Raw genomic sequence first — 57,671 nt, forward strand, 5'->3', positions numbered from 1 at the left:
GGCGATATTACAATTTGTAGTCACAGTATACGTACTAAGCGTGAGAAAGCATTAGAGTATATTGGAGCGATTGTAGAGAACCCTGAACTATATGAATATATGACAGGAATGCAAAATTTAAAGCACTTTGCGAATATGGCAGTAACATCGATCTCTATAGAAAGAATTGCTGAAATTGTAAAGCTTGTTGAATTAGAATATGCGATTCATAAAAAGGTAAAAACATATTCTCTTGGTATGAAACAACGATTAGGGATTGCACAAGCGCTATTACATAATCCCAAAATCTTAATTTTAGATGAGCCGACAAATGGTTTAGATCCAGCAGGAATTCGTCAAATTCGCGATTACTTACAGCGTTTAGCAAAAGAAGAAAACATTGCAGTCATTGTATCAAGCCACTTATTAAGTGAGATAGAGCTAATGTGTGATCGTGTCGTTATTATTCAGAATGGACAATTTGTGCAAGAGTACAGTTTACATGAGCAGGTAAAAGGAGACGGGAAAATTACGGTAGCGTTTGAAGTGGATCAAGTAGAGAAAGCGAATGAACTGCTAAAAGGAACCGTACAAGAAAAGAAAATTATTGTGTCTGTTATAAAAGAGGAAATTCCGCAGCTTGTGAAAAATTTAGTGTATGCTGATGTTCTTGTGTACAGTGTAACAGTTCAAAATAAATCATTAGAAGATGAATTCTTAGCAGTTACAGGGGGAGTGAAAGCATAATGATGAAATTAATCCAAAATGAATTTTTAAAGTTACATGCGAAAAAGAGTATGTATATTTTGTTAGTCGTGCTAGCAGTATTAGAAATAGCAGAAGCAGTTATTCTCAAAAAATGGGCCCCACCTGAATTGAAAATCGAAGGATTTATGATGTTCGCGGAGCAAAATATCGGTATGATTGCTACATTTGCAACAATCTTTGGAATTACGCTAGCTTCCCGCACAATTACAGAGGAATTTCAAAAAGGAACAATTAAACAATTATTAATTCGACCAAGAAAACGAGTTATGATATTATTTTCAAAGTATATTACAGTTCTCTTAGCTATATTATTGGTATGTATTGTTTCTTTACTTACAGCCATGTTAATTGGTCTTATTGCATTTGGCGGGGACACCGGAATGATAACTTTTGCAATTTTATTAAAACGTTTTGCGTATAACATTTTACCGATATTGTTTTATCCAACAGTTGCATTTTTACTAGCTAATATTTTTAGAAAATCAGTTTTACCATTAGTTATTACGCTATTTTTCTTTTTCCTAGAGTCAATGTTAAAAATGCTAATATTTCAATTTGGCCAAGGTATAGCAAAATATGTTGTAATGTTCCACTTGAATTTAAATATGTATGATAGTAATGAGTTGCTGAGTCAGGGGGCCAAACCAATATTTTCAGAGTTTAGCTTTACAACTTCCTTGTTATTTGTGTTAGCTCATTTTGCTGTTTTACTTGTTGCTTCTAGTGCATTGTTCCAAAAACGAGATGTTTTATAAAAAATAAATCCTCGCTTAAGCGGGGATTTATTTTGGGGAGTTGTAGGGTTATACAGAGCTAAGTTGATAAATAAAGGAAGAAATTACAGCATATTGATACTATAATATAAATATATCATGTTGGAGGTGTTTTCTATTAATCTTGCATTTTCACGAATTCGGCTTCGAAGTTTTTTTGGATGGATGATTTTAGGCACATTCATTGCATATGTTCCATTAGGGATGATAGGTGGTGAAAGTACTTCAGTCGAATTTTTATCAGACACTTTAGTTTTCTTTATTTTTCCATTACTTTGGTTGTTTTATAAGATGAAAAAACATAATGCAGTATTTACAAGCTTTTTTGATAAACCATCATCTATTCCATGGCAACTCATTTTAATGGCTACGGCTATGGGAATGATTTTTTCATTCGGTATATCTTTTATTCAATTTTACATATTAGCTCAGCTGATTCCTAACTTTCTTGTTGATTTGTTAAGTGGTGGAAATGCTATTGATATGAGTACTACTTTTACAAAGATTTTAAGTGTCATTTCAGCTTGTATATTTGCTCCAATTATGGAAGAAGTAATCTTTCGGGGCTTTTTCTTAAATCGAATGGCGTACAAGTGGGGTGTGAAACGTGCTATTATCGTTTCTTCACTTATTTTTGGATTCGGTCATGTTGATGTGATTGGTGCATTTTTATTTGGTGTTGTTATGTGCCTTTTATACATTAAGACGAAAAGCTTATGGACAAATATTATCGTGCACGCTTTAAATAATATTGTCGTTAGCATTATTCAATTTACCGATGGCAGCGCACAAGAACCAGTAAAAATTGCTGATTTGCAAGCGCAGAGCAATTTATGGGTTGGTCTTGCTATTATCATTATTAGTTTATTATGGCTTGTTCCCTTTATTCGTCGTAATTGGCGCACCGTAAAAGAAGTTGGACTGCCATCATTACGAATCATTCAAGAAGAAAAACAAGCTGATTTGATTGCACAGCAAGCTATATATAGTCAAGTGGTATTCACAGAGCGCTACATGGCTGTTGAATTACCGGATGAAGCAGTTAATCATTTAGGTTTAGAAGAACGTGATTATGTAAAAGTGGAATTAGTTAATGATACAGTTGTGATTAAAAAAGCAGATGAAAGAGAAAAGCTCTCCTAAAGAAAAATGGAGAGCCTTTTTTCTTTAAGAAATAAGAATTTCAACATGAAAGTTATTACCGTTTTTTATATATTTAATGTCTGTTACAGTGCGTATTTTCTTTAAAATTTCTACTTTCTCGCCAATTCGCGGAATAGTTGGAACATTATCCCAAATACCAAGCAAATCGTCCGTGGTTTTTGTTTTTTCATAAAACCAAATTTTCACTGTGGTACTCCTTTCTTATTTTTGTATTTTAATACATAATAAAACATTTTTATGCCTTTTGTAAGAGGTTTTTACGTGTTTTTTGAATAAAATTAACAAAAAAATGTATTCAGGAAAGACATGTTCAATATCAGTTGGTAATGCCGTTTCTGATGAGACAATGTGAGAAACCGTTGCCCAATGTTTCAATTACAGACAGAAATATCATTGTTGATGTTATAGTAAAAAATAATTTTATAGAAAAAAATGAGAATATTTTGTATAATTACATTACAATAATTTTGAAAGCAGGGTGGCGGCTTATGGCACATATTCCAATAAAAAAACTAGAAATATTATTAGCATTAGCTGATGAAGATAAAAACAAGCAAAAAGAATTTTATGAAACGTTATTAACAACATACGTTTATGTTGCAGGAACAGTTGATATAAAAGAAGGAGATCCACAAGGAACAGTGCATTTACGCTATTTTCAGGGGGAAGGAAGATGGATTTTACCATTTTTTACACAGCTTGAATTTTTACAAGCCGTACTGCCTGAAGATGTACCTGTCATTACGATTCGTGGAAAAGAGTTATTTGATAGCATTGATGCGGAAGCAACAGCAGTCTTAAATATTGGCACAGATCTTGATAAAACATTTACACCTCCAGAAATTGCTGATATTTCTTCAGGAAGAATTTTTAATTACTATCAATAAGGTGCCGTTACCATTTTCCCTATGGGTCATATAGTATAGTAGCTTGACCAAGAAGGGGATGGTAGAGATGGGAAAGAATAATAACTCAAATAAAAATAACAGTAAGAATAACAATAAAAATAATAAAAACAATAGTAATAACAAGAAGAATAAGAAAAAATAAATGTATAGACAAAAGAGAAGCATATCGCTTCTCTTTTGTCTATAACTCTAACAGATGAAGTGAAACTTCTATCAGTATTTGTTCATTCCACAATGAAGGTCATTTGAAAGAATTGGGTGGTTCATGCGAGATAATAAATCCCTGATATGCAGAATACACCAGGACCTTCACCTGTGTTCTCCCTTTGTTTTAAACTTTGCGAAAAGGCAGTGACCGTTTCTATGAGCGCTGAGGCATAACTATTGTAAAAGTTAGCTTGTTTGAACTAATTGTAAATATAAGAAGAAATCGTGCTCTATATTATAAGCGAATCAGTGGATACCGGAATAAATGGAAAGTGTTTTTTGTCTTCCATTTATTGTAGCAGGGACACCTAGAGGAAATCCTATATTTGGTTGTATATGACCAATTGGTAAGTCATACAAAAGTGGAATATTATAAGAGACAATGTAATCATATAGAATTTCAGAAATAGATAAAGATGATTTTGAAGATGTACAGTTGTGACAACTTGTAAAGATAACGCCGGCACATTGTTCAAACTTCTTTCCTAAGCGTAGTTGATTTAACATACGATCAACGCGATAAGGCTCTTCTCCAATTTCCTCCAATAATAATAACTTATCTTTTGTATCAATTTCGTACGGTGTACCTAGTGTACTTGTAATTACAGCTAAGTTTCCTCCGACAAGAGGAGCGGTGATGCAACAATTGACGGAATGAAAAAATGCTGCTGCTTTGAGAATAATAGAGTATGGATGAAAAAGTTGTTTGAATGAGGAAAAAGAGAGAGTATCAAGTCCCTTGCCAACTTCCTCCATCATAGGACCATGAAAAGTAACGAGCCTTGCAAATTGCCCAAAAGCGATGTGTAAAGCTGTAATATCGCTATAGCCCCAGAAAATTTTCGGATTATCTCGAATGAGTTCGTAGTTAATAGAAGGTAGAAGGCGACCAGTCCCATATCCCCCCCTCGCACAAAAAATACCCTTTACATATGGATTTGTAAAAGCCTCGTGTAGGTCATGAAGACGAACGGTATCATCTCCAGCTAAATAGCCTCGTTTTTCTTGTACACTCCTTCCGATGATAACGAATAAGCCCATCTCTTCGAACTTTTGTTTTGCTTGAAGAATGTGCTCTATAGATGGCGGACCTGCTGGAGCGATGATCATAACGGTATCTCCGTATTGTAACGGTTCAGGGTACTGCATCAAATTCCCTCCTTTCTTACACTATATTCATTTCATGTGTCTTCAATAATTGAGGAAAGAAGGAAATAGTTTTGGTGGGCAAGAATTTATAAGAGAAAGGAGAGAAAAAAATGTTTTATAGTCGAGTATGTGAAAAGCTACAAATTACATATCCTATTATTCAAGCCGGGATGGCAGGAACAGTTGTAACACCAGAGTTAGTAGCTGCAGTGTCTAATAGCGGGGGATTAGGTACATTAGGTGCAGGATATATGAGCTCTGACCAAATTCGCTTCGCAGTACGTGCGATTCGACAGTTAACAGATAAACCGTTTGCGGTGAACTTGTTTATTACAAAAGAAATGCAAATGAATGAAAAACAAGTAGAAGAAGCACAACATTTACTACAACCTATTCGGGAACAATTGCAATTAGAAACAGTAAAGCAAACGGTACAGTTACCGGAGAGCTATAAAGAACAGCTGAAAGTTCTTATAGAGGAGAATGTACCTGTTTTTAGTTTTACTTTTGATACACCAAAACAGGAAGAAATAGAGTTGTTAAAAAGACAGGGGATAAAAATAATTGGTACGGCAACAAATGTGGCAGAAGGGAAAGTATTGGCACATTTAGGCGTAGATATTATTGTAGGACAAGGTAGTGAGGCAGGAGGGCATCGTGGAACGTTTCTAGGAAAAGAACAAGATTCTATGATTGGAACAACTGCACTGATTCCTCAGCTTGTTGACGCTATTCCTCACATTCCAATTGTTGCAGCAGGTGGAATTATGGATGGCCGTGGAGTAGTGGCAGCCTATGCACTCGGTGCAGAAGGAGTACAAATGGGCACAGCATTTTTAACTTGCTATGAAAGTGCAGCTCATAAGGCACATAAAGAAGCAATCATAAAGAGTACAGACCAAAGTACGACAATGACACGTGCATTTTCAGGTAAGTATGCAAGAGGAATTCAAAATGCTTTTATCGAACAATTGAAAAATAAAGAAGAGAAATTTCCTGCGTACCCAATTCAAAATGCATTAACAACAGAAATTCGCCAAGCAGCAGTAAAACAAAATAATGGTGAGTATATGTCACTTTGGGCAGGGCAAGCTTCACCTTTAGCACAAATAGAAGAGGCACAGCAAATTATAATACGAGTGATTAAAGAGACAAAGGAAACATTAACAAAATTACAAAGTACGATCTATAAGTAAAAAAGAACGCTTGAAAAATTCAAGCGTTCTTTTTAGTTATTTTTATAAAACTGTTGAAGTTCCTCGTCGACATATACCCAGCCTTTCCAACCTAAATGCATCGTATCTTTTAAGAAATACTTATCATATTCATGGCTTGAAAAGTCTGCAACTGGGAATCCAGCTTTGGCAATTTGTTCATTTATTTTTTTATAGTATACATCACGGCGTTCTTTCGGGAATCCAGCATAATCGTACCATGGACCATTAACGGGAACAGAAATAAATAATGGTTTTGCATGCGTTTGTTTTAAAATGTCTAAGACTAATTGGAAATCGTCATATTCTGGTGATTCATTGAATGATTCATTTGCTCGATAACCTTTTAGACGTTCTAATTTTTTCTTAATCCCTTTGTTATAGTATGGATCTTCAATGCCAAATGGATTTGTTTTAGATTCTATTTCACCAGTTTTTTCTGCTCGCTTACGAATTTCTTCCCAAGCAAGCGATTTTAATTCAGGATCTAAATGTGTTTTTTGCGGTTTAATATCAAATATTGATGCAACCATGTCTTTGCGGTCTAAAATATTACGATATACGTATGCAAATGGTTTTGCAGCCGCCGCTTTCATATTATGGTTTGTATCGTCATACACAATTCCTTCTAAAGAAGTTTTTAAGAGTGTATCTTTTCGAACAATCTCATATTCTAATAAGCGCTCAGCAATTTGTTTTTTCATCTCAGGCTTTAAGTCATTGTTAAAGATAAGATGGTACGCTTGTTGCGACGAAAAGTTTGGTGCAAAATGCACTTCATCTAAACCTTGTTTTACAAACCATTGTGGTGAAAGGACAAAGACAATTTTGCGATTTTCTAACTGATCCATTGAGGAAGCTAGACTTAATACATGAGTAAGACTTTGTGTTCCACCGCGACCGATAAGAAACGGTGTAAATTCTTGATCTTTTACTTTAAAGTAGTTCGATGGATGGTACACATCCAATCGAGAAAATTCCGATGAACCATACATCGGAAGGTATTTTGGATTGTCTAGCATCTTTTGTTGCAGTGCAATGCCTTGAAACATTTCTTTCTTTAAAGATGTTGCGGCATCGTCGACCTTTTGCTCCCCGATAAGTGGTAAAAGGAAGCGTGGTGGAATAAATAACACCACGCAAAAAAGAGCAAATGCTAGAAGCATCGGGCCAAACGTTGGTTTTTTCATCGCATATCTTCCAGTTTCTTAATAATCATGTTTGGTGTTGCCCACTCGTCGCGATCAAAGTCAGAAATAGACACTTCAATGCCTAAACGTTCTTGGAATTCTACTAATAACGATACTGTACCGAAAGAATCAAGAACTCCTTCTTCAAATAATTGTACATCTGTATTTTCCTTAACGATGTCATTTTCACATACTTCCTCTAAAATATCTAATACTTGATCTTTAAATTCAGCCATTTTATATTCTCCTTTATATCCAAAAGTTTATTATGAGTAACTGTTTAACGGTTTAACACGAAAAGCAGTTATTAACCAAAAAATCTGTTTAAATTGTTTAAATGTCCTGAGAAAATTAAGAAACCAAAACAAACAAAGTGGAACGTAATTACAATAGCAAGGACGTGTGTCAGCTTGTTGTTTGGCCAAAACTTATGTTTTTTATTTTGACGTTCAAAAATATCAAACAAGATAAACAAAGCAGCATGATATAGGCCATACACAATATATTGATAAATATGCTGGCCAGTAATATGCCAAATTCCCATAATGAAAAAGTTTAAAAATGCGCCGATATAGGAAATCGTATATCGGTTTTTTATAATCTTTTTCTTTGTCGCAAAAAAGACGAATCGCATATAAATGAAGTCGCGGAACCAGAACGACAAGCTCATGTGCCAGCGATTCCAGAAATCTTTAATGTTGCGACTTAAAAATGGTTTGTTAAAGTTTTCTGGTGTTTTAATGCCCATCAAGTAACTTACACCGATAACAAATGCGCTATAGCCTGCAAAGTCGAAGAACAAATAGAAACTATACGCGTACATATAAGTTAAAACGGATGCAAATGTATCTTGTTTTATGAACGGTATATCTAACAAATATTTGCTAATTAAATAAGCGATAATAAATTTATAGAGAAAACCTTGGAAAATCCGGTTTAAGCCTGTATGTAACATCATTTTGTATTCATCAGCGCTCGGTGGTTTCTCTATATCTTTTTGGAACCGTCGATAACGATCAATCGGTCCTGATGAAATCGCTGGGAAGAACAACACGAACTCCCAAAACTTAAAGAATGATACTTCTTTAATCAGACCGTCACGAATTTCAAAAACCATTTGTGTAGCTCTAAACGTTACAAATGATATTCCAAGAAAAAAAACGAGTTTTAAATCTGGAATGAACGGTGCGATCTTTGCAAGAATCAACGGTAAAATTGATAACGTAATGGCTATATAAAACGTGCTTGTTTTATTATCACGCTTTCTTAATGTTAAGTATCCTCGAATCAGGATATATTGCCAAATGACAAATGCTGCTAGTGCAATCGCTTGTTTAGGTTTATCGGAAAAGATAATCGCTAGTATAATAAGCGTTGCAACAGCATTGTATTTGCGGAGCATTTTACCTTTTAATCCGGCAACAATTGTTGGGAGAAGTAAAATAGCTACAATAGCGAAAAAATAAAATGATCCATATGGGGTCATGCTGTAACCTCACTCAATAATTTTTTACGATCTACTTTTCCATTTGGTGTCATTGGAATAGAAGATTGATACATGAATTTTCGTGGAATCATGTAATTCGGTAATCGTTCATTGAGTTCTTTTTTAATCGCAGATGTTAATTTGAATTCTTTTTCAAAAGAATGTTCACCTGGAACAACAACTGCTAATAAGTAGTCGTATTTTTCACCTTTTTTAATTGGAAGTACAACAGCAGATTCCACATATGAACAAGAACGAAGGTGATGTTCAATTTCTTCTAATTCCATACGATAACCATGTAGCTTAATTTGGAAATCGAGACGACCGTTATAGAAAAGAAGACCATTTTCTAAATAACCAGCGTCACCTGTTTTATAAGCACGTTCGCCGTCAATAACAGTGAACGCTTTTTCTGTTAATTCAGGGCTTCCTAAGTATCCAACACTTACACTTGGACCAACAATGATGATTTCACCCTTCTCACCATCAGCTGCAACTGTGCCATCTTCTTTCATAATGATGATACGGCAATCTGATTTGCAGTAACCGACTGGAAGAGATTGATATTTCTCCACTACTTCATTTGTTACATGAATACCAGTCACCGCAACAGTTGCTTCTGTTGGTCCATATGTATTCATAATCGTAGCTTTTGGGAAACGCTCTAGCAGTTTTTTTGCAACATCATTAGATAATACTTCACCACAGAATAAGAATGTCTTCATATTTGGAAGCATACCTTCTGAGAAAGATGGCTCCATTAAACACATTTCTGCAAAGGATGGTGTAGATGTCCAAACTTGTACATCTGATTGTTCTAAAGAAGCAAATAAATCCTTTGGACGTGCAATCATATCTTTATCAATTGCCCATAGTGTACCACCAGTTACTAATGATGGATAAATGTCCATAACAGATAAGTCAAACGAGAAAGGCGCCTGGTTTAAGAAGACTTGTCCTGTTTGTAAATTGAAGTCTTCAACCGCCCATTTTGTAAAGCTTACAAGACAGTTATACGTAATTTGTACACCTTTTGGATTTCCCGTACTACCCGATGTGTAAATGATGTAGAAGTTGTCTTCATCATTTACTGCATGTTCAGGATTTGGGATATTTCCTTTATGAGTATGAAGAATATCTTCTAATTTGTTTCCATCAATAATGTGAACTGGTAAATCAGCTATTGTAACATCAGTTGGAGATAACAGCAGCTTTGCACCAGAACTTTCCGCAATGCGCAATACACGATCAGCAGGAATTGATACGTCTACTGGAATATATGCGTGACCAGCTTTGACACACCCTAGGAAACAGATGATCATTTCTGGTTGCATATGTCCGTATACCATAATTGGTGATTGATCATCTTCATATTGAGAAGAAATCCAATGTGCTAATGCATCAGAGTCTTCTTTTAATTGTTTGTACGTAATTTTCGCATCTCGCCAAACGAAGGCGTTTTGGTCAGGCGTTTCAAGCGCCCACTTTTCAATCTGTTCTAATAACTTCATAACGCTCCCACCCTAAAATTCATTGTAAATAAATGTACTTGTATTTGTATCTTGGAATCCATACAACCATAGTAAAGCAAATAAAATCGCAAGGTAGTAACAAGTTTTTGCAATCCATTGCGTGAGTGGTTGAGACCATATTTCTTTTAATGTTTTCATGTCTGTCCCTCTCTATAGAAATAGTATCCGTATGTAAGTATCATAACCTACATCGCTTTGAAAAACACAAAAATTCCACATTTTAGGTAAATGCAAGACGGAAAGGCTCTTTTCTGATAGTAGCACTAAATGTTAAAAAAGAAAATCCCTAACTTAACAATTATATTACATTCCAGATTAAATTGTAATTCCTTTGCAATGGAAAGAGACAAGAATATGTTACTTCTAACTAAGATAGTACATAAACTGTTATTAAACAAGTGAATACGGTTATTAATGATGGAATAAGATTGTTAGAAATAGAATAGGGAGTTGAAGCGGATGAAAACATCTCAAGTAGATTGGTTATGTTATCTTTCTGAAGAAAATATTCGAAAGTGGCGACGCTATTTGCATCAGCACCCTGAGTTGTCATTTCAGGAAAAGCATACATCGCAGTTTATATATGATACATTACATTCTTTTTCGTATTTTGACTTAACGAGGCCAACAGCATGTAGTGTAATGGCAAAGCGAAAAGGAAAAGGTCCTGGTAAGACTATTGCAATCCGAGCAGATATAGATGCACTTCCAATTCAAGAACAGACAATGAAGCCGTATGCATCAATTGTACCAGGAGTTATGCATGCTTGTGGTCATGATGCACATACCGCAATTTTACTAGGTGTAGCAGAAGCTTTAGCAAAATATGATGGTGACTGGGGGGGAGAAATTCGTCTTTTGTTTCAACACGCTGAAGAACAATACCCTGGTGGAGGACAAGAGATGGTCAGGGCAGGCGTTATGGACGGCGTAGATTATGTTATTGGTTTGCATGTAATGTCAGGACTAGATAGTGGGCAAATAGGAATTTCCTATGGACCGATGATGGCAGCACCTGATGTATTTACAATTGAAATTAAAGGAAGAGGAGGACATGCTGCTCATCCAAAGCAAACAGTGGATCCTATTGTAATTGGCGCACAAATTATTACAAATTTACAGCATCTTGTCTCAAGACGGACTGATGCATTTGAACAACGGGTGGTATCGGTTACGCAATTTCACGCTGGAACAGCCGATAATATTATTCCTGAGACAGCAACGATTGTAGGAACGGTGCGTTGCTTTGAGAATAGCTTAAGGCAAGAGTCTGAAGGGGTTATTGAACAAATTGTAAAAGGAATTACAGCGGCACATGATGCAACGTACGCATATACGTATCGGTATGGATATAATCCGGTCATAAATGATTTGTATGTGACAAAAATAGTAGAAGATAGTGCGATTAAATTGTTTGGAAAAGAAAGTATTACCTCACTTTCACCTTCTATGGGGGGAGAGGATTTTTCTGCATATTTACAAAAGTCTCCAGGTTGTTTTGTAAAGCTAGGAACAGGGAATGGAAATAAAGAAACATGTTATCCGCATCATCATCCTAAGTTTGATGTAGATGAAACAGCATTAATTCGCGGTGCACAATTATTCTTGCAAACTGCAATGAAACTATTGAAAGATTAAAGTAAATGGAAGTTTCACTTTATCCCGTATTAATGAGCAGTAATATTCCCAACTACTGAGGAAAGTTTCACTTTATATTCTAGGATAAAAAAAGAGCAACTGCGATATTCGCAGTTGCTTCTATTTCTTTCCGTTAGAGAGGGTTAAGAAAGAACTATGCTCATTTATAATATATGCATGTCTCCCGGACAAGCTTGTATCTTTTCATTAATTTTTAAAAAAAATATTGACTTTGATAATTATTATCAATTAATCTAGTGGTGTTGTAAATGATAATAATTATCAATATCATTTTTGTGTAAGAGCACTAAACATATATAAGATACATAATAAAGGGAGAGAGTTTAATGAGTAAGTTAGTAATGATTTTTGCAAGTATGAGTGGAAATACAGAGGAAATGGCAGATTATATTGCCGGGGCAATTCGCGAGGAGGAAAAAGAAATTGAAGTAATCGATATAATGTCATCACTAGATGCGTCTATTTTAGAAGAGTATGATGGAATTGTACTAGGTGCATACACGTGGGGAGATGGTGATTTACCGGATGATTTCTTAGATTTCTATGATGAAATGGATAAAGTGGATTTAACAGGGAAAATAGCAGCAGTGTTTGGTTCTTGTGATTCTGCATATCCGAAATACGGGGCAGCTGTTGATATTTTAATTGAAAAATTACAAGAACGCGGAGCTAAAGTTGTACTTGAAGGATTAAAAGTGGAATTAACGCCAGAAGATGAAGATGTTGAAGCATGCCTTCGTTTTGGGAAAGAGTTTGTACATCATCTTTCTTAATGGTGAGAGCGCAATGAAGAGCATGTGTAGGAGAATATCAAATATGAAATAAAAAGGTGCAACAAAGCACCTTTTTATTTGTTGAAAATATGTAACAATCGTTGTTTATTTGTTTCAATTATTTTTTCATTATTTGTTTCGAAACCATATACAAGGTCATGGAGTATAGGACTATATTGATAAAAGGAGATAATTCGCTCAAAAAATGTTGCATCCTTATTATTCGTTAAAGCAGTATATTTGTTGTACACTTCTAATGTAAAGTCATGCCCATAGTCAGCGTATAATCCAGCAAAATCAAACGCGGGATCGCCAATTTGTGCATCTCCTATATCAATGATGCCGGCAATTTGCTTTTTGTCAGGATGAAATAGAATATGGTTATGTGTTAAGTCGGCATGAATAACGGTTTGTAAGGAAGAGTTTATATATAGTTGCTCTACAAATATTTGAAATATTGTATGCAATCGATTAGTTTCTTCTATTGTAAATGTGGTAAACAGATAATCTCTTAGTTTTATATGTAATTCCTTCCAATATTTAATAGTTTTCTCAACTTGAAAGCCCCATTCTTTTGCAAGTGTAGTAGGAACTGTATGTAAAGCAGCAAGAAATGATGCAAGTTGCGCGGCAATGTGCGCTTTTTCATTGATTGAGAGATTATGTAAATAAGATGGTTTGAATGGTTTGCCATGAATCATTTTATAGTAACTGCAAACAGGAATTGAATCTTCTTCGTTTTCGTATAGAATATGATAGTTCGGTACTTCTATCTGCCCAGCTTGCAGTATAGGAAGTAGTACTTCGTATAATTGTTTTTCACGAGGGATTTTTTTCGCATATTCAATTTTTCTAGGAAATCGAAATAACCAATCATCGTTTACGATAATAGCGACATTATCCCAGCCGCTTTCATCTTGATGAAAGGAGTGAATAGGTAAATCGGGGAGTGTTTTTTGAATGTAGTGCGTATAGTTTATCATTTTTTTGCCTCTTTCGTTAAATAATCATACAAAAGAAAATCCCTAAATTAGGGACTTCTTTTGCTATTCTATATAAATGCATTTTGGTTTTTCGACATGCAAGTTTCTGCTATGTAGAACACAACATGACTTGAACTCGCTTTCTCCTTTTGTTTTAAACCTTGCATGTGGTAGAAAAAGGCCCTGACCGTTTCTATGCATGGCCAGATGCTCACGTCATCCCTAAAAAGAAAGTGGTTTTTATGTCGACTTTCAATTCGATTTATATACATTTTATGATGGGAGTTTCGCTTTATAAATTCTCGTTTTGTTGACCAATCTCCTTTTTACTCAAATCAAGATTTGCATTTTCAATAGCCCTATGTTTGTTCAAAGAATCTCCGGCGTAGCCCTTTTGTGTTTTTAAAACTCTTTTGCTTGAATTTGCTGAGTTGTTATTCATATATATTCCTCCTGTCCTTTATCTAAAATATACGAAGGTAATAAGTAATAGTAGTACAGCTGCAAACACGACAATTCCTACTAAAAACGCCATGTTCGAATAACGAGAGGGGGGATGTACATCTTGACGATAACTAGGTGAAATTTCCGGTGCAAACTCTTCTTGATGAGATTGTTGTTCTTCTGTTTCGTCCATTGTTGCAACTCCTTTCACTGTATTGATAGGTTACGCGCTATAAGAAAGAAATATACACTTAGTATGCTAAGCATTGAATGAGAACTTATACATATAAAGTGAAACTTTAATCAGTGGGGGTATTACTGCCCACGAATAGCGGAATAAATTAAAAAATAAGGAAAATCATGATGAAGAAGGGGAAAGTCTGAAAAGAGAAGGGAATCTATGTTTAAATATCCCTTTATAACGAATTAATGATGTTCTTGCAAAAGAAGAAAAAGTTCTTTATTAAGAACTTTTTCTTCAAAAAAAGAATTATGTTGTGTTTTATTTGTTTGTGACGATTACATTTGTATTGACAGGAACGCGGTCAAATAACCAGTGTACATCATCATTATACATGCGAATACAACCAAGTGTTGTCCATTTTCCAATAGCATTTGCGTTATTGGTTCCATGGATGGCATATGTTGTTCCTTTTGTTCCATTTACATCTAGACCGAGCCAACGATCGCCTAATGGATTACGTGGATCACCGCCAGGAATGTGTCTTTTATAGTATGGTCGATTCTTAATTTTGTTGACAATCGTGTACTTTCCTAAAGGTGTTTTTGTACTGCTTTTGCCGGTAGCAACTGTAAACTCTTTAATAAGTTTACCCTTTTCATAATATGCCATCTTATTTGTCGCGACATTGACGACTAGCAAATGATCTTGCTGATTTGTCTCTGCGTTGACCGCTTTGATAGGAAGCATAGAAGAAAAGAATAATAGTAGTGCGATCATAATTTTCCTCATATTCAATTAATCTCCTTTGTATATATATCCAAATCTATTATAGCTTTCTTTTATAAGGAATCCTATCCTTTTTTTTAAATATTACAGATTATCATAAATGTACTCAAAAAATGAATGAATTCAAAAAGTAGAGAGACGAAAAAGAAGGAGGTGTTCTTTTGGTATTTTTCAGATGTTAAAAAGCCGCTATTTAGCGGCTTTTTACTGCAATATATTTTTTCTGTACTTGCAATAGACGAGCGAGTAAAAAGATTGCCCCGAAAGCCAATCCTAAAATGAGTCCAATCCAATATCCTTTTGCAGCCAAAGGTGTATAGGTTGCAAGGATATAACCGAGCGGCAGACCTATGACCCAATAGGCAACGAGCGTCATAATAAGAGCTACATTTACATCTTTATAACCGCGAAGTGCACCTTGTACTGGTGTGGCAATGGCATCAGAAAATTGGAATAAAATCGCAAGCACTAGAAATTGTTTCGTTAAGTCGTGTACAACAGGGTTATTTGTATAAATAGAAGCGATATTTTCATCAAATACAAATAGTAAGAGCGAATAAACAAATGCAAAAGCTAGTGCCAATCCAATACCTATAAAGCCATAGTGCTTGGCATCTTTATACCTGGATGCACCGACTTCAAATCCAACAGAAATGGTCATTGCCATAGATAGGCTGAGTGGTGTCATATATAAAAGAGACGCAAAATTTATTGCAGACTGGTGAGCAGCAATGGTTGTTGTATTAAAATTACTCATTAATAACGTAACAGCAGCAAAAATACTTGTTTCAAAAAAGATAGCAAATCCAATAGGTATCCCGAGTTTTAATAATTCCTTCCAGCTAGATATAGAGAGGCGATAGAAACATTGAAAGACACCATAGGAAGAGAACGGTTCTTTCGTACGAACAATGATAATCGTGATCAGTAAAATACACCAATATGTGGTTGTTGAGGCGATCGCAGCTCCAACACCTCCGAGTTTAGGAAAACCGAAATGACCAAAAATGAGCACATAGTTCAAAATGATATTAATCGGTAAAGATAGTAAAGTGATAATCATTGTTGTCCGTGTTTTTCCTAAGGCGTCAATAAAACCGCGAAGTACGGTATAGACGAACAGTGGAATGATACCAAATGCGATAATGTTTAAAAATTGACTAGCAATCTGTGCTACTTGTGGTTCTAAATGCATGGCATGTAAAATAGGTGAAACTGCAAAAAAACCAATTAGTATAACGATAAAGCTGACAAAAATCGCTAAATATACAGCTTGTGTCACAACGTGAGACACTTTTTCTTTTTGTTTGGAACCGACAAGATGAGCGACAATCGGAGTGGTCGCTATTAAAATACCTGTTAATCCTGTACTAATTGGAATCCAGATACTTGTTCCAATTGCAACGCCAGCTAAATCAGTAGCACTCGCATGGCCTGACATCGTAGTATCAAAAAAACTCATGGAAAATAATGATATTTGTGTAACGAATATGGGGAAAAATAATAAGACAAATTGTTTTATTTTTTGTGAAATTGATGTAGTTTCTTTCATATATACTCCTTTCTGAAATACAAACAAACCGCTTTAATCATACTATTGAATAAGAATTTAGAAAAGTAATGTGTATCCATGTATTGAGAGTGAATTTGAAAAAAACGATGCGTGTTTTGTAAAGATGAGGTATTATGATAAAGTGTGAATGAAGCATTATAAGGTATTAAGGAGGCACGAATGTGGCTGATTGGTTAATTGGATTAATCATGGGTGCTGTTGAAGGATTGACGGAGTTTTTACCTGTATCATCAACAGGACATATGATTCTAACAGGGCATTTAATTGGATTTGAAGGAGATAAAGCAAAAACATTTGAAGTTGTTGTGCAATTAGGGTCCATTTTAGCGGTTGTTGTTGTATTTTGGAAACGATTATGGTCATTAGTTGGAATTGGACGAGTAAAACAAGGGCCATCATTAAACTTATTACATATTATTATCGGAATGATTCCAGCAGGTTTACTTGGTTTTTTATTTCATAGCAAAATCAAGGAGATTTTATTCGGGACAGGACCGGTTGTTATTAGTTTAGTTGCTGGTGGTATTTTAATGATTATCGCTGAGAAGTTTTCAAAACCAAGCACAGCAAAAACATTGGACGAGATTACATATAAACAAGCATTCACAATTGGGATGTTTCAATGTTTAGCGCTATGGCCAGGATTTTCACGTTCTGGGTCTACGATTAGTGGTGGGTTATTAGCTCGTGTATCTCATACAGCAGCTGCTGAATATACATTTATTCTTGCGGTACCAATGATGATTGCGGCAACAGGTCTTGATTTAATTAAGAGTTGGAGTGAATTAAGTGCAGCAGATCTTCCGTTATTTGCGAGCGGATTTATTACTGCATTTGTAGTTGCGATGTTAGCGATTGTTTCATTCTTAAAATTATTATCACGTGTGAAATTAACACCATTTGCATATTATCGTTTCATTCTTGCTGCGGTGTTTTATTTCTTTGTTTTATAATGAAAAAACTGCCATTTGGCAGTTTTTTATTTTTCTATTTTTTCTATTTTTTCTATTATATTTTCCATGACGTGTTCCCAAATTGATGTGTCAGAAGCTAATGTTTTACGGAATTCTGCATACATATTTTGCTGTTTTTCTTCGAACCCTGGATCTTCCTTATTAGGAAGTGTTGCACGCATAGAGGTAACTAACTCTTGTACTTTTGGTGCTCGAGGTCCCCATACTGCCTTTTCATTCCCATCTTGATCTGTAAAAATAAAAATTGGAATTGCACGTGCTGTCCCATTTGTTAAATATTGATCCATCAACTCTAAATGATCATCGCGAATGAGTAAGCTCATCTTAATGCCAGCAACTTCACAAATACGCTTCATAATTGGTACGCAAAGAAGGGCATCACCGCACCAATCTGCGGTTAAAACGATAACCTTTAAGTTGTCATTTTGACGTGCCTCTAAAGTTGGAAGAAGTTCATTTGGAATTAAGAAGTTATTGTAAATGTGTAGTAATTCGTATTGGTTTACTTTCATATTATTTACATATGTATCAAAGGACATTCCTTTTTCAAACCATTGGCGTAATGTCATGTAGTACACTCCTTTCTATATTTTCTCATATTGTATCAAGTTTTTTTGTAGAAAGCTTGTAATATTACTTTTTCTTTTTATCAGTAATCCATATTTTATCGAGTATAAAAAAGAACAACACAATTAATAATTCTGCTGTATTAGAAATATTAACATCATTCATCCATTCATCTGCGATATGAAATGTAATCCAATCAAAAGAAATTTGTAAAATAGCAAGAAGGAGAAAAGAGAGCCATGTTGGCATGCTGTTTAATGTGGAACTAAAAAATAATGTACATAACTTAATTCCAAAACTACCAAAGAGGTCTAAAACAGTAACTAATATAAAAAAGAGAAGAAGAGCTGTTCGAGATGTATATTCGACTCCGGTAAGATGAAAGACGCCAACAGAGACAAAAAAGATAAAAGCAAATGCGAGTAAAATAAGTAGGCCGATACTACTAATTACAATTATTTTTTCTTTTATATTTAAATTTGAAAACCGTTCTTCCTGTTCTTTCATTTAAAACCTCCTAATTTTTAGGGATGATTAACTTTTGGTTTATTGTACCATTTTTTAGGGGAATTGAGTATGCTTTCAACGTTGGAAAGTTCGTATCAAACAGGTGTATGCCGCTCGTTAAGGAGCACTTTTTGTTTATGTGGAGATTTTACTGCCGAATAGCGGGATAAAATGAAAACAGGGTGCTTCTAGGCACCCTGTTTTCGCGCTGATTAAATGTACAGCATGTTTTAAAAGCAACCTTTATCATCTATTTCCAAACGATGAAGAAAAGATACATGAATTTCCAAATAAAAGGGATGACAAAATGAAAAAAGTACGTTAATATAGTTCATAATATTTTTATTTAACTATATTAAATACATAGAGGTGCTGTATAAAATGGTTAACAATCGCGAGTTGCTGATTGAGAATTTGTCGACAAATTTTTTTGCTATGTTTCGTACAATCCGTAATGATATGAACAAAATTTTTGAGGATTATATTCCGTGGAATGAATTTCTCGTGTTACGTATTTTAAATCGAAACCAAAAGGAAATGGTTTCCCGCGTTGCGAATGAATTGAATGTATCGAATAGTCATATTACGGCTGTTGCAGAAAAATTAATAAAAAAAGGACTTGTAACGCGTTCGCGTAGTACGTCAGATCGCCGTGTCGTCTATTTGGAGATTATTGATAAAGGAAAAGAGTTAGTAGCTGAGATGGAAAAACAGAACAAGCTGTATTTGAAAGAACGATTTTCTGCTTTATCTGAAGAGGAAATGACGGTTATGATCGCTATTTCGCATAAATTAATTTAGGATAAATCATTTTATGTATTTTACAGTATTTTACATTGGGGAATCGTTAAAGCCTTCGCAACTCAGCGAAGGCTTTTCATGTGTATTTTGAATGAAACGAAGCATACTAACAATATTATGATAAAGAAGGGAAGGAAGTTGTATGACAAATCGTAATGGTAGTATAGGGAGTGGGAATCAAGGGGCACCTAAAGCCGGACAATATCAACAGGAATTTGGTACAGAGTTTATTGCTGGTGATGATAATAAAGGAAAAGAATATCGTTCGAAAAAAGGAAGCAAATCAAGGAAGGAGTGAAGTATATTCACTTCTTCTTTTCTATATAAATACAAATTAAAAAATCGACAGAAAACCCTCTTTCTTTTGAGGTGGACGAGAACATCTGGCCGTGCATAGAAACGGTCAGGGCCTTTTCCTGCCACATGCGAGGTTTAAAACAAAGGGAGCATGTGAGTAGCGGTCATGTTGTATTCTGCATAGCAGCGACTTATATGTTAAAAATTTAAAATAGATTTATATATCAGGAGGGAATATAAGTAGTGAGATAAAAAAAAGCCATCTTTGTATTTCAAGATGGCTTAGGAAGGGGGACAATTTATGTCAATTTAAGTTAGGGACAGAAAGCTGTTCGAGACATTGGGGATGTCTCATTATTAGGGAGGAACAGCTTCGATATTTATACTATAAAAGACTGATGTGAATTCAATGTGAACTTGGAGTGAAGGAATTAGGAATTTTCTATTTTTTATCCCGTAAAAGCCCAATTGGGCGGGCTAACCATCATTGGGGAATGAAAAAAGACCCAAATGATGGAAGTTTCACTTTATATGGAAATAAATGTTGAAATTCATAAGAAAAAAGATTATGCTCAACTATGTTACATATTATGGAGGGCGGATTAAGGGAGTTAGTGCTATGAAAATAATAGAAAAACGAGACTTAAATGATCGTTTTATACGATTGAGTCCACCACAAATTTTAGCAATTGGCTTTTTTGCTTTGATTATGGTTGGGGGACTATTATTGAAATTACCAATTTCAACAAAAACGTCAATTAGCTGGGTAGATGCTTTTTTTACAGCGACATCAGCTGCGACTGTAACTGGATTAGGTGTAGTGGATGTAAATAGTACCTTTACAATATTTGGGCAAGTTGTCATTATGTTTCTTATACAAACTGGTGGTTTAGGTTTAATGACAATTGCTATTTTAATAGTTTGGGTGTTAGGTAAAAAAATAGGGCTGCGTCATCGCCTTCTTATTGGAGAAGCATTAAATCAAACGAACATTGGTGGGCTTGTAAAATTAGTAAAACGGGTGTTTTTCTTCTCAATTTGTATTGAATTAGTGGGTGTTGTATTTTTATCTATTCGCTTTGTTCCAGAATTCGGATTCGGAAAAGGAATATATTACAGCTTGTTTCATGTCGTGGCTGCTTATAATAATGCCGGATTTGCTTTATGGCCAGATAATTTAACGAGATATGTTGGAGATCCTATTATTAATATTGGTATTTGTTCGTTAATTGTAACAGGTGGTTTAGGTTTTACCGTACTTATTGATATATGGTATAGCCGCAGTTTTCGAAAACTAGTATTGCATTCAAAAATCATGATTATTGGTACGATTGTGTTAATTGTGGCTGCAATGCTTATTATATTTGTATTAGAATATAATAACGCAAAAACATTAGGTTCTTTATCATTAAGTGAGAAGTTGTGGGCATCGTTTTTCCAAGCAATTACGCCGCGTACAGCTGGATTTAATACAATTGATTACGGAAGTATGGGAGAGTCAACACTGTTCTTTACGATGGTGCTTATGTTTATTGGAGCAGGAAGTGTTTCGACTGGAGGCGGTATTAAGCTTACCACTTTTGTTATTTTAATTACATCTGTGCTTTCATTTTTCAAGAAAAAAGAAGACTTGGTTTTATTTCGTCGTACAATTAAAATGTCAACAGTGACGAGAGCTTTAGCGATTGTCATTGCCAGTCAATTTTTAATTTTTGTGGCAGTATTTGTACTGATGCTTACTGAAAACTTTAGTTTTATAGAAATTTTATTTGAAACAATTTCAGCATTTGGAACAGTTGGATTAACAATGGGTATTACAGCGAAATTATCAGTTTTTGGAAAGTGCGTGATTATGTTTGTTATGTTTTGCGGATTAATTGGACCGCTAACACTTGTATTTTCACTTGCTCGGCCAGCAAAACAAAAAATTCGCTATCCAGCTGAGGATGTATTTACAGGATAAGGTATCTTGCAAGAGGCAAGATACCTTTTATCATGTTCCATGATGAAAAATTGTCTGTAAGATTCTGATCGATGGAAGCTTCGCGTTTAAAAAAGAGAGAAAAATAAGCCGATAAGAGCCGCTCGGAATATTAATGCGACAATTGCCGCTAAACCGCCAACGATTGCAGCAATTCCACCTGTAACAGTAGCGCCGCGGTTATAGGCATAGATACCGAGTAGGACAGAAAGAAGTCCAAAGAGAATTGGAAAAGTGAATAAAGATAAGACGGCAAAAGCGAGTGCGATAAATCCAGTTGTTGAACCACCTGCGGCTTTTGTCGTTACTTGTTCTTTGTTATTGTAAGGCACACCGTTCGGTGCAATTTCAGCTGCATATTCTTCTTCAAAATGATCTTCGTTTTCTCTATAACGTTCTTCGTGTTTATCAGTCAATGTGATATCTCCTTTCATAAAGAGCTTCATGTTTAGTATGAGCTACTTTTGTTTTTTTATCCTATTATTCGCGGACAGTAAGCCGTGCTTTTAGCTCAAGTAACTTTTGGGAGAAGAATGTTCTACAAGGAATATTTGCTTTCGAAAATTATTAGGTTGTAAAAACTGGTATGTCTTTATCGTTTTTGGAAACGATAAAAAGGAATTAATAGGAAAAAGAGGTGGTTTCTATGACGCAACATCCAATTGAAAACTTAATGAAAACAGCAATGGCAAATTTAAAAGAAATGGTGGATGCTAATACGATTGTCGGAAAGCCTGTATCAACAGCAGATGGTAGTATTATTTTAACCGTTTCCAAAGTTGCCTTTGGTTTTGGGGCAGGCGGAAGTGATTTTAATGTGAATGGACAAAAAACAGAGGCTCAGAGCTTACATCCATTTGGAGGTGGAAGTGGTGCTGGGGTTTCCATTAATCCTGTTGCATTTTTAGTAGTTGGGGCAAAAGGGGTTCAAGTAATGCACTTACATAGTGGTACACACCTTGTAGAAAAAGCATTGGAAACAGTGCCTAATGCCGTGCAGAGATTGGTAAATAAGCTTTAATAGGACACTTGCATTTTAAGGAAATTATGATATAGTAGATGAAGTGTGCTTAAAAACGATACGAATATAAGGTGAATGAAAATATATAGATAATTATGATTTATGAAAGAACAAGGGAGAGGTATAAATGATTAACATCAAGAATTTTGTTGTCGGTTTATGTATGTTAGTGAGCGGATTTGTTGTGTACGTACTAAAGGAAAAAGCGCAGTTTTAGCAAACAGGCTCATTTGTTAGTCTGTTTTTATTTTGGAAAAAATGTTGACATTATTATGATGGTGAGATAAAATATATTTTCGTGTCTCGGTTACAGCTAGTATATATTGGTTATTCTTTACTTATACAAATCACTGGTTTGCTAAAGATCGGGTGATGATGCCAACAACTTTAGTGATCACGTATATGATGAATTGTATTTGTAAGTTGTATACACATACTAGTGTATCAGGAGCGGTCGTTGGAGCCGTAATGATGAAAGAGAGGTAGGGCTTTCATCCAGTATATGTTACTTTCCCGTTAGTTAAATATAGAAAAAAAGGCTACTTTTTAATAAATGGTAGCCTTTTTTAATGTGTTTCTGAAAGAAGTTCCCATCTTCGAGCATGTGATGGGATCGCAAAGTGAAGTTTTCGATAGAATTCCTTATTCATTAAAGTTTTACTTTATTGAATTCTACTTTCGACCTGTTGACAAATTTCATCGGTTGTTAATCCTCTTGCGTCAATAACAGATCCCTTTATCACAGCATTACTAATCCCCGCTACGTTAGAATCTTGACCGCTGATAACGCAGCAGTCACATCCTTGTACATCACTTTCAGATTGCAATGAGACTACGTCATGCCCCTTTTGCTGTAATGCTTGTTGTACGTTTGTTAAAGTATTTTCTACGCCAATTTTCGCCATGTTATTCACCTCCTGCCATCTAGTAATATGTTCCTTTTTCGGAAGAATATTCACTAATTAGCAGAAGAGTTCACACGTGTGGCAGGAGAAGAAATAAGCTAGTCGTTATAAACCCCCGTCAACATATCGCATACAAAACGATCGTTTTGCACATCTTGCATTATATAATCATTTGATTGTACATCAACAGAAGCAATAAACATCGGATTTTGTGTTGTTTTATTTTGCTCTGCATATGGAAGTAATTCTACATAATCTTCTAATTTACACAGTCCTTTTGTATTCATTAAATCAAATAATTGAAGCATTTCCATTACTTCTTGTCTGGTTCCTTTAATTTGTAAACATGCCATATGATTTAACCCCCTCGAATTTGTCAAAATGATTTTTGAAAATAGGATTATGAGTAATGAGGAAAAAATATGAGCGTTATCCTCAAATTTTATTTTTTATTTTTCCCCCTCACTTTATTAATCCTCTTTTTCCTAAAAACAGATGGAACGTCCGTCTATTGGATACAATACATTCGCATTTTTGGACAAAAATCCTTCCCTCGAATAAATATTTTTTGTTGAAAAAAATGTCGGAAAATATTTTTTGACATTTTGTAAACGTTAACAATACTGATATAACAATATAAATTAGGTTGTTTATAAGTTCAAAAATTTAAAATTTTCAAAAATTTCTTTGATTTATTTGAAAAGGAAGCGTAAACTAGGAAACAATAAAAAATTCAAGGATATAGGGGGCGCTTTCAAGTGAACGAGCAATGGATTTTCTTAAATGGAGAATTTGTTCAAAAAAATGAAGCAAAAGTTTCTGTTTATGATCATGGATACTTGTATGGTGATGGGGTATTTGAAGGCATTCGTGTTTATAGTGGGAATGTTTTTCGATTGAAAGAACACCTCATTCGTTTGTACGAATCAGCAAAATCCATTTTATTAGAAATTCCATATACGTTGGAAGAAGTGACCAATATTGTTGTTGAAACGATAAGGCGTAATCAATTATCCAATGGGTATATTCGTTTAGTTGTATCACGCGGAGCTGGAAATCTTGGTTTAGATCCTGATTCGTGTTTAAAGCCAAATGTTGTTGTAATTGCAGAACAACTAGCATTGTTTCCAGCGGAATATTATGAAAAGGGTATCCCGGTTGTGACAGTTGCAACAAGGCGGAATCGTCCAGATGTATTAACACCACAAGTGAAATCATTGAATTACCTCAATAATATTTTAGTTAGAATTGAAGCGAAACTTGCTGGTGTGCAGGAAGCGCTGATGTTAAATGAGCAAGGGTATGTTGCAGAAGGTTCAGGTGACAATGTATTTATTGTAAAAGGCAATAAATTAATTACACCGCCAAGTTCTGCGGGAGCACTGGAAGGAATTACCCGAAACGCAATTATGGAAATTGGTGAGAAGCTTGGCTATGACGTAAGGGAAGAATTATTTACTCGTCATGATGTGTATGTAGCGGATGAAGTATTTTTAACAGGTACAGCAGCTGAAGTTATTGCGGTAACGAAGGTTGACGGAAGAGAAATTGGTGCTGGGAAACCAGGGACACATACAAATCGTTTATTAGAAGAATTCCGTAAGCTAGTAGTAGAAGATGGCGAAAAAATTTATGAAGAAAATAAAGTAAGTTGGTAGGAGAATAACCGATGCGAAGTAATATGATTAAACAAGGGATTGACCGGGCGCCGCATCGGAGTTTGCTTCATGCGGCAGGGGTTAAAGAAGAAGATTTTCATAAACCATTTATTGCAATTTGTAATTCATATATAGATATTGTTCCAGGACATATTCATTTAAGGGAACTTGCTGATGTAGCGAAAGCTGCGATTCGGGAAGCAGGTGGTGTTCCTTTTGAATTTAATACAATCGGTGTTGATGATGGAATCGCGATGGGGCATATTGGAATGCGCTATTCACTTCCGAGCCGGGAGATTATTGCAGATGCAGCAGAAACTGTAATTCAAGCTCATTGGTTTGACGGAGTGATGTTTATGCCGAATTGTGACAAAATTACACCAGGAATGTTAATGGCATCTGTTCGGACGAATGTTCCTTCTGTTTTTGTATCAGGGGGACCGATGGAAGCTGGAAAAGCAAAAGATGGCACTTCTCTTTCATTAGCATCTGTATTTGAAGGAGTTGGCGCTCATAAATCAGGGAAGTTAAGTTTAGAGCAGCTGATTGATATGGAAAAATCAGCATGTCCAACGTGTGGTTCTTGTTCAGGGATGTTTACAGCAAATTCTATGAATACCATTATGGAAATGCTCGGTGTTGCACTTCCTGGAAATGGAACGATTGTCGCAACAAGTGAAGAACGACATAACTTAATTCGTCAAGCTGCGTCTCATTTAATGGATTTAATTGAGCGTGATATAAAGCCGCGTGACATTATTACGAAAGAAGCAATTGATGATGCCTTTGCATTAGATATGGCGATGGGCGGATCGACAAATACCGTTTTACATATGTTAGCCATCGCGAATGAGGCGGGAATTAATTATGATTTGCAGCGTATTAATGATATTGCAAAGCGTGTTCCATACTTGGCGAAAATTAGCCCAGCTTCTCATTATTCTATGCATGATGTACATGAAGCTGGCGGGGTGGCAGCTATTATTAAAGAGCTTTCACAAATTCCAGGGGCAATTCATTCGGAGCGCATTACAATTACAGGGAAAAGCATCTATGAAACAGTAGAAGATGGAAAAATTTTAGATGAAAAAGTAATTCGTCCGAAAGAGCGGCCTTATCGTAAAACAGGTGGTCTTTCCATTCTCTTTGGAAATTTAGCACCAGATGGTTCTGTCCTAAAAGTTGGAGCGATTGATGAATCAGTTACCTCATTTGTGGGTGAAGCAATTTGCTTTGACTCTCATGATGAAGCAGTTGCTGCAATTCATAGTGGTATTGTGAAAGAAGGGCATATTGTAGTCATCCGCTATGAAGGTCCAAAAGGAGGGCCTGGTATGCCGGAAATGTTAGCTCCAACATCAGCAATCGTTGGGAGAGGACTTGGAACAAAGGTTGCGTTAATTACCGATGGCCGCTTCTCCGGAGCAACAAGGGGGATTGCGATTGGGCATGTATCGCCTGAAGCGGCTGAAGGAGGACCGATTGCATATGTGAGAGACGGCGATCCCGTCATCATTAATGTAAAAGATGGCAGTATTCATTGGGAAATTTCTAATGAAGTATTAGAAGAGCGAAAAAAACAATTTATTTCTCCAGAGCCGAAAGTGAAAACTGGGTATTTAGCAAGATACGCAAAGCTTGTTACTTCGGCAAACACTGGAGGAATTATGAAAATATAAAGTGAAACTTCCGTTCACGGATGGATAAAGCGTTGATAGGGAGGAGTAGTTGATTGTGAAGCCTCACAGAGAGTCGGTGGTTGGTGGAAACCGATGGTTCACGTTGATGAACATCGCCCTTGAGTGCCAAACTGAAGCACTTGTCTAGGTTTGGACGGTAGCTCCGTTATTAGCTTGATTCTATTAGAGTCACTGAGGCAAGAATCTTTCTTGCAAAGAAGGGTGGTACCGCGAAGTCTTTCGTCCCTTCAGCACATAGCTGAAGTGTGGGCGAAAGACTTTTTTATTTATATACGCATTTCAAAAGGAGGTTTGTAGAAACGATGTCTTCAAAAACGGAAGAGAAAATGGCAACCGGTGCACAGTTATTGTTACATGCGCTTAGAAAGGAAAAGGTAGAAGTCATTTTTGGCTATCCAGGAGGAGCTGTCTTGCCGCTATATGATGCGCTTTATGATTGTGAAATTCCTCATATTTTAACTCGGCATGAGCAAGGAGCGATCCATGCAGCAGAAGGGTATGCAAGAATTACTGGAAAGCCTGGTGTTGTAATTGCTACAAGCGGGCCGGGAGCGACAAATGTCATTACTGGTTTAGCGGATGCGATGATGGATTCTTTACCGCTTGTCGTATTTACTGGTCAAGTTGCAACAACGTTCATAGGGAGTGACGCCTTTCAAGAAGCGGATGTTATCGGACTTACGATGCCTGTTACAAAGCATAATTATCAAGTGCGAAATGTTTCAGATTTACCAAGAATTATAAAAGAAGCATTTCATATTGCCGCAACAGGTAGACCAGGTCCGGTCGTCATTGATCTTCCGAAAAATATGGTTGTAGAAACGGGAGAGCGATGTAGCGATGCCCTGATGGATTTACCTGGATACCAGCCGAATTATCGTCCAAATCAATTGCAAATAACAAAACTGCTGCAAGCAATTGAAACGGCAAAGAAACCACTTATTTTAGCGGGTGCTGGTGTACTGCATGCAAAAGCGGCAAATGAATTAACCGCATTTGCTCGTATGTATCATCTTCCGGTTGTTCATACATTGCTTGGTCTTGGAGGATTTCCAGCGGATGATACATTGTTTTTAGGGATGGGGGGCATGCACGGTTCTTACACAGCAAATATGGCTTTGTATGAATGCGATTTATTAATAAATATAGGGGCTCGTTTTGATGATCGTCTGACGGGAAATTTAACGTACTTTGCAAAGGAAGCAACGGTAGCCCATATTGATATTGATCCTGCAGAGATTGGAAAGAACGTCGTGACAGAAATTCCAATTGTAGCAAGTGCTAAGCATGCTTTAGAAGCATTGCTGGCATGTAAAGGAGAGAAACAAAATCATAAAGAATGGCTACAACTTCTGCGAAGAAGAAAGAATCGCTATCCGTTTTGTTATGAAGACGATTCACAAATATTAAAGCCGCAAGCTGCAATCCAGATGCTTTATGAAGTTACAAATGGAAATGCAATTATAACGACGGATGTTGGGCAGCATCAAATGTGGGCTGCGCAATATTATAAATTAAAACACCCTGACAAGTGGATTACATCAGGAGGGCTTGGAACGATGGGGTTTGGTTTGCCAGCTGCGATTGGGGCGCAAATTGCCGAGCCAAATGAACTCGTCGTAGCAATTGTAGGGGATGCGGGCTTTCAAATGACATTACAAGAATTAAGTGTTTTAAAGGAACATTGCCTCCCTGTGAAAGTACTTATTTTAAACAATGAAGCACTTGGGATGGTGCGGCAATGGCAAGATGAGTTTTATAATCAGCGTTATTCGCATTCGGAACTTTCTTGTCAACCAGACTTTGTCATGTTAGCTCATGCGTATGGAATAAAAGGGATTCGTATTGAACAGCCGTTAACAGCAAAAGAACAATTAAAAGAAGCGATGAATTTACAAGAGCCGGTGCTAATTGATTGCCGAGTTTTACAATCTGAAAAAGTTATGCCTATGGTTGCTCCGGGAAAAGGTGTTCACCAAATGGAGGGGGTGGAATAGTGAAACGGATTGTGACAGCAATAGTTCGAAATCAAAGTGGGGTTTTAAATCGAATTACAGGCGTGATGGCGAGAAGGCAATTTAATATTGAAAGTATTTCAGTAGGCCATACGGAATCGTCACATATTTCAAGGATGACATTTGTTGTTCATGTTGAAAATATTCAGCAAGTCGAACAGCTTATTAAACAACTTCATAAACAAATTGATGTATTAAAAGTATCTGATATTACAGAAGAAGCAATGATTGCAAGAGAGCTGGCGCTCATTAAAGTGTCTACGTCAATTGCTTCTAGATCTGAATTGTATAGTTTAATTGAACCATTCCGCGCTGCTGTTATAGATGTTGGAAAGGATTCCATTGTCGTTCAAGTAACAGGAACGCAAGAAAAAGTAGAAGCGCTTATTGAGTTGTTGCGTCCATACGGTTTAAAAGAAATTGCAAGAACAGGGGTAACAGCCTTTACAAGAAGTATGAAAAAACAAGATAAACAACAAGTAATGTTAATTCATTAATTTTTAAATATAGGAGGAGAAAGAAAATGGTAAAAGTTTATTATGAAAAGGATGTAACAGTAAATGTGTTAAAAGGAAAGAAAGTAGCAATTGTTGGGTATGGATCTCAAGGTCATGCTCATGCACAAAATTTACGCGATAACGGTTTTGATGTTGTTGTAGGTCTTCGTCAAGGAAAGTCTTGGGAAAGGGCAAAAGAAGATGGATTCTCTGTATACAAGGTTGCTAAAGCTACAAAATTAGCAGATGTTGTAATGGTATTGCTTCCAGATGAACAACAGCCGGAAGTGTATGAAACAGAAATTGCACCGAATTTGCAAGAAGGAAATGCACTTGTGTTTGCTCATGGGTTTAACGTTCATTTTAATCAAATTACACCACCGGAAGATGTAGATGTATTTCTTGTAGCACCAAAAGGACCGGGGCATCTTGTACGCCGAACATTTGTAGAAGGTGCAGCCGTGCCGGCATTATTTGCGGTTTATCAAGATGCAACAGGAACAGCGTATGAAAAAGCATTATCGTATGCAGATGGAATCGGAGCGACTCGCGCCGGTGTACTCCAAACGACATTTAAAGAAGAAACAGAAACAGATTTATTTGGAGAGCAAGCAGTACTTTGCGGAGGGGCAACTGCTCTTGTGAAGGCAGGTTTTGAAACATTAGTAGAAGCTGGTTATCAACCGGAACTTGCCTATTTTGAATGTTTACATGAACTGAAGCTTATTGTCGATCTTATGTATGAAGGCGGGTTAGAAAATATGCGCTATTCAGTTTCGGACACAGCGCAGTGGGGGGATTTCGTATCGGGGCCGCGCATTGTAACAGAGCATACGAAACAAGCAATGCAAGAAGTATTAAAAGATATTCAAGATGGGAAGTTTGCTAGAGGATGGATTGCGGAACATAAAGCAGGAAGACAAAAATTCCATGCAATGAATGCAGAGGAGAATGAGCATCAAATTGAAGTGGTCGGACGTAAATTACGTGAGATGATGCCATTTGTGAAGTCGAGAGTGAAAATGGAGGTTAAGTAATATGAAGAAAATTTTGTTCATGGATACGACGCTTCGCGATGGGGAGCAATCTCCTGGAGTAAATTTAAATGAACAAGAAAAATTACAAATTGCACGGCAGTTAGAGCGGCTTGGAATTCACGTGATGGAGGCGGGTTTTGCATCCGCTTCTGAAGGTGATTTCCGGTCGGTGAAACGTATTGCTGGAACTATTCAAAATGCTTCTGTTATGAGTTTGGCCCGTGCAAAGGAAAGTGATATTCATACTGCATATGAAGCGTTAAAAGAAGGTGTATCTCCTCGGTTACATGTATTTCTCGCAACGAGTGATATTCATATGAAATATAAGCTCCGTATGTCAAAGGATGAAGTGTTAGATACAATTTATCGTTCAGTAAAACTTGGGAAATCATTATTTCCAGCGGTGCAGTTTTCTGCAGAAGATGCAACGCGAACAACTCCTTCTTTTTTAGCGGAAGCTGTAGAAGTTGCGATCGGCGCCGGCGCGGATGTAATTAACATTCCTGATACAGTAGGATATACAAATCCAGAAGAATATTATTCTCTTTTCCGATATTTACAAGAGCATGTTCTATCTTATGAGAAAGCTATTTTCTCCTGTCATTGTCACGATGATCTTGGCATGGCAGTAGCCAACTCATTAGCGGCAGTTGAAGGCGGTGCACTTCAAGTAGAAGGAACAATTAATGGTATTGGAGAACGCGCTGGTAATGCCGCTCTGGAAGAAGTTGCAGTTGCACTTCATATTCGAAACGATTACTACGGAGCGTCATCTTTCATGCAATTAAAAGAAATTAAAGCAACGAGTACACTTGTAAGTCGTTTAACAGGCATGATTGTTCCAAAAAATAAAGCAATTGTTGGTGCAAATGCGTTTGCCCATGAATCCGGTATTCATCAAGATGGGGTTTTAAAAGAAGCATCTACTTACGAAATTATTTCACCTTCTCTTGTAGGGGAAGAACAAAATAAATTTGTACTTGGAAAACATTCTGGACGCCATGCCTTTACAGAAAAAATGAAAGAGTTAGGCTATGATTTTACAGAGGAAGAGCGAGACTTAGCGTTTCATGCTTTTAAACGGTTAGCTGATCGAAAAAAAGAAATTACAGAAGAAGATTTAAGGGCGCTTGTATTAGGAGAAACTGCGTTTGCTAAGCAACAGTACAATATTAAGCAATTGCAAGTTCATTTTGTATCAAGCAGTATTCAAAGTGCAACCGTCTGTTTAGAAGATGCTGATGGTAATGTATTGGAAGATGCTGCGACTGGAGCCGGGAGCATTGAAGCCATTTATAATGCAATTCAAAGAATTCTTCATTTGCAATGTGAGCTTGCTGACTATCGTATTCAGTCGATTACACAAGGACAAGATGCGTTAGCTCATGTTCATGTTGAATTGAAAGAAGATGGATATCAAGTTTCTGGTTTTGGCGTAGCGCAAGATGTACTAGAAGCTTCGGCCCGTGCTTACGTATATGCAGCTGGGAAATTAAAAGCATTACGATCACTTACAAAATCGTAAAGGAGTGCTTGAAGATGGAAAAACGAATCGTTTGTTTAGCTGGTGATGGAGTTGGGACAGAAATTATGTCTAGTGCAAAGCAAGTGCTAGAGATGGTAGAAAGGTTATACGGTCATGATTTTTATTTGCAAGATGAATTGTTCGGAGGAGCAGCAATTGATGTATGTGGTCAGCCGCTTCCGCCCCGCACATTAGCAGCGTGTTTGGCAAGTGATGCAGTATTACTAGGTGCAGTTGGAGGACCGCACTGGGATCATGCAAAAGAACGTCCTGAACAAGGACTTCTTACACTGCGAAAAGGGTTAGGAGTTTTTGCAAACGTTCGCCCGGTTTCTGTAGAAGAAGCAACAGCGCACTTATCACCGCTAAAAACGGCGGAGCAAGTTGATTTTGTTGTCGTTCGCGAATTAACAGGTGGAATCTATTTTTCATTTCCGAAAGAACGGACAGAGGAAGTGGCAACAGATACACTTACTTATCATCGACGTGAAGTAGAACGAATTGTTTCCTATGCATTTCAATTAGCGAAAAAACGTCGCAAAAAAGTAACTTCTATTGATAAGGCAAATGTTTTAGAATCTAGTAAACTATGGCGACAAGTAACAGAAGAAGTAGCAGCTCGCTACCCAGAGGTAGAGTTAGAACATTTATTAGTAGATGCTGCCGCAATGGAACTCATTCGTAATCCAAGACGATTTGATGTTATCGTCACAGAAAATTTATTTGGTGATATTTTAAGTGATGAAGCATCTGTGTTAGCAGGTTCATTAGGAATGTTACCGTCTGCAAGTCATGCGGAAAATGGTCCATCTCTTTATGAGCCAATTCATGGATCAGCGCCAGATATTGCTGGGAAAAATAAAGTAAATCCAATCGCTATGCTTCGCTCAGTCGCAATGATGCTTGGACAATCATTTGGGTTAAGAAAAGAGGGAGAAGCAATTGAAGAAGCCATTTCTACAGTACTTCGTTCTGGAAAATGTACTGCAGATTTAGGCGGGAATGAAACGACAACTTCGTTTACAAAGTATGTATTACAAGCGATGGAAGAGCAGGCACTAGTAGGGAGATGGCGATAATGGGGAAAACGCTGTTAGATAAACTATGGGAACGACATGTTGTAGCAACAGATGAGAATGGACTCGATTTATTATATATTGATCTTCATCTTGTTCATGAAGTAACATCGCCGCAAGCCTTTGAGGGCTTGCGGCTTGCAAATCGAACTGTGCGGCGTCCAGATTTAACATTTGCGACAATGGATCATAATGTACCGACAAAGGATGTGTGGAACGTTACAGATGTTATCGCAAAACAACAGATGGATGCGCTTCGTCATAATTGCGAGCAATTCCGTGTACGATTAGCAGATATGGGAGATGAAGCGCAAGGAATTGTGCATGTGATTGGGCCGGAACTTGGATTAACACAACCGGGAAAAACAATTGTGTGCGGTGATAGTCATACAGCGACACATGGAGCGTTTGGTGCGCTGGCGTTTGGGATTGGTACAAGTGAGGTTGAACATGTATTAGTGACCCAAACTTTATGGCAACAAAAGCCGAAAGCGATGGGAATAGAATTAAACGGAACATTGCCAAAGGGTGTATATGCAAAAGATATTATTTTACATTTACTCGCCACATACGGTGTTTCTGTTGGGACAGGACATGTAATGGAGTTCTATGGAGATGCTGTACAAGAAATGACAATGGAAGAGCGAATGACGCTTTGTAATATGGCGATTGAAGGGGGAGCAAAAGCAGGTATGATCGCTCCGGATGAAACGACGTTTACTTATGTAAGAGGGCGCCAATATGCCCCGAAAGAGTTTGAACAAGCAGTCGAAAAATGGCGTGAATTATACACGGATGAAGATGCGGTGTATGACATGGTTCTTACAGTTGATGTGAAAAATTTGGCGCCGTATGTAACGTGGGGTACCAATCCAGGAATGGGGCTTCGCATTGATGAGGTACTCCCGCCAGCAAATGATAAAAATGATGAACGTGCCTATGCATATATGGGTCTTCAAGCAGGAGGGCGCGTAATGGATATTCCAATCCAACACGTGTTTATTGGTTCTTGTACAAATTCCCGGTTATCTGATTTAGAAATTGCTGCTGCGGTTGTGAGAGGGAGGAAGGTGAAAAATGGCGTGCGAGCTCTTGTTGTCCCAGGATCAAAACAAGTGAGAGATGCAGCAATGAAAAAAGGATTACACCTTATTTTTGAAGAAGCGGGATTTGAATGGCGAGAACCTGGGTGTTCAATGTGTCTTGGTATGAATCCAGATCAAGTGCCAGAAGGTGAACATTGTGCTTCTACTTCAAACCGGAATTTTGAAGGAAGACAAGGAAAAGGTGCAAGAACACATCTCGTTAGCCCGGCTATGGCTGCAGCCGCAGCAATTCATGGTTATTTTGTTGATGTGAGAAAGGAGAACTACGATGAAGCCATTTCATATTCATAAAGGGAAAGTTGCGGTGTTGATGCATGATAATATTGATACCGATCAAATCATTCCGAAGCAGTATTTAAAGCGCATTGAAAGGACAGGATTTGGAGAGTTTTTATTTGATGAATGGCGTTATTTAAATAACCGTCAAGAAAACTATGCGTTTCCGTTGAACGCTCCTGAGCGAAAAGGAGCTACGATTTTAATTACAGGAGAAAACTTCGGTTGCGGATCTTCTAGAGAACATGCCCCGTGGGCCCTTGCAGATTACGGATTTCGAGCTATTATTGCAGGAAGTTTTGCGGGTATTTTTTATATGAATTGTACAAAAAATGGAATTCTTCCGATTGTAATGGAAAAGGAAATTCGTAAGCAGCTTGCATCTATGGATCCACAGATGATGATAGAAATAGATTTAGAGAATGAAGTAATAATAACTCCTGAGGACCGTTTTTCTTTTTCTATTGAACGCATGTGGAAAGAAAAGTTGTTAAGAGGTTTAGATGATATTGGGGTTACACTTCAATACGAACAGGAAATTGTAGAATATGAAATGAAACAAATGTAGAAAGTAAAGAATATTCTTTACTTTTTGTTTTATTGGGAGTATACTGACTTAAAACTAAGAGGAGAAAGGGAGTAATGACAATGTTTACTTTCCAATCAGTCATTTTATTTACACAACATCATCATACATAAACCCTTGAACCTAGCGTGAAAAAACGTGTAGGTACAAGGGTTATTCCTGTTGTACCTACATTCTCCAAAGAGCTATGTAGGTATTTTTATCTACATAGCTCTTTTTTCGTTTTCTAAGCGCTATGTTGTGAATGTATGAGTAATGGTGAAGACGGAATTGGAACAAATCATTCATGTAAATTTTGTTAGGAGATTCTCGCATCAAGTGTGCTATACAGATAGCTGAATAGTAAGTGGGAGTGGTTCAAGAATTTAATAGGGGACATATAAAAGAAGGATATTAAATATGCTATCTTTGTAGATTTTTTATATACATGTGTCAAGAAAGTAGAGGTGTGACGATGAAAAAATGGAAACGAGCCAATCCAAATGGAACAAGAGATTTTTTGTTTCAAGAATGTACATTAATGGAGGAGACTGAGCAAAGGTTAAGACGTACATTTATTGAGAGAGGGTACGAAGAAATACGGACACCCATGATTGAATTTTATGATGTGTTTGCGTTTCAAAATCGTCCGATTGACGAGGAGAAGATGTATAAGTTTTTTGATTCTGAGGGGCGCATCCTCGTTCTTAGACCTGATATGACAATTCCACTAGCTCGTGTAATCGGAACAAAAAGAATGGAAGCTCCTTTGAAATTAACCTATAGTGGAAATGTTTTTAGGGCAAATGAATCTTTATCAGGAAAATATAATGAAATTACACAAACTGGAATTGAGATTATCGGTATCGATAATATACGCGCTGAAATTGAGTGTATTGTAAGCACAATTGTCGCCTTGCAATCAGTTGGTATTCAATCCTTTAAAATTGAAATTGGTCAAGTGGAACTCTATAAATCTATTGTGAAAAAGTTATCTTTACGAGAAGAAGATGAATATACATTGCGAGAATATATTGAAAGTAAAAATTATGCTGCTTTGTCCCATTTTCTACAAGAAAAGCGGTTAGATATGCAAGATGAAACAGTTCAATTATTACAAAAGTTACCTCGTTTATTCGGTGGATTAGAAGTGATTGAAGAAGCTGAAAAGCTTGCTGTGAGTAAAGAGATGAAGCGAGCCATTGCACGGATCAAAAATATATATGAAAACATGGAACGTCTTGGGTATGGTGGGTATATTTCTATTGATTTGGGGATGATTCAACATCTTCATTATTATACGGGTGTAATCTTTCGGGGATATATATGTGATATTGGAGAAGAGATTGTCAGCGGTGGGAGATATGATGAACTCATTGGAAATTTTGGCGAGTCTCTATCAGCAGTAGGATTAGCAATACAAGTAAATCAAATTGTACGAACTTTACAAGAACGGAAGGAAACTTCATATCAAAAACAAATAGATGCGCTCATATATTATTCGTTAGATATGATTTCAGAAGCAGAGAAATTATGTACTTTATTTAGGAAAGATGGTGTAAAAGCAGAACTGTCCATGTTAGAAAATTTACAAGATACATTTCGATTTGCAAGAACGCTCGATGTAAAAACGGTAATTGATGTATCAGGAGATACTTTAACCCAGTATGTTTGGAAAGAAAAATGGATTATGCAAAAAAAAGGAGAATCCTCATGCGTAACATTCAAATTGCGTTAACGAAAGGAAGACTAGAAAAACATGTAATTCCATTGTTTGAACGAATTGGTATTGATTGCAAAGAACTAAAAGATAAAGGAAGGAAGCTCGTATTTCGAAGTAAGAACTCAAACATTTCATTTATTCTTGTAAAGGCAGTGGATGTCGTAACATATGTCGAGCATGGTATAGCGGATATGGGTGTTGTTGGGAAAGATATTTTACTTGAATATGAGAATGATGTATATGAAATGGTTGATTTAGAGGTAGGTTGTTGTAAAATTTGCGTTGCTTCCACTTTGTCGTATCGCCCAAACGGTTATAACAAAAAGAGAATTGCAACAAAGTATCCGAATATTACTTCTGCATATTTTCGTAAGAAGGGAGAAGATGTAGAGATTATTAAAATAGAAGGTTCTGTTGAGATTGCTCCTTTGTTAGGATTAGCAGATGCAATCATCGATATTGTAGAAACAGGACAAACGCTGAAAGAAAACGGGTTACTTTTATTTGAAGAAGTTTGTGATATTTCAGCACGTCTAATTGTAAACAAAGCATCTTTAAAAATGAAAAAAGACGGAATATTCAATGTTATAAACAGAATAGAGAGTGCTGTAGCAGAAAAGAAATAAAGGGGAGAGGAAATATGGAAATTATATATGAGGATTATTCTAATATTTTATGTAAGGTAAAACGGCTAAGAGAACAAGCCAATATAATAGAAGAAGCGATTCAACAAGATGTGAAGAAAATCGTTGTAAGTGTAAAGGAAAAAAAAGATGAAGCACTTTTTTCGTATACAAAGGCTTTTGACGGAGTAGAGTTGACTCAATTGCAAGTCTCGGGAGAAGAACTGGAATTAGCATATAAACGTGTTGAACCAGCATTTTTAGCAGCATTGCAAGAAGCAAAGAATAACATCATTTCATACCACGAAAAGCAAAAAAGACAGGCATTTATTGATACAGAGGAAGGGATTATTCGAGGGCAGGTTGTTAGGCCGCTGCAAACTGTTGGCGTGTATGTACCAGGGGGAACGGCAGCGTATCCATCATCGGTTCTAATGAATGTTTTGCCAGCAAAAATTGCGGGCGTTAATAAAATTGTCATGGTAACGCCGCCGAATCGTGAAGGAGTAGACCCACATATTTTAGCAGCGGCAAAAGTTGCTGGGGTTGATGAGGTGTATACAGTAGGGGGAGCACAAGCAATTGCTGCGTTAGCATACGGAACGGAATCGATTCCGCGTGTTGATAAGATTGTAGGACCAGGAAATATATATGTTGCATTAGCGAAGCGAGAAGTATTCGGTTCCGTTCATATCGATATGATTGCTGGTCCGTCTGAAATTGTTGTTATTGCTGATGAAACGGGAAATGCGGCATATATTGCAGCTGATTTATTATCACAAGCAGAACATGACAGACGAGCAACTGCTATTTGTATTACGACTTGTTTGGGATTAGCGCAGGAAGTGAAGCAAGAAATAGAAAAACAATTGATGAATCTACCAAGAAGTGAAATAGCTCGTGAATCCATTAACAGAAATGGAGCAATTCTTGTCATAGAGTCGTTAGAACAAGTGTTTCAGCTCTCAAATGAAATAGCTCCGGAACATTTAGAACTGCATATAAAAGAACCAATGACAGCTCTTTCGTATATTCAACATGCAGGCTCTATATTTTTAGGTCCATATGCGCCGGAGCCATTAGGTGACTATATGGCAGGTCCGAATCATGTGTTACCAACGAGCGGAACAGCAAGGTTCTTTTCTCCATTATCTGTTGATGATTTTATAAAAAAATCGAGTTTTTTATTTTATACAAAAGAGGCTCTTGGAAAGGTGAAACATCATATTATCAATCTAGCAGAAAAAGAAGGATTGCAAGCTCATGCAAGAGCAATTGAGATTCGGTTTAAGGGAGGGGAAGAGTAATGCGTGCTGCAAAACAAATGAGAAGTACAACAGAAACAAAAATTTCTGTAACACTGCAATTAGATGGTAATCAAGAAGTTTCAATTCAAACAGGAGTTGGTTTTTTTGATCATATGTTGACTTTATTTGCAAAGCATGGTCGTTTTGGATTACAAATTGAAGCTGATGGTGATGTGTATGTTGATGCCCATCATACAGTAGAAGATGTTGGGATTGTTCTTGGGAATTGTTTGAAAGAAGCACTTGGTGATAAAGCGGGAATTAATCGTTACGGTACAGCTTATGTACCAATGGACGAAGCATTAGGATTTGTTGCAGTTGATATAAGCGGAAGATCGTATCTCGTATTTGATGGTGAATTTCCAAATCCAAAGCTTGGTGACTTTGATACAGAGTTAGCAGAAGAATTTTTTCGTGCAGTTGCTCATGCGGCGAATATAACATTACATGCACGTGTTTTATATGGAAGCAACACGCATCACAAAATTGAAGCACTCTTTAAAGCATTTGGACGTGCACTGCGAGATGCCACTGAGAAAAATGAAAAAATTATCGGGGTAAATTCTACGAAAGGGCTGTTGTAACTTGATTGCAATTGTAGATTATGGAATGGGCAATATCCGGAGTGTTGAGCAAGCATTAAGGCATATTGGAGCTGCGTATATTGTAACAGATGAAGCAGAAGAAATTGTAAATAGCAATGGTATTATTTTGCCAGGAGTCGGTGCATTTCCAAGAGCGATGCGTTCTTTAGAAGAAAAAGGGCTTGTTTCTGTTTTACAAAAGGTGGCTTATGCAGGAAAACCGCTGCTTGGAATTTGTTTAGGCATGCAGCTTTTATTTGAGGAAAGTGAAGAGATTGAAAGAACGAAAGGATTAGGTTTGCTTCCAGGAAGAGTAAGGAAATTAAATGTGCCATATAAAATTCCACATATGGGATGGAATCAGTTACAAAAGAAAACGGAGCATCCTTTATGGAATGAAATAGAAGAAGAGCCCTTCGTTTATTATGTTCATTCTTATTATGTACAATGTCCAATTGAAGTTGTAGTTGGGGGGAGTGAGTACGGTGTTTTCGTACCAGGTCTTGTTGCAAGAGAAAATGTATTCGGAGCTCAGTTTCACCCTGAAAAAAGTGGGGAAATAGGAATTCAAATATTAAGAAATTTTAAGGAGGTTATAGAGGGATGAAAATATTCCCAGCTATCGATTTAAAAAATGGTCGTTGTGTTCGTTTATATCAAGGGAAATTTCAACAAGAAACAGTCATGAATGAAAACCCTGTTGCACAGGCATTGTTATTTGAACAACTTGGTGCACGTGCATTGCATATTGTCGATTTGGACGGTGCAGTTGCTGGTCGTTCAGAGAATCTTTCTGTCATTGAAGATATTTGTAAGGCATTGCGGATTCCAGTGCAAGTTGGAGGAGGGATGCGTTCGATTGCGGCGATTGAAACGCTTTTATTAGTTGGAGTGATGAAAGTAATTCTTGGAACGGCAGCACTGTATGATCGTACATTTCTAGAAGAGGCAGTTCGTTTATACGGAGATAAAATTATTGTTGGAATTGATGCGAAAAATGGATATGTAGCAACGCGAGGATGGCTAGATGTATCTGAAACGTCTTATGTACAATTAGCAAAGGAAATGGAGGAAGTAGGTGTACAGACACTTATTTTTACTGACATTTCTAAAGATGGAACGCTTGCAGGTCCAAATTTCGAACAATTGCAAAAATTGCAAAGTGAGGTTTCACTTCAAATTGTTGCTTCTGGTGGTGTGAGTTCTCTTGCTGATGTTAAGAAGTTACAGGATATGAACTTATATGGCGTGATTATAGGGAAAGCATTATATGATAAAAAAGTTATGCTAGAAGAAGCATTGCAGGTGACAGGGGCATGTTAACGAAGCGAATTATTCCTTGTTTAGATGTGAAAAATGGCCGCGTTGTAAAAGGAGTCAATTTTGTAGGATTACAAGATGTTGGAAATCCTGTTGCAATCGCTGCTGCATACAACGAAGCAGGTGCGGATGAGCTTGTATTTTTAGATATTACGGCAACGTACGAAGATAGGAAAATAATGATTGATGTCGTAGAGCGCACAGCAAATCAAGTATTTATTCCTCTTACAGTTGGAGGTGGGATTTCCACTGTTCAAGATATGTATGGATTACTTCGGGCAGGGGCAGATAAGATTTCATTAAATTCAGCAGCAGTGCAAAGACCGGCATTAATCCAAGAAGGAGCAGAGCAATTTGGCTCTCAATGTCTAGTTGTTGCAATTGATGCCAGAAAGAGTGGAGAAAACAAATGGAATGTATATGTAAATGGAGGCCGCATTGATACAGAAATGGATGTAGTCGAATGGGCAAAGCGCGTGGAATGCTTAGGGGCAGGTGAATTACTGTTAACAAGTATGGATGCAGATGGAACAAAAGATGGCTATGATTTATTTTTAACAGAAACAGTTTCAAAAGCGGTTGGTATTCCGGTGATTGCTTCGGGGGGATGTGGATCAATTGAACATATTGCAGAAGTTTTTCAGCGAACATCGGCAAATGCTGCGTTAGCAGCTTCGATTTTTCATTACGGCGAAGCAACGATTCGAGAAACGAAACAAAAGTTGCAAAAAGCGCAAATTGAGGTGAGATTGTGAAACCAGATTTTACAAAAGGCTTATTGCCAGCCGTTGTGATTGAAGAAGGTACAAAAGACGTATTGATGTTAGCCTATATGAATGAAGAAGCGTATGAAAAAACAGTAGAGACAAAAATGACGTGGTTTTATTCACGTTCACGAAGAAGTTTGTGGAATAAGGGGGAAACATCAGGACATATTCAGCGCGTTAAATCACTATATTTAGATTGTGATCAAGATTCTATTATGGTAGTTGTTCAGCAAGCAGGTGTAGCGTGTCATACAGGAGAAAAGTCGTGTTTTTATAATAAGGTGTTATAGGGGGGATAAGGAAATGAACGATGTGTTGCAACAGTTATATGGAACGATTGAGCGGCGAAAAGAAAATCCGGTTTCTGAGTCGTATACAAATTACTTATTTACAAAAGGAGAAGACAAAATATTAAAGAAATTAGGGGAAGAATGTACGGAAGTTATCATTGCGTCAAAAAATAATAAGAAAGATGAGCTTATAAAAGAAGTTACTGATCTTACGTATCATTGCTTAGTGTTACTTGTAGAAAAAAATGTTTCATTACAGGAGATAACAGAAGAATTACAAAAACGGCAAGGGCAATTATCAAGAGTGGGTGAACGAAAAGACATTGATGCCTTATAGGAGGGGAGAAAAATGAGAGTAGATTATCACCTTCACTTAGAAGAAGGACCGTATTCTATGCGGTGGTTATCTCGCACAAATGAAGCGCTTGAGTATTTTGCGCCGATTGAAGAAGAAAAGCATTCGATGAAATGGATATTGAAGGCAGGGGAACGTTTAAAAAAGCGTGTAAAGGCAGGGGCATTTTCACCGGAATGGATTGATTTATACTTGGAGGAAGCTGTGCGTAAAGGCTTGCAAGAAGTTGGCATTGTTGATCACTTATATCGTTTCTATGAAGCGAAGGAATACTATGAACGCTACGTCGATATTCGTAATACAGAACTGGGGCGGCTGCAAAAAGAATGGTTAGATCAAGTGAGGATGGAATCGATTATAAACTTTACAAGCGCAATTGAAGATGCGAAAGAAAGATGGAGAAAACGAGGCGTGACGTTACGACTTGGGCTAGAAGCAGATTATTTCATCGGCGGGGAAGAAGAACTGACAAAGTTATTAACATTAGGAAATTGGGATTATGTTATTGGTTCTGTTCATTTTATTAATGGATGGGGATTTGATAATCCGGATACAGACGATTATTTTAGACAACATAATTTGCATGTGTTATATCAGACATTTTTTCAAACGTTAGAAAAAGCAATACGTTCTGGCTTATTTGATATTGTTGCGCATTTAGATAACATAAAAGTGTTTAACTATCGCATAGATGAAAATGAGCAATTACCATATTACGAAAAAATTGCGAAAGCTTTGATTGAAACGAATACAGCTACGGAAGTGAATGCTGGATTATATTATCGATATCCTGTAAGAGAAATGTGTCCGAGCCCTTTGTTTTTACAGCGCTTAGTACAATATGGTGTTCCGATTACAATTTCTTCGGATGCGCATTTCCCAAATGATTTAGGTAGTTATGTACAAGAAAATATAGAAACACTTCGAAATCATGGTGTGACGCATGTTGCAACATTTGAAAAAAGAATCCGGAACATGAAACCGCTCGAATATGTAGAAGAGAATGTTTTGTGATAAAGTGAAACTTCCATCAGTAGGGGGAGGGTTTATTCCCTACTGATGGAAAGCCCGCCCAATCGGGCTTACTGCCCGCGAATAGCGGGATGAAAATCTCCTTTTTTGTTTACACTAATGTTGAACAAAAAAGGAGGATTTTCTTATGGCGAAACAACAATATAAAGATACTGGGAAGTTAACGAATGAGAGCAATGCCTTGCAAAAAGATCAATCAGAGCAAGCGATTATACAAGAACAAATTAGTGATACGGTAGCAGAAGGAACAATTGATGTGAAGTTAGGACAAGGAAGAGACCAATAAAATGAAACATGGAAAAAAGGCTGAATGTATTCAGCCTTTTTTCCATGTTTTTGTAAAGAAAGGTGATAAAAATATATGAATACAAATTGAAAAAAGGACATAAAAATCCTCCTTTGTTTTAGATGGGCGAGAGGATTTGGCCATGCATAGAAACGTTCAAGGCCTTTTTCTGCCACGTACGGTGATAAAGCAAAGAGAAAAAACGAGTGCTTGTCATCTTTTGTTCCACATAACCGCAACGTATATGTAGAACAATTAAAACGAATTTATATAGTTTAATCAAATTCCTTGTTTTTTTTCGACGGAATTTTTTACAATAATATTGAATGGGCATATTTTTATCCCGCTATTTTTGGGCAGTAATACTCCCACCTCAAAATTCAGCGAAAGCATTGTCCAGCTCCAGTGGCTAGAATGTTCGGTGGCTTCGCTTCTTCCTACGAGGTAAAAAAACCCTCTACGTCAGAAGCTCCATCCCCCTCACATTCTGAACGAGCCACTTCCGCTTTTCTTAAGAAGTTAGGTGGGAGATAAACTGCCCGTAAAAGCCCGATTGGGAGGGCTAATAATCAGCGGGGGATGAAGAAAACCCTCACTGATTAAAGTTTCACTTTATCCAAAGATGATGAGGTTTTACTGTGCGTAAAAAAGAAAGGATGCTTAAACATGGCGAAAATTTTAATAGCAGGAAAAATTCCAGAAATCGGACTACAGTTGTTACGAGATCATGAAGTGGAAATGTATGATAAAGAAGAATTGATTGGCACAGAAGAGCTAGTAGCGCGTGTAAAAGATAAAGATGTATTATTAAGCTTGCTTTCAACAAAAGTTCCGAAAGAAGTCATCGATGCAGCACCGTATTTGAAAATTATTGCGAACTACGGTGCTGGATATGACAATATTGATTATAAATATGCGGTGGAAAAGGACATAGCGGTTACGAATACACCAAAAGTTTCAACAGAGGCAACAGCAGAGCTAACATTTGCAATTTTGTTAGCGGCAGCGCGCCGTATTCCAGAAGGAGATACACTATGTCGTACAGTTGGTTTTAATGGCTGGGCACCGCTCTTTTTCTTAGGGCGTGAAGTATACGGCAAAACGATTGGCATTATTGGCCTTGGAGAAATCGGAAAAGCGGTAGCCAAGCGAGCAAATGCCTTTGGGATGAACATTGTGTATACAGGGCCAAGTCGTAAATATAGGGCGGAGCAAGAATTAGGGGCAACATATGTAACGCTGGAAGAACTATTACAAACAGCGGATTTTGTTACCATTAACTGTGCTTATAATCCGAAGTTGCATCACATGATTGATGAGGAACAGTTTAGACTAATGAAGAAAACAGCTTATATTATTAATGCGGCACGTGGTCCGATTATGAACGAAGAGGCGCTTGCATTTGCATTAGAAACAAAGGAAATTGAAGGAGCAGCTCTTGATGTCTTTGAATTTGAACCGAAAATTACAGAGAGATTAAAAGAATTAACAAACGTTGTGTTAACACCGCATATTGGAAACGCAACGATTGAGACGCGTGATGCAATGGCAGAAATGGCAGTACGCAATATTTTAGCGGTATTAGAAGGAAATGAACCGTTAACTCCAGTGTATAAAAAAGAACTTGTGACGAAATAACAAAGAATCCTTCCTTATGATAGGAAGGATTCTTTGTTTATTCTTTGTTTGCTCGCTTTTTTTGTGATGGGCGTTGTCTAAGAAATTGAGATAACATATACAAAATATAAAGCGGAATAGCGATGAATAAAAACACTGAAATATTACCGAAGCTCGTTTTATACATCGTATAAATGATTCCAATTAAAAAGAGTGTCACAATAATACTATATTTTGGAATCGGTACATCTTTCATACTTGGAATACGAATGCGACTAACCATAAGAAAAGCGAATGTCACGAATACTGTAATAAGTACGATTTTTGGAATCGTATGTGAAAATAAAGTAAGGAAGGCAACAAGACCACCTGCAGCTGTAATTGGTACACCAGTAAAGTATTTCATTGATGTTGATGATGGTGTAACATTGAAGCGAGCTAATCTGTATGCTCCAAATAGAGGGAAGAGTCCTGCTATGTATAATCCGATAATACCGTAATTAGAGAAGGATGTGTAATACATCAATACAGCGGGAGCAGCACCAAATGTAACAACGTCTGCTAATGAATCAAGTTCTTTTCCGAGCTGTGAATCGACACGAAGTAGGCGTGCAATCCTTCCATCAAGGCTATCTAACATCATTCCGATTAAAACTAAAATTGCCGCTGATTTGTAGTATCCTAATGAAGCATAGCCGATGGATAGAAATCCACTATATAAATTTCCGAGCGTAAATAGGTTTGGAATGGCTGCTCTGTACAAAATCTGATCCCTTGCTTTCTATTATAGATTCTTGATTAGTTTATGAAAGTTTATCTTTTTTATCATAACATAAATTTCCTATAATCGTCGAAAAAATTCTTCGTTTTGAGAAAGATTTCAGCGTATTTTTTATTTGTTGTAAGTCTGAAAGTAATAACTGTACTTGCTTTTTAATTTGTTTCATTCAAAGCTATCGTATTATATGTATGTTGTTTTTTATTTGGATTTATATGTATATAGAAAATAACCCTCGAATCGTTATCGTTCGAAGGTTATTTTCTTATTCAAATTTCGTTATCATCGTGCCAGTCTTATATCGATTATGTGAATCAAATCGTAATAAATCACCGTAAATGAGTTTATCAGAGTAATTTAACTCTGTTTTTGCCTTTTCGATATATGGTTGACACATAGTAATATCAGTCGGTTCACCAGTTTTTTTGTTGTAGCATACATTTTTTGTATACAGATAATCATTTGTTACGAAGCTTCCGTCACGCATAACCATAAGTGGTTCATCATTTTTTTCAAATAAATCTGTACCAAATTCAATAGAATGGTTTGTTTTTATACCGAGTAAATGTAGAAGTGTTGGTTTCACATCAATTTGTCCAGAAACTTTTGAAATGACTTGTCCTTTTTGACCAGGAATGTGAATGATGAGCGGTACTCTTTGTAGCTGCATCGTATCAAAAGGAGTAAGAGTCTCTTTTCCTAAAAATTGGGCCATAGCTGCATTATGGTTTTCAGAAATACCATAATGATCTCCGTAAATAATGATAATCGAATTATCGTATAATCCTTCTTTTTTTAATTGTTCAATAAAATATTTTATTGCTTCATCTGTATAACGTACAGTTGGAAAATAACGATTTACAACGCCGCTTTCTGAATTAAATTCATTAATGAATTGATCTTCCGGTTGCAGCAAAAATGGAAAATGGTTTGTTAATGTAATGAATTTCGTATAGAACGGTTGTGGTAAGGATTTTAATTTTGGAATAGATTGTTCGAAAAATTCTTTATCTTTTAATCCCCAACCAACAGACATTTGTTCTGCATTTGTATAGTCTTGCAAATTGAAATAGCGATCATATCCGAGTGCAGGATACATCAAATTGCGATTCCAAAATGTTTTATCATTTGAATGAAATACAGCAGAGTAATATCCATGTTTTTTGAGTTGTTCTGGTGTAGCTGTATATTCATTATTAGCATGTGTAAAGAAAACAGAGCCGCGATCAAGCGGATATAAAGAGTTTTCAATAATAAATTCGGCGTCTGAGGTTTTCCCTTGCCCTGTTTGATGATAAAAGTTATTGAAATAATAGCTTTCTTTAATGAAGTCATTTAAAAATGGTGTGATTTCTTTTCCATTTATTTTTTGATTGATGACAAAACTTTGTGTAGATTCCATTGAGATTAAAATAACATTTTTTCCTTTTGCTACGCCAAATAAATCTTTATTTGCTTGTCTATCTTTTGTTTTCACATAGTTATCAATTTCAGAAAAGCTATCTCCACTTGCGAAGGCACGCTGGGCCGAAGATTTCGATTGCAGCGCAATATCATAAATATGATACGTATATAAGCCAAGATTTTTCACAACAGTTTGGCGATCAAATGAATGCGAAAAGAGTTGTGGTTTATAAATAACTGAAATAACCATTTGCAGGGCTAATGCTGCTGTTACACCGCTAAAAAATATTTGTTTTTCTTTTCTCGATAGAGGAGTTGTGTCACAAAAACTAGGGAATTTCCGAGATAATATGGCCAAAATAATGGTATCTGCAAATAAAAGAAGTGTTTTATATGTAAATAGTTCTTTTATACTCGTTCCTAAATCAGCCATGTTATTTGTTTGAAATAATACTGGGAATGTTACAAAGTCATTGTAAAACCCATAAAACATGGCGTTGCCAAATAAAATAAATGATAACACCATACTAATACTTATAATGATACGATTTCGATGTTTTGTTGCTAATAAAGCGAAACCGAAAAATAATAATAATGAAGCTAACGGATTAAAGAACAACATGATTTGTTCGAAAGCGTTATTGATCTTCATATCAAAAGCTAATTTGTATACAATATATGTTTTGATCCATAATAGGACGACTGCTATGAGAGCGAATCGTACTTTTGGAAACAAGTGTTGCATCATATTGGGTTCCTCCTACTACCTACAAGTAACCGTTCGTTTCTGTATATAACCGGTTACATATCTCTATGTTTTTTTACTATGTGTACTATTATATAAAAACATAGTGAATTTGTGGATGCTTTTCTCATAATTGGGTAGAAAAAGGGAAGCTGGATAAAATAATGTCATCGATAGAAAAGTGGAGGAGTACTATGAAGAAAATATGTTGTTTTATAGTGAGCTGCTTCATTTTACTTGGAAATCCAGCTCCTTTTTTGGCTGAACATGAACCGTTATTATTAGAAGATGCACTTTATTCGGTGCTATTTCCGAGAATAAATGAAGCGATTCAAAAGTATTATGGAAAACAAAAGCCATATGAATGTCCGACAATCGTTAGTATGAAAAAAATGTACAGCGGTACATATTTGTTCCGTGCTTCTATTGAAATAATTAAATACGAGCCAGGAATAGGAGGGAAAAAACTCCCACCGTTTGAAAAAGTAACAATTACCTTTGAAAATGATGATGGTGAATGGACTGTGAAGAATATAGGTGTAAAGCGCTTACCAGATAATACGAAAATAAATTGTCGTAAACCAATTTAAAAAAGTATTTGACAAATAAATTACTCATTTGCTATTGTTAATAGCAATAAAAAAGACGATTGAAAATTAAATAGACTTACCTCATCTACACTCAAGGGTAGAGGCCGCGATAATCAAAAGTAAGCTATAGGAAATAAAGTGGTATTCATGATCATAGTCTGAAAGGGATTATCGCCGAAATATATGAGTACCCACTTTATTCATATATTGGGACTGCATTAAATAAATGTAGTACTGTCATAAGTTTTTGACTTATGGAGAGCTATTTGGAGATGTTTGATGCGGTTTCTTATTTGAGAAAATAACAACAAGTTTATTTTTTCATCGTATATTCTTCTAATAAGAAACGCGTGTGAACATTGTTCCGCGCGTTTTTTTGTTTATCCCGCTATTCGTGGGCAGTAAGACCCCCACCTCAAGATTCGGAAGACGCGAAGCCACCGACTGTTCTAGCCGCTGGATCTTAAAGAAAAGCGGAAGCGGCTCGCTCAGAACAAGAGGGGGATGGAGCTTCTGACATAGAGGCGCTTTTTGCCTAGGAGGCAGAGCTAGACAAAGCTGTCGAAAAATTAAAATGGATATATAGATGTTTTTGAGAGAAAAGGGAGGAATTCACATGTATTTACACGGCACAAGCCACATTAACGAGCAAGGGCACTTAGAAATTGGAGGATGCGATGCTACTGAACTTGCAAAAACATATGGAACACCTCTTTATGTATATGATGAAGCAGCGATTCGTGAGAAATGTCGTGCATTCCATCATGCTTTTAAAGAAAGTGGGTTCTCTTATCAAGTAGCATATGCGAGCAAAGCGTTCTTGTGCATGGAAATGTGCCGATTAGCTGCTGAAGAAAATATGTCGCTTGATGTTGTGTCTAGCGGAGAGTTATATACAGCGCTGCAAGCAGGATTTCCAGCTGATCGTATCCATTTCCATGGTAATAATAAAACAGAAGAAGAGATGAGAATGGCACTAGAAGCTAACATCGGATGTTTCGTTGTAGACAATTTTTTGGAACTAGAAGTATTGCATGATTTGGCAGAAGAATACGGGAAAGTTGCAAGCGTTCTGCTTCGTGTGACTCCAGGAGTAGAAGCGCATACCCATGAATATATTACAACAGGTCAAGATGATTCCAAGTTTGGCTTTGGTATTTCAACGGGGCATGCATTACAAGCAATGAAACGTGCATTAGAAAAATCAAATTACCATGTGCTGGGAATTCATTCTCATATTGGATCGCAAATTTTTGAGACAGCAGGATTTGTTCGTGCAATTGAAGTGCTTCACAAATTTTTAGAAGTAGTGAGAAAAGAAATGGATTACGTAGCTTCTGTATTAAATGTAGGCGGTGGTTTTGGAATTCGTTATACGGAAGGAGATACACCGCTTGCTCTTGGTGAATATGTGCAAGCTGTGACAGATGCGGTGCGCGAGCAGTTTATAGCATGTGGATATCCACTTCCAGAAATTTGGGTAGAACCAGGTCGTAGTATTGTTGGTGATGCAGGAACAACTTTGTACACAGTGGGAGCGATTAAAGATATTCCAGGCATTCGTAAATATGTATCAGTTGATGGAGGAATGACAGATAACCTTCGACCAGCACTTTACGGAGCTCGTTACGAAGCATTGCTAGCAAACCGAGCGAATGAATCTGCCGAAGAGGTTGTTTCAATCGCAGGGAAGTGTTGTGAAAGCGGGGATATGCTCATTTGGGATGTAGCGCTCCCTAAAGTTGTTTCTTGTGATCTCTTGGCTATCTCTTGTACAGGGGCATATGGTTATTCGATGGCGAATAATTACAATCGGATCCGTCGACCAGCAGTTGTGTTTGCGGAAAATGGAAAATCTCATGTTGTTGTTGAGAGGGAATCGTATGAAAATATTATCGGGAACGATCGCATACGTGTAAAGGAATTTGTGTAAAGTGAAACTTCCATCAGTGTGGGGGGGCATCCCCCACTGATGGAAAGCCTACCCAACCTTGCACATGCCAGCAGTGATCCCTCACCTATCTTCTTTAGAAAAGCGGAAGTGGCTCCCTCAATCTTGAGGCTGGGGATCTTACTGCCCACGAATAGCGGGATAAATACGTTCTTGTTTAGTTGAAGAAGGAGTTTTTAGGTGAATAACTCCTTCTTCTTTTAAAAAATATAAATTTTATCGGAAAACTAGGATTGAAAAAATTCAGAATTGTGATAAAATACGGATATAATTACATTCTTATCAAGAGCGGCGGAGGGAACTGGCCCAAAGAAGCCCGGCAACCTACTTTATAAAAGTAAGGTGCTACTTCCAGCAAAATGGAATCCATTTTGGAAGATAAGGTAGATACGTTACCGGAACAGTCTTTTCGAAATGGGAAAGGTTTTTTTTATGAAAAAAAAGGGGGGCTGTTCGTGGGGATACGCGGACAATTTGAAGAAGTAGCAAGTAAGATTCAAGCGATGCTTACTGATATGAAATATGGTTCAATTACAATTGTTGTACAAGATGGTAAAGTGATTCAGCTTGAAAAAAGTGAAAAAGTACGTTTGAAATAAGCATGCTGACTAGAAAAACTAGAGGCGGCTTTAATCTATTTTTATTAGATTAAGGCCGCCTTTTTGTATGAGTTTTATCCCGCTATTCGTGGGCAGTAATACTCCCACCTCAAAATTCAGCGAAAGTATTGTCCAGCTCCAGTGGCTAGAATGTTCGGTGGCTTCGCTTCTTCCTACGAGGTAAAAAAACCCTCTACGTCAGAAGCTCCATCCCCCTCACATTCTGAACGAGCCACTTCCGCTTTTCTTAAGAAGTTAGGTGGGAGATAAACTGCCCGTAAAAGCCCGATTGGTTCAACTAATAATCAGTGGGGGATGAACAAAATCCCCACTGATTAAAGTTTCACTTTATGAAGGAGGTAGGGCGATGTTAACGTATGAAACATGGAAAGATCATTTTGTTTCATTTTCAGAAGATGATGAAACGAAAGGTGCTTTAGCAGCGGTGCGCTGGGCCTATGAACATTATAGGCAGGATATTGTGTATGCATGCAGCTTTGGGATAGAAGGAATGGTATTATTGCATTTAATTAACCAAGTAAATCCATCTGCAAAGGTTGTATTTTTAGATACAAATGTTCATTTTCAAGAAACGTACGATTTAATTAAAAAAGTACGAGAACGATTTCCTAAGTTGAATATTATTGAAAAGCAACCAAAACTTACACTTGAAGAACAGGCAAAAGAGCATGGCGATAAATTATGGGAACATAACCCAAACCTTTGTTGTCAATTAAGAAAGATTAAGCCGTTAGAAGAAGTGCTAACAGGTAGGAAAGCATGGATATCTGGTTTGAGAAGAGAGCAGTCTGAAACGCGAAAAAATACGCAGTTTGTTAATCAAGATCATCGTTTTCAATCTGTTAAAATTTGTCCACTTATTCATTGGACTTGGAAAGAAGTGTGGCGTTACGTATACAAGCATAATTTACCATACAATCCACTTCATGATATTGGGTATCCAAGCATCGGATGTGAAACATGCACAGTACAGGTGCAAGAAGGCGGCGATTTGAGAGATGGACGGTGGGTTGGAAAGACAAAAACGGAATGTGGTCTTCATTATCAATAAAGGCTGATAAAAAGGGAGAAGAAGAGAATGAGTGAAACAAAAACATTGGTGAATCGAATTGATACAACATATGAAACTGCACATATTGTAAAGGAAATTGAGTTAGACACAATTGCATTAAGTGATTTAGAACTTATTGCTACCGGTGGATATAGCCCGCTTACTGGTTTTTTAGGGGAAAGTGACTATGTGTCAGTAGTGGAGGAAATGAGATTAACAGATGGAGAGGTATGGAGTATTCCAATTACATTGCCTATAACAGAAGAAAAAGCGAAAGAATTACAAGAAGGAGAAGAAGTTAGGCTCGTAAAAGATGGGGTGACTTATGGTGTGATTCAAGTTGAAGAGATGTACACGCCTAACAAAGAAAAAGAGGCATTCCTTGTCTATAAAACGGTAGAAGACAAACATCCGGGTGTTAAGAAATTATATGATCGTCCTAATGTATATGTAGGAGGGCCAATTACGCTTGTGAAACGAATTGAAAAAGAAAAATTTGCCGCTTATTATTTAGATCCAAGTGAAACGCGAGCAGAGTTTCAACGGCGTGGCTGGAAAACAATCGTTGGCTTTCAGACAAGAAATCCGGTTCATCGGGCACATGAATATATTCAAAAAGCAGCTCTTGAAATAGTTGATGGCTTATTTTTAAATCCGCTCGTTGGTGAAACGAAGTCAGATGATATTCCAGCTGATGTTCGCATGGAAAGTTACGAAGTACTTCTTGAAAACTACTATCCAAATAACCGTGTCTTTTTAGCGGTATTTCCAGCGGCAATGCGATACGCAGGGCCGCGTGAAGCAATTTTTCACGCACTTGTCAGAAAAAACTTTGGATGTACGCATTTTATTGTTGGTCGTGATCACGCTGGAGTTGGAAATTATTATGGCACGTATGAAGCGCAGGAGATTTTCAACGATTTTACAGTAGAAGAGTTAGGGATTACGCCTCTCTTTTTTGAACATAGTTTTTATTGTGCGAAATGTGAGGGGATGGCATCAACAAAAACATGTCCACATGGAAAAGAAGCGCATGTCATTTTATCAGGCACAAAGGTAAGAGAACTTTTACGAAATGGAGAACTACCACCAAGTACGTTTAGTCGTAAAGAAGTAGTAGAGGTCCTAATTCGTGGTTTGCAAAAAGAAGTTGTGACAAAGTAAGGGGAGAAAATAGATGGGAACAAATATTACTTGGCATGCAGCATCTGTTTCAAAAGAAGAACGCCGAAAACAAAATAAGAATCATAGTTTTGTTCTATGGTTTACAGGTTTATCAGCTTCTGGGAAGTCCACAGTAGCCAATGCAGTAGCTCGCAAATTATTTGAGAAGAATATCGGTAATTATGTATTAGACGGAGATAATATTCGTCATGGGCTAAATAAAGATTTAGGATTTTCCGAAGAGGACCGTACAGAAAATATTCGGCGCATCGGTGAAGTGGCAAAACTATTTGTTGATAATGGGAGCATTGTACTAACAGCATTTATTTCACCATTTCGAGAAGATCGTCAGCAAGTACGTGACATAGTGGAACAAGATGAGTTTGTTGAAGTATTTGTAAAGTGTCCGATTGAAGAATGTGAAAAGCGTGATCCAAAAGGGTTGTATAAAAAGGCAAGAAGCGGAGAGATTAAGCAATTTACGGGAATCGACTCTCCGTATGAAGAGCCAATTCAAGCTGAGATTATTGTGGAAACACACCGCCATTCTACCAAAGAATGTGCACAGCAAATTATTGCTTATTTGCAAAAACGAAGCTTTATCCCGCATTAAAGGGCAGTAAGACCCCCACCTCAAGATTAATAGAAGATTAAAGAAGATAGGTGGGGGATAAAGCCCCCCACTGATTAAAGTTTCACTTTATATAAGGAGGATAACAGATGAGTTATGAAAAAGTGTGGGCAAACAATGAAAAATTAAATGCAACAGAGAAAAAGAAATTAGAAAAAGACGGTTTAGAAATTTTTAAAGATATTCCGTATTATGCTGAACATGGATTTGCGTCTATTCCGAAAGAAGAATGGGATTCTTTCAAGTGGGCAGGACTATATTTGCAGCGCCCAAAAGAAGCGGGATATTTTATGATGCGTGTGAATATCCCATCTGGAATTATAACAAATGAACAAGTGGAGGCTCTCGCTTCTATTGCAGAAGATTACGGCCGTGATGTACTTGATATTACAACGCGTCAAGCGATTCAGTTTCATTGGCTACAAATTGAGCAAATTCCAGACATTTTCGAGCGATTAGAAAAAGTAGGTTTATCGACAGCTGGGGCATGCGGTGATATTACACGTAATATTACAGGCAATCCACTCGCTGGAATTGATGAAAATGAATTGTTTGATACACAAGTAATTGTGCGGGAGGTATATGAATATTTTCAGCACAATGAAGAATTTTCAAATCTACCCCGTAAATTTAAAATGTCAATTAGTTCAAATGTGTACAATTCAGCAAATGCGGAGATTAACTGTGTGGCATTTACACCTGCAACGAAAGAAATTAATGGAGAGACAGTCATTGGTTTTCACGTCAAAGTGGGAGGCGGTTTATCAGCGCGTCCATATTTGGCGGAAGAATTAGATGTATTTGTTTTACCAGAGCAAGTGAAAGAGGTAGCAATTGCTATTGCAACGATTTTCCGTGATTTTGGATATCGTGAAAAGCGCCATTTTGCTCGCTTAAAATTTCTTGTTGCAGATTGGGGAGCAGAAAAATTTAAAGAACAGTTATTACAATATACAGGACCTTTATATGAGAGAGGAGAAAGTGCTCTAAAGGGGTGGAATGCTGGTTACTTTTACGGTGTTCATAAGCAAAAGCAAGATAATCAATATTATATTGGTTTCAATGTACCCGTCGGTCGTCTACATGCAGAAGAAATGTATGAGATTGCTAGAATTGCAAAACAGTATGGAAATGGTGAAATTCGTACGTGTAATTCACAAAACTTTATTATTCCGAATGTGCCTCAAGAAAATATTGATGCACTATTGCAAGAACCATTATGGGAAGTAATCTCTGCAAAGCCAAAGTCATTTATCGGTTATGCAGTTTCTTGTACAGGAATTGAATATTGCAATTTAGCATTAGTAGAGACGAAAGAAAGATTACGTAATATTGCAGATTATTTAGATACAAAGCTTGTATTAGATGTACCAATTCGTATTCATATGGTCGGTTGTCCAAATTCTTGCGGCCAACGACAAATTGCTGATATCGGCTTGCAAGGTATCAAAATGAAAACGAAAGAAAAGGGGATGGTTGAAGCGTTTGAAATTTATGTAGGCGGGACGCTATTAGGCGGAGGTGCTTACAATGAAAAGCTAAAAGGGAAAATAGATGGTGAAGACTTGCCACATGTTCTTACTGCATTTTTAACATATTTTAAGGAGAATAAGCTCCCTAGTGAAACGTTTTATGAATTTGTTAGTCGTATTGGAATAACGGATTTACAAGCAGTATTAGATACGATTTTAGAAGAAGTGATTGCATCGTAGGGGGAGAACAATATGGATTTATATCGTTTTGAAGCTGTTTTGGAAAATGGTGTTGTTTCTGTAGTCGTTGTTGCGCAAAGTGAAGAGCAAGCATTTCGTCTCGTTGAAGTAGAACTTGAAAAATATTTTTTACCTTTGCCGGAAGTGAAAGAAATTTCTTTATATGAGAAAAAGAAAATTCGAAAGGGAGCAGCGTTTGTATTGCATGAGTAGGAAACGGTCTAATCAATGCCAACAGGAAGTAAGACGGAAAATTGTCAACTTCCATTAGTAGAAAAGGTTCTGCTGATGGAAGTTTCACTTTATAGAAGAAATGAGGAGAAAGTATGGGGAAAGTGTACATTGTTGGTGCAGGGCCTGGTGATCCAGAATTAATTTCTGTGAAGGGCGTAAAATGTATTAGGCAAGCAGATGTCATTTTATATGATCGTCTTGTGAATAAAGAACTGCTTTCTTATGCAAAGCCAGAAGCGGATTTAATTTACTGCGGGAAACTTCCAAACTACCATACGATGAAGCAAGAAACGATTCATGCTTTTTTAGTGAAGTATGCAAAGAAAGGAAAGATTGTGACGCGTTTAAAAGGCGGAGATCCTTTCGTATTTGGAAGAGGCGGCGAAGAAGCGGAGGCATTGGTGAAACATAATATTCCGTTTGAGGTTGTTCCAGGTATTACAGCTGGGATTGCAGCTTCTGCATATGCAGGGATTCCTGTTACACACCGCGAAGCTAGCACAAGTTTTGCAGTTGTAACAGGGCACCGGAAAGAAGGAGCAGAAGAGGAAGTGAAGTGGGAAAACTTAGCGAAGGGTGTCGACACGCTTGCCGTTTATATGGGGGTAAGTAATCTTCCTTATATATGTGAACAGCTTCTGAAATATGGGAAAAGTGAACATACGCCAGTGGCGATGATAGAGTGGGGGACAACAGTATCTCAGCGTACAATTACAGGAACATTAGGAAGTATCGTATCTGTAGCAGAGGATGAGCGAATCCAAAATCCGAGTATGATTATAATTGGGGAGGTTGTACGCTTTCGCGAGAAAATTCATTGGTTTGAACAAACGCTTGAACATTCGTCTCTACTTAGCGGAGTGCTTTAACATGAAAGCGGTACTCTATATTTGTCATGGCAGTCGAATGCAGGAAGCGTGTGAAGAAGCGGTTGCTTTTGTTACATCATGTATGGAACGTATATCAGCTCCTATTCAGGAAGTATGCTTTTTAGAATTAGCATCTCCTTCTATTGCTGAGGGAGTTGCAGCTTGTGTACAAAAAGGGGCAAATCAAATCGTGATTGTCCCTGTCTTTTTATTAGCGGCAGTTCATGTAAAAATAGATATTCCTAAAGAGTTAGGACGACTGCAAAATCAATATCCTTATGTGTCTTTTTCATATGGAAATCCATTTGGTGTTTCTCGTAAACTTGTTACTGCAATTTTAGATGGCAGCGGAATGAAATCCATTGGAAAACGAGTTACTCTTTTACTTGTAGCAAGAGGGAGCAGTGATGAGGGAACGTTAAGAGATGTTAGGGCCATTGCGTCATTGTTTGAAGCGGCAGATGAAGTAGAGCATGTCGAAGTATGTTATTTAGCAGCAGCTAAGCCGCGATTTGAAGAGAAGCTGCATGAGCTTGTTCAAACAACGAATGCTCCGATTGTTATCCTTCCATATCTTTTATTCACAGGATTGTTAATGAAAAGAATTGAAAAAACAGTTCGGAAATATAACCATTCTCAAATTGTATTATGTCCGTATGTAAGCAAAAATCAGGCGTTTCAGGATATGCTCATTAAGCATACAGAAGAAATGATAAGGGAGAATGTATATGTATCCAT

General features: G+C 37.0%; 64 protein-coding genes, 2 riboswitches and 1 other annotated feature (3 of these 67 only partly in view). Of the genes, 45 read left to right on the forward strand and 19 right to left on the reverse strand.

Features of this window, described 5'->3' with window-relative positions:
• The 3 genes from WAZ07_RS04710 to WAZ07_RS04720 form a co-directional block, all read left to right on the forward strand.
• Positions 1-726: the 3' portion of an ABC transporter ATP-binding protein gene (locus WAZ07_RS04710; RefSeq protein WP_336471521.1), read on the forward strand. Its footprint begins 177 nt before the window's first position; 726 of the gene's 903 nt are visible here — the last part of the coding sequence; the start codon falls outside the window, past its left edge; the stop codon is at positions 724-726.
• Entirely contained in the window at positions 726-1,502 is a 777-nt protein-coding gene (locus WAZ07_RS04715) for an ABC transporter permease (protein WP_336471522.1), read from the forward strand. The genes WAZ07_RS04710 and WAZ07_RS04715 overlap by 1 nt, the downstream gene beginning before the upstream one ends.
• A gap of 135 nt (positions 1,503-1,637) precedes the next feature.
• On the forward strand, positions 1,638-2,663 hold the full coding sequence (locus tag WAZ07_RS04720) for a type II CAAX endopeptidase family protein (RefSeq protein ID WP_336471803.1): 1,026 nt from the start codon (positions 1,638-1,640) through the stop codon (positions 2,661-2,663).
• Positions 2,664-2,687: 24 nt separating this feature from the next.
• Here the strand turns inward: WAZ07_RS04720 and WAZ07_RS04725 are convergent, their stop codons facing one another.
• Positions 2,688-2,870: a DUF3913 family protein gene (locus WAZ07_RS04725; RefSeq protein ID WP_090915328.1), complete on the reverse strand. Its 183-nt coding sequence runs from the start codon at positions 2,868-2,870 to the stop codon at positions 2,688-2,690.
• Positions 2,871-3,172: 302 nt separating this feature from the next.
• On the opposite strand from WAZ07_RS04725, the gene WAZ07_RS04730 reads away from it, so the two are divergent.
• Positions 3,173-3,571, forward strand: a complete 399-nt coding sequence (locus tag WAZ07_RS04730; protein WP_336471523.1) for an SseB family protein — start codon at positions 3,173-3,175, stop codon at positions 3,569-3,571.
• Between the two features lie 474 nt (positions 3,572-4,045).
• Here the strand turns inward: WAZ07_RS04730 and WAZ07_RS04735 are convergent, their stop codons facing one another.
• The gene (locus tag WAZ07_RS04735; RefSeq protein ID WP_336471524.1) at positions 4,046-4,948 is read right to left on the reverse strand and encodes a S66 peptidase family protein; all 903 of its coding nucleotides are present in this window, start codon (positions 4,946-4,948) and stop codon (positions 4,046-4,048) included.
• Between the two features lie 110 nt (positions 4,949-5,058).
• On the opposite strand from WAZ07_RS04735, the gene WAZ07_RS04740 reads away from it, so the two are divergent.
• Positions 5,059-6,144: an NAD(P)H-dependent flavin oxidoreductase gene (locus WAZ07_RS04740; RefSeq protein ID WP_336471525.1), complete on the forward strand. Its 1,086-nt coding sequence runs from the start codon at positions 5,059-5,061 to the stop codon at positions 6,142-6,144.
• 32 nt (positions 6,145-6,176) lie between these two features.
• Here the strand turns inward: WAZ07_RS04740 and dltD are convergent, their stop codons facing one another.
• From dltD to WAZ07_RS04765, 5 genes are all read right to left on the reverse strand, one after another.
• A complete protein-coding gene (gene dltD, locus WAZ07_RS04745) occupies positions 6,177-7,352 on the reverse strand; it encodes a D-alanyl-lipoteichoic acid biosynthesis protein DltD (RefSeq protein WP_336471526.1) in 1,176 nt (391 codons plus the stop codon).
• On the reverse strand, positions 7,349-7,588 hold the full coding sequence (gene dltC / locus WAZ07_RS04750; protein WP_336471527.1) for a D-alanine--poly(phosphoribitol) ligase subunit DltC: 240 nt from the start codon (positions 7,586-7,588) through the stop codon (positions 7,349-7,351). The genes dltD and dltC overlap by 4 nt, the downstream gene beginning before the upstream one ends.
• Before the next feature lie 71 nt (positions 7,589-7,659).
• The gene (gene dltB / locus WAZ07_RS04755) at positions 7,660-8,838 is read right to left on the reverse strand and encodes a D-alanyl-lipoteichoic acid biosynthesis protein DltB (RefSeq protein WP_336471528.1); all 1,179 of its coding nucleotides are present in this window, start codon (positions 8,836-8,838) and stop codon (positions 7,660-7,662) included.
• The gene (gene dltA, locus WAZ07_RS04760; protein ID WP_336471529.1) at positions 8,835-10,349 is read right to left on the reverse strand and encodes a D-alanine--poly(phosphoribitol) ligase subunit DltA; all 1,515 of its coding nucleotides are present in this window, start codon (positions 10,347-10,349) and stop codon (positions 8,835-8,837) included. The genes dltB and dltA overlap by 4 nt, the downstream gene beginning before the upstream one ends.
• 12 nt (positions 10,350-10,361) lie before the next feature.
• Positions 10,362-10,508, reverse strand: a complete 147-nt coding sequence (locus tag WAZ07_RS04765) for a teichoic acid D-Ala incorporation-associated protein DltX (protein ID WP_090915341.1) — start codon at positions 10,506-10,508, stop codon at positions 10,362-10,364.
• A 321-nt stretch (positions 10,509-10,829) separates the two neighbouring features.
• Between WAZ07_RS04765 and WAZ07_RS04770 the strand changes: the two genes are divergently transcribed.
• Entirely contained in the window at positions 10,830-12,008 is a 1,179-nt protein-coding gene (locus tag WAZ07_RS04770) for a M20 metallopeptidase family protein (RefSeq protein WP_336471530.1), read from the forward strand.
• 347 nt (positions 12,009-12,355) lie between these two features.
• A complete protein-coding gene (locus tag WAZ07_RS04775) occupies positions 12,356-12,802 on the forward strand; it encodes a flavodoxin (RefSeq protein WP_336471531.1) in 447 nt (148 codons plus the stop codon).
• A 74-nt stretch (positions 12,803-12,876) separates the two neighbouring features.
• Here the strand turns inward: WAZ07_RS04775 and WAZ07_RS04780 are convergent, their stop codons facing one another.
• From WAZ07_RS04780 to WAZ07_RS04800, 5 genes are all read right to left on the reverse strand, one after another.
• Complete coding sequence (locus WAZ07_RS04780) at positions 12,877-13,785, reverse strand: phosphotransferase family protein (protein ID WP_336471532.1); 909 nt, start codon at positions 13,783-13,785, stop codon at positions 12,877-12,879.
• A 292-nt stretch (positions 13,786-14,077) separates the two neighbouring features.
• The gene (locus tag WAZ07_RS04785) at positions 14,078-14,227 is read right to left on the reverse strand and encodes a hypothetical protein (protein ID WP_090915349.1); all 150 of its coding nucleotides are present in this window, start codon (positions 14,225-14,227) and stop codon (positions 14,078-14,080) included.
• An 18-nt stretch (positions 14,228-14,245) separates the two neighbouring features.
• Positions 14,246-14,422 (reverse strand): 2-isopropylmalate synthase, encoded by a 177-nt coding sequence (locus WAZ07_RS04790; RefSeq protein ID WP_090915351.1) that lies wholly within the window; start codon positions 14,420-14,422, stop codon positions 14,246-14,248.
• A 309-nt stretch (positions 14,423-14,731) separates the two neighbouring features.
• The gene (locus tag WAZ07_RS04795; protein ID WP_336471533.1) at positions 14,732-15,202 is read right to left on the reverse strand and encodes a L,D-transpeptidase; all 471 of its coding nucleotides are present in this window, start codon (positions 15,200-15,202) and stop codon (positions 14,732-14,734) included.
• Between the two features lie 190 nt (positions 15,203-15,392).
• Positions 15,393-16,751 (reverse strand): MATE family efflux transporter, encoded by a 1,359-nt coding sequence (locus WAZ07_RS04800; RefSeq protein WP_336471534.1) that lies wholly within the window; start codon positions 16,749-16,751, stop codon positions 15,393-15,395.
• 182 nt (positions 16,752-16,933) lie between these two features.
• Here WAZ07_RS04800 and bacA point away from each other — a divergent pair, with 182 nt between their 5' ends.
• Complete coding sequence (bacA, locus tag WAZ07_RS04805) at positions 16,934-17,725, forward strand: undecaprenyl-diphosphate phosphatase (protein WP_090915356.1); 792 nt, start codon at positions 16,934-16,936, stop codon at positions 17,723-17,725.
• A gap of 26 nt (positions 17,726-17,751) precedes the next feature.
• On the opposite strand, the gene WAZ07_RS04810 is transcribed toward bacA, so the two are convergent.
• Together WAZ07_RS04810 and WAZ07_RS04815 are read right to left on the reverse strand one after the other, a co-directional pair.
• On the reverse strand, positions 17,752-18,315 hold the full coding sequence (locus tag WAZ07_RS04810; protein WP_336471535.1) for a thioredoxin family protein: 564 nt from the start codon (positions 18,313-18,315) through the stop codon (positions 17,752-17,754).
• A gap of 64 nt (positions 18,316-18,379) precedes the next feature.
• Positions 18,380-18,820: a YrvL family regulatory protein gene (locus tag WAZ07_RS04815; protein ID WP_336471536.1), complete on the reverse strand. Its 441-nt coding sequence runs from the start codon at positions 18,818-18,820 to the stop codon at positions 18,380-18,382.
• Between the two features lie 381 nt (positions 18,821-19,201).
• Between WAZ07_RS04815 and WAZ07_RS04820 the strand changes: the two genes are divergently transcribed.
• The 3 genes from WAZ07_RS04820 to WAZ07_RS04830 all read left to right on the forward strand — a co-directional run bounded on the left by WAZ07_RS04820 (position 19,202) and on the right by WAZ07_RS04830 (position 21,881).
• A complete protein-coding gene (locus tag WAZ07_RS04820) occupies positions 19,202-19,621 on the forward strand; it encodes a MarR family winged helix-turn-helix transcriptional regulator (protein ID WP_336471537.1) in 420 nt (139 codons plus the stop codon).
• A 142-nt stretch (positions 19,622-19,763) separates the two neighbouring features.
• A complete protein-coding gene (locus tag WAZ07_RS04825; RefSeq protein WP_336471538.1) occupies positions 19,764-19,919 on the forward strand; it encodes an imidazoleglycerol-phosphate dehydratase in 156 nt (51 codons plus the stop codon).
• A 618-nt stretch (positions 19,920-20,537) separates the two neighbouring features.
• On the forward strand, positions 20,538-21,881 hold the full coding sequence (locus WAZ07_RS04830; protein ID WP_336471539.1) for a TrkH family potassium uptake protein: 1,344 nt from the start codon (positions 20,538-20,540) through the stop codon (positions 21,879-21,881).
• Positions 21,882-21,967: 86 nt separating this feature from the next.
• On the opposite strand, the gene WAZ07_RS04835 is transcribed toward WAZ07_RS04830, so the two are convergent.
• Entirely contained in the window at positions 21,968-22,333 is a 366-nt protein-coding gene (locus tag WAZ07_RS04835) for an imidazole glycerol phosphate synthase (protein ID WP_336471540.1), read from the reverse strand.
• A gap of 212 nt (positions 22,334-22,545) precedes the next feature.
• On the opposite strand from WAZ07_RS04835, the gene ytfJ reads away from it, so the two are divergent.
• Positions 22,546-22,920 (forward strand): GerW family sporulation protein, encoded by a 375-nt coding sequence (gene ytfJ, locus WAZ07_RS04840; protein WP_336471541.1) that lies wholly within the window; start codon positions 22,546-22,548, stop codon positions 22,918-22,920.
• A 127-nt stretch (positions 22,921-23,047) separates the two neighbouring features.
• Positions 23,048-23,137, forward strand: coding sequence for a hypothetical protein (locus WAZ07_RS04845; RefSeq protein ID WP_020063024.1), 90 nt, complete (start codon positions 23,048-23,050; stop codon positions 23,135-23,137).
• A 445-nt stretch (positions 23,138-23,582) separates the two neighbouring features.
• Here the strand turns inward: WAZ07_RS04845 and WAZ07_RS04850 are convergent, their stop codons facing one another.
• Together WAZ07_RS04850 and WAZ07_RS04855 are read right to left on the reverse strand one after the other, a co-directional pair.
• Complete coding sequence (locus tag WAZ07_RS04850; RefSeq protein ID WP_139207656.1) at positions 23,583-23,825, reverse strand: YkuS family protein; 243 nt, start codon at positions 23,823-23,825, stop codon at positions 23,583-23,585.
• Between the two features lie 98 nt (positions 23,826-23,923).
• The gene (locus tag WAZ07_RS04855) at positions 23,924-24,178 is read right to left on the reverse strand and encodes a DUF3911 family protein (RefSeq protein ID WP_336471542.1); all 255 of its coding nucleotides are present in this window, start codon (positions 24,176-24,178) and stop codon (positions 23,924-23,926) included.
• Positions 24,179-24,583: 405 nt separating this feature from the next.
• Here WAZ07_RS04855 and ilvE point away from each other — a divergent pair, with 405 nt between their 5' ends.
• The 21 genes from ilvE (at position 24,584) to WAZ07_RS04960 (ending at position 45,205) form a co-directional block, all read left to right on the forward strand.
• The gene (ilvE, locus tag WAZ07_RS04860) at positions 24,584-25,483 is read left to right on the forward strand and encodes a branched-chain-amino-acid transaminase (RefSeq protein ID WP_336471543.1); all 900 of its coding nucleotides are present in this window, start codon (positions 24,584-24,586) and stop codon (positions 25,481-25,483) included.
• An 11-nt stretch (positions 25,484-25,494) separates the two neighbouring features.
• Positions 25,495-27,162: a dihydroxy-acid dehydratase gene (gene ilvD / locus WAZ07_RS04865; protein WP_336471544.1), complete on the forward strand. Its 1,668-nt coding sequence runs from the start codon at positions 25,495-25,497 to the stop codon at positions 27,160-27,162.
• Positions 27,163-27,185: 23 nt separating this feature from the next.
• Positions 27,186-27,413 (forward strand) — a binding site (T-box leader).
• Between the two features lie 72 nt (positions 27,414-27,485).
• Entirely contained in the window at positions 27,486-29,180 is a 1,695-nt protein-coding gene (ilvB, locus tag WAZ07_RS04870) for an acetolactate synthase large subunit (protein ID WP_336471545.1), read from the forward strand.
• Positions 29,180-29,695 (forward strand): acetolactate synthase small subunit, encoded by a 516-nt coding sequence (gene ilvN, locus WAZ07_RS04875; RefSeq protein ID WP_336471546.1) that lies wholly within the window; start codon positions 29,180-29,182, stop codon positions 29,693-29,695. Before ilvB ends, ilvN begins: the two co-directional genes overlap by 1 nt.
• 26 nt (positions 29,696-29,721) lie before the next feature.
• Entirely contained in the window at positions 29,722-30,732 is a 1,011-nt protein-coding gene (gene ilvC, locus WAZ07_RS04880; RefSeq protein WP_336471547.1) for a ketol-acid reductoisomerase, read from the forward strand.
• Between the two features lies 1 nt (position 30,733).
• Entirely contained in the window at positions 30,734-32,257 is a 1,524-nt protein-coding gene (locus tag WAZ07_RS04885; protein WP_336471548.1) for a 2-isopropylmalate synthase, read from the forward strand.
• 14 nt (positions 32,258-32,271) lie between these two features.
• Complete coding sequence (gene leuB / locus WAZ07_RS04890) at positions 32,272-33,336, forward strand: 3-isopropylmalate dehydrogenase (RefSeq protein ID WP_336471549.1); 1,065 nt, start codon at positions 32,272-32,274, stop codon at positions 33,334-33,336.
• A complete protein-coding gene (gene leuC / locus WAZ07_RS04895) occupies positions 33,336-34,730 on the forward strand; it encodes a 3-isopropylmalate dehydratase large subunit (RefSeq protein WP_336471550.1) in 1,395 nt (464 codons plus the stop codon). Before leuB ends, leuC begins: the two co-directional genes overlap by 1 nt.
• Positions 34,708-35,283, forward strand: coding sequence for a 3-isopropylmalate dehydratase small subunit (gene leuD, locus WAZ07_RS04900; protein WP_336471551.1), 576 nt, complete (start codon positions 34,708-34,710; stop codon positions 35,281-35,283). Before leuC ends, leuD begins: the two co-directional genes overlap by 23 nt.
• A 472-nt stretch (positions 35,284-35,755) precedes the next feature.
• Entirely contained in the window at positions 35,756-37,018 is a 1,263-nt protein-coding gene (hisZ, locus tag WAZ07_RS04905) for an ATP phosphoribosyltransferase regulatory subunit (RefSeq protein ID WP_336471552.1), read from the forward strand.
• Entirely contained in the window at positions 36,994-37,629 is a 636-nt protein-coding gene (gene hisG, locus WAZ07_RS04910; RefSeq protein WP_336471553.1) for an ATP phosphoribosyltransferase, read from the forward strand. The genes hisZ and hisG overlap by 25 nt, the downstream gene beginning before the upstream one ends.
• A 14-nt stretch (positions 37,630-37,643) precedes the next feature.
• Positions 37,644-38,933, forward strand: coding sequence for a histidinol dehydrogenase (gene hisD, locus WAZ07_RS04915; protein WP_336471554.1), 1,290 nt, complete (start codon positions 37,644-37,646; stop codon positions 38,931-38,933).
• Positions 38,933-39,517, forward strand: coding sequence for an imidazoleglycerol-phosphate dehydratase HisB (gene hisB / locus WAZ07_RS04920; protein ID WP_336471555.1), 585 nt, complete (start codon positions 38,933-38,935; stop codon positions 39,515-39,517). Before hisD ends, hisB begins: the two co-directional genes overlap by 1 nt.
• A 1-nt stretch (position 39,518) precedes the next feature.
• On the forward strand, positions 39,519-40,124 hold the full coding sequence (gene hisH, locus WAZ07_RS04925; RefSeq protein WP_336471556.1) for an imidazole glycerol phosphate synthase subunit HisH: 606 nt from the start codon (positions 39,519-39,521) through the stop codon (positions 40,122-40,124).
• Entirely contained in the window at positions 40,121-40,840 is a 720-nt protein-coding gene (hisA, locus tag WAZ07_RS04930; protein WP_336471557.1) for a 1-(5-phosphoribosyl)-5-[(5-phosphoribosylamino)methylideneamino]imidazole-4-carboxamide isomerase, read from the forward strand. Before hisH ends, hisA begins: the two co-directional genes overlap by 4 nt.
• A complete protein-coding gene (gene hisF / locus WAZ07_RS04935) occupies positions 40,834-41,592 on the forward strand; it encodes an imidazole glycerol phosphate synthase subunit HisF (protein ID WP_336471558.1) in 759 nt (252 codons plus the stop codon). Before hisA ends, hisF begins: the two co-directional genes overlap by 7 nt.
• Positions 41,589-41,894 carry a phosphoribosyl-AMP cyclohydrolase gene (gene hisI / locus WAZ07_RS04940; RefSeq protein WP_336471559.1) on the forward strand — a complete coding sequence of 102 codons (306 nt, stop codon included), beginning with the start codon at positions 41,589-41,591 and terminating at the stop codon, positions 41,892-41,894. The genes hisF and hisI overlap by 4 nt, the downstream gene beginning before the upstream one ends.
• Positions 41,895-41,907: 13 nt before the next feature.
• Complete coding sequence (gene hisE, locus WAZ07_RS04945) at positions 41,908-42,231, forward strand: phosphoribosyl-ATP diphosphatase (RefSeq protein WP_336471560.1); 324 nt, start codon at positions 41,908-41,910, stop codon at positions 42,229-42,231.
• 12 nt (positions 42,232-42,243) lie between these two features.
• Positions 42,244-43,263, forward strand: coding sequence for a histidinol phosphate phosphatase domain-containing protein (locus WAZ07_RS04950; RefSeq protein ID WP_336471561.1), 1,020 nt, complete (start codon positions 42,244-42,246; stop codon positions 43,261-43,263).
• Positions 43,264-43,408: 145 nt separating this feature from the next.
• Entirely contained in the window at positions 43,409-43,567 is a 159-nt protein-coding gene (locus WAZ07_RS04955; protein WP_242217140.1) for a DUF4025 domain-containing protein, read from the forward strand.
• 666 nt (positions 43,568-44,233) lie between these two features.
• Positions 44,234-45,205: an NAD(P)-dependent oxidoreductase gene (locus tag WAZ07_RS04960; RefSeq protein ID WP_336471562.1), complete on the forward strand. Its 972-nt coding sequence runs from the start codon at positions 44,234-44,236 to the stop codon at positions 45,203-45,205.
• A 37-nt stretch (positions 45,206-45,242) separates the two neighbouring features.
• Here the strand turns inward: WAZ07_RS04960 and pssA are convergent, their stop codons facing one another.
• Together pssA and WAZ07_RS04970 are read right to left on the reverse strand one after the other, a co-directional pair.
• On the reverse strand, positions 45,243-45,947 hold the full coding sequence (gene pssA, locus WAZ07_RS04965; protein ID WP_090915410.1) for a CDP-diacylglycerol--serine O-phosphatidyltransferase: 705 nt from the start codon (positions 45,945-45,947) through the stop codon (positions 45,243-45,245).
• Between the two features lie 280 nt (positions 45,948-46,227).
• Positions 46,228-48,114: an LTA synthase family protein gene (locus WAZ07_RS04970; protein WP_336471563.1), complete on the reverse strand. Its 1,887-nt coding sequence runs from the start codon at positions 48,112-48,114 to the stop codon at positions 46,228-46,230.
• A 191-nt stretch (positions 48,115-48,305) separates the two neighbouring features.
• On the opposite strand from WAZ07_RS04970, the gene WAZ07_RS04975 reads away from it, so the two are divergent.
• A complete protein-coding gene (locus WAZ07_RS04975; RefSeq protein WP_336471564.1) occupies positions 48,306-48,701 on the forward strand; it encodes a DUF3888 domain-containing protein in 396 nt (131 codons plus the stop codon).
• A 90-nt stretch (positions 48,702-48,791) separates the two neighbouring features.
• Positions 48,792-48,974: riboswitch (Lysine riboswitch) on the forward strand.
• A 343-nt stretch (positions 48,975-49,317) separates the two neighbouring features.
• Complete coding sequence (lysA, locus tag WAZ07_RS04980) at positions 49,318-50,634, forward strand: diaminopimelate decarboxylase (RefSeq protein WP_336471565.1); 1,317 nt, start codon at positions 49,318-49,320, stop codon at positions 50,632-50,634.
• A 294-nt stretch (positions 50,635-50,928) separates the two neighbouring features.
• A riboswitch (SAM riboswitch) is annotated at positions 50,929-51,037 on the forward strand.
• Positions 51,038-51,107: 70 nt separating this feature from the next.
• Entirely contained in the window at positions 51,108-51,251 is a 144-nt protein-coding gene (locus WAZ07_RS04985; protein WP_090915417.1) for a YezD family protein, read from the forward strand.
• A gap of 367 nt (positions 51,252-51,618) precedes the next feature.
• Positions 51,619-52,323: a phosphoadenylyl-sulfate reductase gene (locus WAZ07_RS04990; protein ID WP_336471566.1), complete on the forward strand. Its 705-nt coding sequence runs from the start codon at positions 51,619-51,621 to the stop codon at positions 52,321-52,323.
• 27 nt (positions 52,324-52,350) lie between these two features.
• Positions 52,351-53,487 carry a sulfate adenylyltransferase gene (gene sat / locus WAZ07_RS04995; RefSeq protein WP_336471567.1) on the forward strand — a complete coding sequence of 379 codons (1,137 nt, stop codon included), beginning with the start codon at positions 52,351-52,353 and terminating at the stop codon, positions 53,485-53,487.
• Positions 53,488-53,500: 13 nt separating this feature from the next.
• A complete protein-coding gene (gene cysC, locus WAZ07_RS05000) occupies positions 53,501-54,100 on the forward strand; it encodes an adenylyl-sulfate kinase (protein WP_336471568.1) in 600 nt (199 codons plus the stop codon).
• Between the two features lie 107 nt (positions 54,101-54,207).
• On the forward strand, positions 54,208-55,830 hold the full coding sequence (locus WAZ07_RS05005) for a nitrite/sulfite reductase (RefSeq protein ID WP_336471569.1): 1,623 nt from the start codon (positions 54,208-54,210) through the stop codon (positions 55,828-55,830).
• 12 nt (positions 55,831-55,842) lie between these two features.
• Positions 55,843-56,043 carry a DUF3906 family protein gene (locus WAZ07_RS05010; protein WP_336471570.1) on the forward strand — a complete coding sequence of 67 codons (201 nt, stop codon included), beginning with the start codon at positions 55,843-55,845 and terminating at the stop codon, positions 56,041-56,043.
• Positions 56,044-56,156: 113 nt separating this feature from the next.
• The gene (gene cobA, locus WAZ07_RS05015; RefSeq protein ID WP_336471571.1) at positions 56,157-56,933 is read left to right on the forward strand and encodes a uroporphyrinogen-III C-methyltransferase; all 777 of its coding nucleotides are present in this window, start codon (positions 56,157-56,159) and stop codon (positions 56,931-56,933) included.
• A 1-nt stretch (position 56,934) separates the two neighbouring features.
• Positions 56,935-57,671, forward strand: the 5' portion of a protein-coding gene (locus WAZ07_RS05020) for a sirohydrochlorin chelatase (protein ID WP_336471572.1). 22 nt of this gene lie beyond the right edge of the window; 737 of the gene's 759 nt are visible here — the first part of the coding sequence; its start codon is at positions 56,935-56,937; the stop codon falls past the right edge of the window.
• Positions 57,662-57,671, forward strand: the beginning of a protein-coding gene (locus WAZ07_RS05025; protein ID WP_336471573.1) for an NAD(P)-binding protein. Its footprint extends 599 nt past the window's final position; only the first 10 of its 609 coding nucleotides appear in the window; the start codon lies at positions 57,662-57,664; the stop codon falls past the right edge of the window. The genes WAZ07_RS05020 and WAZ07_RS05025 overlap by 32 nt, the downstream gene beginning before the upstream one ends.

The sequence above is a fragment of the Bacillus bruguierae genome (genome assembly GCF_037104725.1).
Taxonomy (GTDB): Bacteria; Bacillota; Bacilli; order Bacillales; family Bacillaceae_G; genus Bacillus_A; species Bacillus_A bruguierae.

Coding starts and splice junctions, on each gene's coding strand:
- sat (WP_336471567.1), top strand. CDS start 52,351: ATGAGTGAAACAAAAACATTGGTGAATCGAATTGATACAACATATGAA.
- WAZ07_RS04835 (WP_336471540.1), bottom strand. CDS start 22,333: ATGAAAGGAGATATCACATTGACTGATAAACACGAAGAACGTTATAGA.
- WAZ07_RS04850 (WP_139207656.1), bottom strand. CDS start 23,825: ATGGCGAAAATTGGCGTAGAAAATACTTTAACAAACGTACAACAAGCA.
- WAZ07_RS05005 (WP_336471569.1), top strand. CDS start 54,208: ATGAGTTATGAAAAAGTGTGGGCAAACAATGAAAAATTAAATGCAACA.
- dltB (WP_336471528.1), bottom strand. CDS start 8,838: ATGACCCCATATGGATCATTTTATTTTTTCGCTATTGTAGCTATTTTA.
- WAZ07_RS04975 (WP_336471564.1), top strand. CDS start 48,306: ATGAAGAAAATATGTTGTTTTATAGTGAGCTGCTTCATTTTACTTGGA.
- WAZ07_RS05010 (WP_336471570.1), top strand. CDS start 55,843: ATGGATTTATATCGTTTTGAAGCTGTTTTGGAAAATGGTGTTGTTTCT.
- WAZ07_RS04775 (WP_336471531.1), top strand. CDS start 12,356: ATGAGTAAGTTAGTAATGATTTTTGCAAGTATGAGTGGAAATACAGAG.
- cysC (WP_336471568.1), top strand. CDS start 53,501: ATGGGAACAAATATTACTTGGCATGCAGCATCTGTTTCAAAAGAAGAA.
- WAZ07_RS04830 (WP_336471539.1), top strand. CDS start 20,538: ATGAAAATAATAGAAAAACGAGACTTAAATGATCGTTTTATACGATTG.
- leuB (WP_336471549.1), top strand. CDS start 32,272: ATGGAAAAACGAATCGTTTGTTTAGCTGGTGATGGAGTTGGGACAGAA.
- WAZ07_RS04815 (WP_336471536.1), bottom strand. CDS start 18,820: ATGAAAGAACAGGAAGAACGGTTTTCAAATTTAAATATAAAAGAAAAA.
- WAZ07_RS04770 (WP_336471530.1), top strand. CDS start 10,830: ATGAAAACATCTCAAGTAGATTGGTTATGTTATCTTTCTGAAGAAAAT.
- WAZ07_RS04855 (WP_336471542.1), bottom strand. CDS start 24,178: ATGGCATGTTTACAAATTAAAGGAACCAGACAAGAAGTAATGGAAATG.
- WAZ07_RS04960 (WP_336471562.1), top strand. CDS start 44,234: ATGGCGAAAATTTTAATAGCAGGAAAAATTCCAGAAATCGGACTACAG.
- ilvD (WP_336471544.1), top strand. CDS start 25,495: ATGCGAAGTAATATGATTAAACAAGGGATTGACCGGGCGCCGCATCGG.
- leuD (WP_336471551.1), top strand. CDS start 34,708: ATGAAGCCATTTCATATTCATAAAGGGAAAGTTGCGGTGTTGATGCAT.
- WAZ07_RS04845 (WP_020063024.1), top strand. CDS start 23,048: ATGATTAACATCAAGAATTTTGTTGTCGGTTTATGTATGTTAGTGAGC.
- WAZ07_RS04800 (WP_336471534.1), bottom strand. CDS start 16,751: ATGAAAGAAACTACATCAATTTCACAAAAAATAAAACAATTTGTCTTA.
- hisA (WP_336471557.1), top strand. CDS start 40,121: ATGAAAATATTCCCAGCTATCGATTTAAAAAATGGTCGTTGTGTTCGT.
- WAZ07_RS04715 (WP_336471522.1), top strand. CDS start 726: ATGATGAAATTAATCCAAAATGAATTTTTAAAGTTACATGCGAAAAAG.
- WAZ07_RS04955 (WP_242217140.1), top strand. CDS start 43,409: ATGGCGAAACAACAATATAAAGATACTGGGAAGTTAACGAATGAGAGC.
- dltA (WP_336471529.1), bottom strand. CDS start 10,349: ATGAAGTTATTAGAACAGATTGAAAAGTGGGCGCTTGAAACGCCTGAC.
- WAZ07_RS04970 (WP_336471563.1), bottom strand. CDS start 48,114: ATGATGCAACACTTGTTTCCAAAAGTACGATTCGCTCTCATAGCAGTC.
- cobA (WP_336471571.1), top strand. CDS start 56,157: ATGGGGAAAGTGTACATTGTTGGTGCAGGGCCTGGTGATCCAGAATTA.
- ilvB (WP_336471545.1), top strand. CDS start 27,486: ATGTCTTCAAAAACGGAAGAGAAAATGGCAACCGGTGCACAGTTATTG.
- WAZ07_RS04765 (WP_090915341.1), bottom strand. CDS start 10,508: ATGAAAACATTAAAAGAAATATGGTCTCAACCACTCACGCAATGGATT.
- WAZ07_RS04885 (WP_336471548.1), top strand. CDS start 30,734: ATGAAGAAAATTTTGTTCATGGATACGACGCTTCGCGATGGGGAGCAA.
- hisD (WP_336471554.1), top strand. CDS start 37,644: ATGGAAATTATATATGAGGATTATTCTAATATTTTATGTAAGGTAAAA.
- hisG (WP_336471553.1), top strand. CDS start 36,994: ATGCGTAACATTCAAATTGCGTTAACGAAAGGAAGACTAGAAAAACAT.
- dltC (WP_336471527.1), bottom strand. CDS start 7,588: ATGGCTGAATTTAAAGATCAAGTATTAGATATTTTAGAGGAAGTATGT.
- ytfJ (WP_336471541.1), top strand. CDS start 22,546: ATGACGCAACATCCAATTGAAAACTTAATGAAAACAGCAATGGCAAAT.
- WAZ07_RS04735 (WP_336471524.1), bottom strand. CDS start 4,948: ATGCAGTACCCTGAACCGTTACAATACGGAGATACCGTTATGATCATC.
- WAZ07_RS04950 (WP_336471561.1), top strand. CDS start 42,244: ATGAGAGTAGATTATCACCTTCACTTAGAAGAAGGACCGTATTCTATG.
- hisB (WP_336471555.1), top strand. CDS start 38,933: ATGCGTGCTGCAAAACAAATGAGAAGTACAACAGAAACAAAAATTTCT.
- WAZ07_RS04730 (WP_336471523.1), top strand. CDS start 3,173: ATGGCACATATTCCAATAAAAAAACTAGAAATATTATTAGCATTAGCT.
- WAZ07_RS04825 (WP_336471538.1), top strand. CDS start 19,764: ATGACAAATCGTAATGGTAGTATAGGGAGTGGGAATCAAGGGGCACCT.
- WAZ07_RS04820 (WP_336471537.1), top strand. CDS start 19,202: ATGGTTAACAATCGCGAGTTGCTGATTGAGAATTTGTCGACAAATTTT.
- WAZ07_RS04795 (WP_336471533.1), bottom strand. CDS start 15,202: ATGAGGAAAATTATGATCGCACTACTATTATTCTTTTCTTCTATGCTT.
- hisF (WP_336471558.1), top strand. CDS start 40,834: ATGTTAACGAAGCGAATTATTCCTTGTTTAGATGTGAAAAATGGCCGC.
- ilvC (WP_336471547.1), top strand. CDS start 29,722: ATGGTAAAAGTTTATTATGAAAAGGATGTAACAGTAAATGTGTTAAAA.
- dltD (WP_336471526.1), bottom strand. CDS start 7,352: ATGAAAAAACCAACGTTTGGCCCGATGCTTCTAGCATTTGCTCTTTTT.
- hisZ (WP_336471552.1), top strand. CDS start 35,756: ATGAAAAAATGGAAACGAGCCAATCCAAATGGAACAAGAGATTTTTTG.
- lysA (WP_336471565.1), top strand. CDS start 49,318: ATGTATTTACACGGCACAAGCCACATTAACGAGCAAGGGCACTTAGAA.
- WAZ07_RS04990 (WP_336471566.1), top strand. CDS start 51,619: ATGTTAACGTATGAAACATGGAAAGATCATTTTGTTTCATTTTCAGAA.
- leuC (WP_336471550.1), top strand. CDS start 33,336: ATGGGGAAAACGCTGTTAGATAAACTATGGGAACGACATGTTGTAGCA.
- WAZ07_RS04740 (WP_336471525.1), top strand. CDS start 5,059: ATGTTTTATAGTCGAGTATGTGAAAAGCTACAAATTACATATCCTATT.
- WAZ07_RS04785 (WP_090915349.1), bottom strand. CDS start 14,227: ATGAATAACAACTCAGCAAATTCAAGCAAAAGAGTTTTAAAAACACAA.
- hisE (WP_336471560.1), top strand. CDS start 41,908: ATGAACGATGTGTTGCAACAGTTATATGGAACGATTGAGCGGCGAAAA.
- WAZ07_RS04810 (WP_336471535.1), bottom strand. CDS start 18,315: ATGACATTACGCCAATGGTTTGAAAAAGGAATGTCCTTTGATACATAT.
- WAZ07_RS04780 (WP_336471532.1), bottom strand. CDS start 13,785: ATGATAAACTATACGCACTACATTCAAAAAACACTCCCCGATTTACCT.
- WAZ07_RS04790 (WP_090915351.1), bottom strand. CDS start 14,422: ATGGACGAAACAGAAGAACAACAATCTCATCAAGAAGAGTTTGCACCG.